The sequence below is a fragment of the Aureimonas pseudogalii genome (genome assembly GCF_014196835.1).
Classification (GTDB): domain Bacteria; phylum Pseudomonadota; class Alphaproteobacteria; order Rhizobiales; family Rhizobiaceae; genus Aureimonas; species Aureimonas pseudogalii.
The window spans coordinates 1-54658 of the sequence record NZ_JACIEK010000019.1; the positions used below are offsets into that span (position 1 = coordinate 1).

Consider the following 54658-nt stretch of genomic DNA (forward strand, 5'->3'; position numbering starts at 1 on the left):
CGACATTCGGCGCTAACCTTCATCAGCCCGCTTCAGTTCGAGAGACAAGCCGCGTAATATCGAAACCGCTCTCCACTTTCCCGGGGTAAGTCCACGTCGACTTCATCGATGCCTACAACTTCGCTCGCCGGCTCAAGACGCTGAAGGGCCTCACCCCGTACGAGTTCATATGCAAAAAGTGGACATCAGAACCGGAAAGATTCAAGCTCGATCCAATCCATCAAATGCCGGGACTGAACACCTAGGCTACGGCTCAGAATGGGATTTCGTCGTCCATGTCGCTCGACGGACGTCCGCCGCCCGATCCGCCGTTCCCACCGCCGCCGCCGTAACCGCCCCGCGAACCGCCACCGCCACCAGCGCGTCCGCCGCCACCGCCGCCGCGATCGAAGCCACCGCCGCCGCCGCCACCACCCTCATAAGACCCGCCGCCGCCCTCGCCGCCTCGGCCGCCGAGCATCTGCAACTCGCCCCGGAAGCGCTGGAGCACGACCTCCGTCGCGTATTTCTTCTGACCGGACTGGTCGTCCCATGAGCGCGTCTGCAGCTGGCCCTCGATATAGACCGTCGAGCCCTTCTTCAGGTACTGCTCAGCGACCTTCACAAGGTTCTCGTTGAAGATGACGACGTTGTGCCACTCGGTCTTCTCCTTGCGCTCGCCGGACGCCTTGTCCCGCCAGCTCTCGGAGGTCGCGATGCGCAGGTTGACGACGGCATCGCCGGAGTTGAGGCGGCGGATCTCCGGGTCGGCACCGAGATTGCCGACGAGGATCACCTTGTTCACGCTGCCAGCCATGGTCGTCTCCTTGCGTATCTCTCGTTGGCGCGAACCCTATGCGCCGATCAGCGTCGCGAAAAGCGGCAACGCGCGGGTTTCCCCAAGTGATGCGGAACCGATTGCCTGCCGCCATCGATCGGCGATATAGAACAAAGGCGGAACGACGTCGAGTCGCTTGCGATGCGGTCGGACGCTCCTTTGATTATTGCGTTCATCTCCCGATATGGAGACGAACGATCAGACAGAGCCGGCGGCACCATGAAGAACGTGATTTCCATCCGCGGCGCGCGCGAGCACAACCTCAAGAACGTCGATCTCGACTTGCCGCGGGACAAGCTGATCGTGATGACCGGCCTGTCCGGCTCCGGCAAATCGTCGCTGGCCTTCGACACGATCTACGCCGAAGGCCAGCGACGCTACGTCGAAAGCCTTTCGGCCTACGCGCGCCAGTTCCTGGAGATGATGCAGAAGCCGGACGTCGACCAGATCGACGGTCTGTCTCCGGCGATCTCGATCGAGCAGAAGACGACCTCGAAGAACCCGCGCTCGACGGTGGGCACGGTCACCGAGATCTACGACTATCTCCGTCTTCTCTTCGCGCGCGTCGGCGTACCCTATTCGCCCGCCACCGGTCTTCCGATCGAGAGCCAGACCGTCTCGCAGATGGTCGACCGCGTTCTGGCGCTGGAGGAAGGAACCCGTCTCTACCTGCTTGCCCCGATGATCCGCGGGCGCAAGGGCGAGTACCGCAAGGAACTGGCCGAGCTTCAGAAAAAAGGCTTCCAGCGCGTTCGCATCGACGGCACGTTCCACGACATCGCGGACGCGCCGGCGCTCGACAAGAAGTTCAAGCACGACATCGACGTGGTGGTGGACCGCATCGTGGTGCGCGGCGACATGAAGGCGCGGCTCGCCGACTCTTTGGAGACGGCGCTTGGCCTCGCGGACGGTCTCGCCGTCGCAGAATATGCCGATGGCGTGGACGAGAACGGCAAGCCGAAACAGCTCATCTTCTCCGAGAAGTTTGCCTGCCCCGTCTCCGGCTTCACGATCCCCGAGATCGAGCCGCGTCTTTTCTCCTTCAACAACCCATTCGGCGCCTGCCCCCGTTGCGACGGGCTCGGCGCGCAGCAGCAGATCGATCCCAAGCTCATCGTGCCCGACGAGACGCGCACGCTGAAAGGCGGTGCGATTGCGCCCTGGGCGAAGTCGACCTCGCCCTATTACGGGCAGACGCTGGATGCACTCGGCCGCAAATACGGCTTCAAACAGACGGACCGCTGGTCGGTGCTTTCGGACGCCGCGAAGGACGCGATCCTCAACGGCACCGGCAAGACCGCCATCGAGTTCAAGTACAATGATGGCCTGCGGTCGTACTCGACCACGAAGACCTTCGAGGGCATCGTTCCCAATCTCGATCGTCGCTGGAAGGAGACGGACTCGGCCTGGTCGCGCGAGGAGATCGAGCGCTACATGTCGGCGACGCCCTGCCCGGCCTGCGCCGGATATCGGCTGAAGCCGGAGGCACTGGCCGTGAAGATCGACGGCTGCCACATCGGACAGGTCACCGAACTCTCGATCCGCAACGCGCGCGACTGGTTCGAGGACCTGCCCGAGCGCCTGACGCAGAAGCAGAACGAGATCGCCGTCCGCATTCTCAAGGAGATCCGCGAGCGGTTGCGTTTCCTCAACGATGTCGGCCTCGAATACCTGACGCTGTCTCGCGCCTCCGGCACCCTGTCGGGCGGCGAGTCGCAGCGCATTCGTCTGGCGTCGCAGATCGGCTCCGGCCTCACCGGCGTGCTCTACGTTCTCGACGAGCCTTCGATCGGCCTGCATCAGCGCGACAACGAACGCCTGCTCGTGACGTTGAAACACCTGCGGGACATCGGCAACACGGTGATTGTGGTAGAGCACGACGAGGACGCGATCATGGCGGCCGACCATGTCGTTGACATCGGCCCGGCCGCCGGCGTCCATGGCGGCCAGGTGATCGCCTCCGGCACGCCGCAGGAAATCCTGGCGAACCCCGCTTCGCTGACCGGGCGCTACCTCTCCGGCGACCTCGGCGTGGCCCTGCCGGCCAAGCGCCGCAAGCCCGAGAAGGGCAAGGCGATCAAAGTCGTCGGCGCGCGCGGCAACAATTTGAAGAACGTCACGGCCGAAGTGCCGATGGGCATCTTCACCTGCGTCACCGGGGTGTCCGGCGGCGGCAAGTCGACCTTCCTCATCGAGACCCTGTTCAAAGCGGCATCCCGGCGCATTTCCGGCGCTCGCGAGCTGCCAGCCGACCATGACCGTGTGGAGGGGCTGGAACTGCTCGATAAGGTCATCGACATCGACCAGTCGCCGATCGGGCGAACGCCGCGTTCCAATCCTGCGACCTACACTGGCGCCTTCACGCCGATCCGCGACTGGTTCGCCGGCCTGCCGGAATCGAAGGCGCGCGGCTACCAGCCGGGGCGCTTCTCCTTCAACGTGAAGGGCGGACGCTGCGAAGCCTGCCAGGGCGACGGCGTCATCAAGATCGAGATGCACTTCCTGCCGGACGTCTACGTCACCTGCGACGTCTGCCACGGCAAGCGCTACAATCGCGAGACGCTCGAGGTCACCTTCAAGGAGAAGTCGATCGCCGACGTGCTCGACATGACCGTCGAGGAAGGCGTCGAGTTCTTTGCCGCGGTGCCGGCCGTGCGCGACAAGCTGGTGACGCTGAACGAGGTCGGGCTCGGCTACGTCAAGGTCGGGCAGCAGGCCAACACGCTGTCGGGAGGCGAGGCGCAGCGCGTCAAGCTCGCCAAGGAGCTTTCACGGCGCGCGACCGGCCGCACCCTCTACATTCTCGACGAGCCGACCACCGGCCTGCATTTCCACGACGTCGCCAAGCTTCTCGAGGTGCTGCACGAGCTGGTGGACCAGGGCAACACGGTGGTGGTGATCGAGCACAATCTCGAAGTCATCAAGACCGCCGACTGGGTGATCGACATCGGGCCGGAAGGTGGCGACGGTGGTGGCGAGATCGTGGCCGTCGGCACACCGGAGCAGGTCGCGAAGTCGGAGCGTTCGTGGACCGGGCGGTTCCTGAAGGATCTTCTGCAGCGGCGGCCGCAGCCCAAGGCGCAGGCCGCGGAATGACGTCACGCGGCACGATCCGAACCGGCATCGGCGGGTGGAACTACGACGACTGGCGCGGCAGCTTCTACCCCGACAAGCTGCCGAAGACCCGTGAGCTCGAATACGCGGCGTCGAAGCTCACCGCCATCGAGGTGAACGGCACCTTCTACCGCTCGCAGTCTCCTGCGACCTACGCCAAATGGGCGTCGGAGGTCCCGGACGGGTTCGTCTTCTCGCTCAAGGCACCGCGCTATTGCGTCAACCGCAAGGTGCTGGCCGAAGGTGCCGAGTCGATGGAGAAGTTCGCGCGTTCGGGCATCGTGGAACTCGGCGGCCATCTGGGGCCGGTCCTCTGGCAGCTGGCGGCGACGAAGCGGTTCGAGCCCGACGACTTCCGTTCGTTTCTTGCCCAGATGCCGAAAACCGTGGATGGCGTGGGGCTTCGACATGTCGTGGAGCTTAGACATGAAAGCTTCGCGACCCGCGAGGCGGTGGCGCTCTGCCGCGAGGCGGGCGTCTCCATCGTCTACGCTCATAGCGCCAACTATCCCGAGATGGCCGACGTCACCGCCGATTTTATCTATGCCCGCCTGCAAAGCGGCCATGCCGAGATCGAGACCGGCTACCCGCCGGAAGACCTCGACGAATGGGCAAGGCGAGCGGTCGAGTGGTCCGAGGGCCACTATCCGGACGATCTGCCCCGGATCGATCCGGATGCCGGTGTGGACGGGAAGGCGCGCGACGTCTTTGCGTTCTTCATCCGCGAGGGAAAGGTGCGGGCGCCACACGCGGCGATGGCCATGATGGAGCGGATCCGCCATCGGCTCGGCTAAGCAAACAGCTCCGCCAGCACCCGAGGGATGAGGCCGGGCAGATCCTCGGCGATGAGACCCGGCCCGAAATACTCGGCGGCGCGGCCATGGATCCACACGCCCGCGCAGGCGGCCTCGAAGGCGGGAACGCCTTGCGCCAGTTGCGCCGCCACGATGCCCGAGAGGACGTCTCCCGAACCCGCCGTCGCCAGCCACGGTGTTCCCACGGCGTTGATCGCCGCTCGCCCGTCCGGCGAGGCAATCACGGTGTCGGCTCCTTTCATCACCAAGACGGCGCCGCTGCGGACCGCCGCTCGCCGGGCACGCTCAAACTTGGGAAGATCGACGAGCGTCGCGAGATCCGGGAAAAGGCGTGCGAACTCGCCCTCGTGCGGCGTGAGCACAAGCTTCGGATCGCCGTCCGCTGGGTCGAGCTCGAACAGAAGGTTCGGTTTATCAGCGAAAGACGTGATGCCGTCGGCATCGAGCACGAGCCGGCGTCCCGCCCGCAGGATGAGGCTGACGAAGGAGCAAGCGCGCGGCCCGATCCCGAACCCCGGCCCGAGTACGAAAGCGTTGCGGCGCGAATCTTGGAGAAGCGCATCGACCTCGCCGTCGCCGCCGCAGCTCTTCAGCATCACGGCAGTGAGATGCGCAGCGTTCACGAGCACCGCGGAAGGGGGCGACGCGACCGTGACGAGCCCTGCCCCGGCTCGCAGCGCCGCAGTGGCCGACAGTCGGGCTGCGCCGGTCTGCGTCGCTCCGCCCGAGAAGACGGTGGCATGCCCTCGGTCGAACTTGTGGCCGCTCGATCCGGGGCGCGATAGCTGGCTCAGCCAAAGCGGCGGCTCGTTGGCGAAGAGCGACGGACGACCCGCCACCGCCTCGTCGAGTGCCGCGTCGGGCAGGCCGATCGACGCCACGTGAACCGTGCCGCAGAGGGCGCGTCCTGGCATCAGCAGGTGGCCGGGCTTGCGGCGCTCGAAGGTGATGCAGACATCGGCCTTCACCGCCACACCAAGGACCGCGCCGCTGTCGGCCGACACGCCGCTGGGAATGTCGATCGACAGAACCGGAACCCGTGAGTCGTTCAGACGGTTGACGGCGTCCGCGACCTCGCCATCGAGCGTCCGCGACAGGCCGGCTCCGAACAGGCCGTCGACCACGAAATCGTAAGGGGCGGGATCGAAGAAAGCGATCGGACGAGCCGCTGCGTCGGCCGCGACGGCATAGACCTCGGCGCTCCAGCCTCCTTCGATCAGATCTGCGGCCGCGACGCGGGCATCCGCGCCGTTGTTGCCGGGACCGGCGAGGACGGCGATCCGCTGCATCGGCGGGGCATGCTGCCGGACGGCAGCTGCGACCGCGCGTCCGGCGGCCGCCACGAGTTCTCCGAACGACCGACCGTCCCGAACGGCGGCGCGGTCGGCCACCGCCATCTCCTGCGAATCGAACAGGCGTAAATGCCGAGACGTCAGGCGTTCTCTGCTCATATTTCGATCAGTCCGCTGCGAGTTTGATCATGCAATGCCCGTCTTCGCGCCGGGACGGGATGGATTGCCTGTGGCAAAGTTCCCGTCGTTTCGATAGACACGAGCCAGAATGCATGTGGACCGCAACCTCGCCGGGAACAGGTCCGATGCGCAAGTCTGTCCGGCCCGATCGGCTGAGCCTGATACGGTGCGGGATGCCGGATCCGCAGGGATCGTCCGTGGGAGGCTGAAAGCGTTGAAGAAGGTCGAGGCAATCATCAAGCCGTTCAAGCTCGATGAGGTCAAGGAAGCCCTCCAGGACGTCGGGCTCCAGGGCATCACCGTCATCGAAGCGAAGGGCTTCGGGCGTCAGAAGGGCCATACGGAGCTCTATCGCGGCGCCGAATACGTCGTCGACTTCCTTCCCAAGGTGAAGATCGAGATCGTGCTGGCCGACGAGGCCGTGGCCGCCGCCGTGGAGGCGATCCGCAAGGCCGCCCAGACAGGCCGTATCGGCGACGGCAAGATCTTCGTGTCCAACATCGAGGAAGCCGTCCGCATCCGCACCGGCGAGGCCGGCGTCGACGCCATCTGAGCGTCGCGCGCTGCGTCTTCTCGTCCGCCAACCAGTCGTCCAATCAGGAAACACCCTCATGACTTCGGCCAACGACATTCTGAAGCAGATCAAGGACAACGACGTCAAATTCGTCGACCTGCGCTTCACCGACCCCAAGGGCAAGCTGCAGCACGTGACCATGGACATCACCATGGTGGACGAGGATCTGTTCTCCGAAGGCACGATGTTCGACGGCTCGTCGATCGGCGGCTGGAAGGCGATCAACGAGTCCGACATGATCCTCATGCCGGATCCCGAGACCGCGCATATGGACCCGTTCTTCGCGCAGTCGACGATGGTCATCATCTGCGACATTCTCGATCCCGTTTCGGGCGAGAGCTACAACCGCGACCCGCGCGGCACCGCCAAGAAGGCCGAAGCCTACCTCAACCAGTCCGGCATCGGCGACACCGCCTATTTCGGCCCCGAGGCCGAGTTCTTCATCTTCGACGACGTGCGCTACAAGGCCGACCCCTACAACACGGGCTTCAAGCTCGACTCGACCGAGTTGCCCTCGAACGACGACGCCGAGTACGAGACCGGCAATCTCGGCCATCGTCCGCGCGTGAAGGGCGGCTACTTCCCGGTGCCGCCGATCGACAGCTGCCAGGACATGCGCTCGGAAATGCTGACCGTGATGGCCGAAATGGGCGTCGCCGTCGAGAAGCACCACCACGAAGTGGCCGCCGCGCAGCATGAGCTCGGCGTCAAGTTCGACACGCTCGTGAAGAACGCCGACAACATGCAGATCTACAAGTATGTGACGCATCAGGTCGCCAACGCCTACGGCAAGACGGCGACCTTTATGCCGAAGCCGATCTTCGGCGACAACGGCTCGGGCATGCACGTCCACCAGTCGATCTGGAAGGGCGGCAAGCCGACCTTCGCAGGCAACGAGTATGCCGGTCTCTCCGAGAACGCGCTGTACTACATCGGCGGCATCATCAAGCACGCGAAGGCCCTGAACGCCTTCACCAACCCGTCGACGAACTCGTTCAAGCGTCTGGTTCCCGGCTATGAGGCGCCCGTGCTGCTCGCCTATTCGGCACGCAACCGCTCGGCCTCCTGCCGCATCCCGATCGGCCAGTCGCCGAAGGCCAAACGCATCGAGGTCCGCTTCCCCGACGCGATGGCGAACCCCTACCTCGCGTTTGCCGCCATGCTGATGGCCGGCCTCGACGGCATCAAGAACAAGATCCATCCGGGCTCCGCCATGGACAAGGATCTCTACGACCTGCCACCGGAAGAGCTGAAGCAGATCCCGACCGTCTGCCGGTCGCTGCGCGAGGCACTCGAGAGCCTCGATGCCGACCGCGAGTTCCTGAAGGCGGGTGGCGTCTTCGACGACGATCAGATCGACGCCTTCATCGAACTCAAGATGGTCGAGGTGCTGCGCTTCGAGATGACGCCGCATCCGGTCGAGTTCGATATGTACTACTCGGCTTGACCTGAGCCCCATACGAGCATCGAAGGGCCCCTCGCGGGCCCTTCTGTCTATGTGAAACCGTTCAGGAGCTGCGCCGCAGCCCGAAGACCGCTCGGTTTCGGCCGGCCATGGAAAGGGCTTCCCGCATGAGCATCGCCCTTCCGTGCCTGCAGGAGACCGTCAGCGAGATCACCGAAGAGCTCCGCGGCCGGACGGACAGGGGCGAGGTTGCGACCTACATTCCCGAACTCGCGCGGGTCGATTCCGCTTCGTTTGGCATCGCCGTGGTCGATGGCAGCGGTCAAGTCGCAGTGGGCGGCGACGCGGACGTCCCCTTCTCGATCCAGAGTATTTCCAAGGTCTTCACGCTGACGCTGGCGCTCGGTATGGCTGGTGATCGCCTCTGGCAGCGCGTCGGACGCGAGCCCTCCGGCAGTCGCTTCAACTCGATCATCCAGTTGGAAAACGAGCGCGGCATTCCGCGCAATCCCTTTATCAATGCCGGCGCCATCGCCGTCACCGATCTCATTCTCTCGGGACACCAGCCCCGCGAGGCGCTTGGCGAGATCCTACGTTTCATGCAGTTCCTCGCCGACGACCCGACGATCAAGATCGATGCGGCCGTGGCGGCGTCCGAGCTGCGGACCGGCCACCGCAACAGCGCCCTCGCCCATTACATGAAATCCTTCGGCGTACTCGACAACCCCGTCGATCATACGCTCGGCGTCTACTTCCACCACTGCGCCATCGCAATGTCATGCCGCCAGCTCGCGATGGCCAGCCGGTTTCTCGCCCATCTCGGACGCAATCCAGCGACGGGTTTCTCTGTGGTGCAGCCGGAGCGAGCCCGACGTATCAACGCCGTCATGCTCACCTGTGGCCACTACGACGGATCCGGCGATTTCGCCTATCGAGTCGGTCTCCCCGGCAAGAGCGGAGTGGGCGGCGGCATTCTTGCCATCGCACCAGGCAAGGCGTCGATCACCGTGTGGTCGCCTGGGCTCGACGAGTCCGGCAACTCGCGTCTGGGCCGCATCGCACTCGAAATGCTGGCGAAACGGCTTGACTTATCGATCTTCGGTGTCTGAAGGCCGACTTCGATCTCCGACGCCGATCAGGACTTTTTCGCAGTGTCCTCGTCGATCGCTGCCTGATGGTACCAGCTGTCGAAGGCCTCGCTGCAAACCTGCGTCGGAACGGGTGATCGCTCGATGGAGCGATCTCGGCCGGAAACCGACAGTTGCCGGTTGGGGAATGGAATGATCACCGCGCTTTGCGGATAAGCGTTCGTCAGCATGGGAGCGATCTTTCGAACTCATGAACCTCTATCGACCTCACATAAGATCGTGCCGCCAAAATACAGCTGGCGCCATCCTTATTTCGATGGTGCGGGGCACAACTTAACCATCCGCATCGCTCTTAGGGAAATAATTGGCGAAATTGCGTCAGTGTCGCTGCCCTATTTCCCGGATACTTGCTACATAACTATAGAAAATGCGTAGAAAGGATACGGTTGCTTCTAATGCCTAAAATATTGGCATAAACGCATATTTTTTGGGCACCTAGCGGGCGTGAGAGTGAGCAGAAGCGTTCTTCGCTGAACTTAGAAGGAACCTTCCGCCCTTGAGCATCAGGCGCTTCCCACCCTGCAGGCCCCGGTTGCTGCGTTCGGCCGCATTTGGCATGCGGAATGCATATCATCGCGTAGCTGACCTTGATCGGCCCGGTGCGTGCACCGGACGATCGACCACACTATCGGCTCGACAGAGGGTGACATATGACGAAGTTCAAACTCGAGTACATCTGGCTCGACGGCTACACGCCGGTTCCCAATCTCCGCGGCAAGACGCAGATCAAGGAATTCGCCGAGTTTCCGACGCTCGACCAGCTGCCGCTCTGGGGCTTCGACGGCAGTTCGACGATGCAGGCCGAAGGCCGCAGCTCCGACTGCGTGCTGAAGCCTGTCGCCCTCTATCCGGATCCCGTGCGCACCAACGGTGTGCTGGTAATGTGCGAAGTGATGATGCCAGACGGCGTGACGCCGCATGCCTCGAACAAGCGCGCCACGATCCTCGACGACGAAGGCGCCTGGTTCGGCTTCGAGCAGGAGTATTTCTTCTATAAGGATGGCCGTCCGCTCGGCTTCCCGGAGTCCGGCTATCCCGCGCCACAGGGCCCCTACTACACGGGCGTCGGCTATTCCAACGTCGGCGCCGTTGCGCGCGAGATCGTCGAGGAGCATCTCGACATCTGCCTTGCTGCCGGCATCAACCACGAGGGCATCAACGCCGAGGTGGCGAAGGGCCAGTGGGAGTTCCAGGTCTTCGGCAAGGGCTCGAAGCGGGCGGCCGACGAGGTCTGGATGGCGCGCTACCTGCTGCAGCGTCTGACCGAAAGCTACGGCATCGACATCGAATACCATTGCAAGCCGCTCGGCGACACCGACTGGAACGGCTCGGGCATGCACTGCAACTTCTCGACCGCCTACATGCGCGAGACCGGCGGCAAAGAGTATTTCGAGGCGCTGATGGCGGCGTTCGACAAGAACCTCGACGAGCACATCGCGGTCTACGGTCCCGACAATCATTTGCGCCTGACCGGCAAGCATGAGACCGCGCCCTGGAACAAGTTCAGCCATGGCGTGGCGGATCGAGGCGCGTCGATCCGCGTGCCGCACAGCTTCGTCGCCAACGGCTACCGCGGCTATCTGGAAGACCGCCGCCCGAACTCGCAGGGCGACCCCTACCAGATCGCCTCGCAGGTACTGAAGACCGTTTCGGAAGTTCCGACGGGTGCTCAGGCGGCAGTGTCTGCCGCAGCGTAAGCTCGCTCCGCTGGCGCAATTAACGTCAAATGCCTACGGGCTTCGGAGCAATCCGGAGCCCATTTCTATTGTGCAAGCACCCAGTCGAGAGTCTCGCGCCAGTCGATCATGCGGATCGGCGTGCCATGATTGCCGCCGTCGAATCCGACGAAGCGGATCGGGTAGCCCGGCCGCCGCACCCTCACCGCCTCGACGAAGCCTTCCTGCCGGACATAGTCATAAACCTTGTCGCGCGTGCCGTGCGCCACGAGGATCGGCAACATTCGCCCGCGTGGAACGGCGCGGTCGAGCCGCGAGACATCGCTGCTGCCACCGAGAACGATCAGCCCTTCCACGACGTCTGCGACCTTGGGGTCCGCCAGCGCCGTCCAGCATAGCTCGCCGCCCATCGACCCGCAGGCGAGGAGGACGGGCGCCCCCGCGTGTCGCGCCGCCAGCTCCTGGATGAGTGTTCCCGCACGTTGCGCGTCCTCGGCGCCGAGCGTTCCGCCGTCGAATGTCGCGTAGAGGCCCGCGTTGCGAGACGCGAGGTTCTTCAGGCGGTTGAAGTTGCCGCCGAACGTCCAGTCGTTCATGCCGAGACGGCGGTCGCCGTTTCGGCCGTGCACGAAGACGACGACGAAGCGCGGCGCAGAAATTTCTCCGACGCTCGTCCAACGGAGCGGTCCGGCCCGGGTCCCGAATACGTGTTCCTGAAGGGTGCGGTTGGGTTCCAGATCGACATACCGGCGCTGAACGCGGCGTTCGGGGATCTCGTCCCGTCGATCGATGTCCCGAGCTTCATCGTAGGGAACGTCGAGAAAGACCCCGGCTGCGCGGCTGGCGACCGGCTGGGGGTAGGCGAACAGATCGTCCTTAAAGGGCGCGAGCGGGGCAGCCGAGACCGACGACGTCCAAGCGAGGCCCAAGGCCAGAACCGACCGGGCCAGGATGCAGTTCACCAATTCCCGCATCGAATCCTCCCTTACTTCCCCTCGCCGTCCGGCAGGCGATGGCGACCGGAACCTCGCGACGTTGCGGACCTGCCGCAACTCGTCTCTAACCCGACAGGCCGACCTCACCAAGCCACGCTTTTCCGGTGAGAACGCTTGCAGAACATTTTTCGAGCGGATACCCGTTGGGTATGCAGAGATGTCGCCCTTCGAGCCCGTTTGGCGCAGGATTTCGCGTTCATGAGTGACGACCTTTTCAACGGCTCGGCGGCTCGTGCCCGACCGGCCGCCACCCGCAGCGCCCCTCGCGCGGCGCCATCGCCGGCGCGCGAGATCGCGCCCGCCGCCGACTACACGGCGGCCGACATCGAGGTGCTGGAGGGGCTGGAGCCGGTTCGTCGCCGGCCCGGCATGTATATCGGCGGCACCGACGAAAAGGCGCTGCACCATCTCTTCGCCGAGGTGATCGACAACTCGATGGATGAGGCGGTGGCCGGCCATGCCAGCGTCATCGAGGTCGCGCTCGAGACGGGCGGCTTCCTGTCGGTCTCCGACAACGGCCGCGGCATTCCCGTCGATCCGCATCCCAAATACCGCGACAAGTCCGCCCTCGAAGTCATCATGACGACGCTGCACGCCGGCGGGAAGTTCGATTCGAAGGTCTACGAGACCTCGGGCGGCCTGCATGGTGTCGGCGTCTCCGTCGTCAACGCGCTGTCGGACGAGTTGGAGGTCGAGGTCGCACGCAACCGCCGGCTCTATCGCCAGACCTACTCGCGCGGCGTCGCCACATCGACCCTCGTCGAAGTCGGCGACGTACAGAACCGGCGGGGCACGCGGGTCCGGTTCCGGCCGGATCCGAAGATCTTCGGCGCCGATGCCGCCTTCGAGCCGGCGCGGCTCTTCGCCATGGCGCGCTCCAAGGCCTATCTCTTCGGCGGCGTAGAGATCCGCTGGTCGTGCGATCCCTCGACGTTGAAGCCCGGCGACAAGACGCCGGCTCGGTCCAGCTTCCATTTTCCGGGCGGTCTGAAGGACTATCTCGCGGCCTCGCTCGGCGACGAACAGCGCGTGACGCAGCAGATCTTCTCCGGTCGAACCGAGAAGACGTCCGGCCATGGCGCCGTGGAATGGGCGGTGTGCTGGACCGGTGGGGATGGATCGGTCCGCTCCTACTGCAACACGATCCCGACGCCGGAGGGCGGCTCCCACGAAGCCGGACTGCGCGCCGTTCTACTGCGCGGGCTGAAGGCCTTCGCCGAGATCTCGGGCAACAAGAAGGCCGCGTCGATCACCGCTGAGGACGTGATGATCACGGCGTCGGCGATGCTGTCGGTCTTCATCCGCGAGCCCGAGTTCGTCGGCCAGACGAAGGATCGGCTGGCCACCGCCGAGGCGCAACGGATCGTCGAGACGTCCCTACGCGACTCCTTCGACATCTGGCTTGCGTCGTCGCCGCAGGATGCCGCGCGGTTGATCGAATGGGTGGTGGACCGGGCGGACGAACGGCTCCGCCGGCGCCAGGAAAAGGACGTCGGTCGCAAGACCGCGACGCGCAAGCTGCGCCTACCCGGCAAGCTCGCGGACTGTTCGCAGACCGGGGCCGCTGGCGCCGAACTCTTCATCGTCGAAGGAGATTCGGCCGGCGGATCGGCCAAGCAGGCGCGCGACCGCGCCCGTCAGGCGATCCTGCCGTTGCGCGGCAAGATCCTGAACGTCGCCTCGGCCGGTCGCGAGAAGCTGGGGGCGAACCAGCAGCTCTCCGACCTGATCCAGGCGCTCGGCTGCGGCACGCGCGCGAAGTATCGCGAGACGGACCTTCGGTACGAGCGCGTCATCGTGATGACCGACGCCGACGTGGACGGCGCGCACATCGCCTCGCTGCTCATCACCTTCTTCTTCCAGGAAATGCCCGAACTGGTGCGCGGCGGACATCTGTTCCTCGCCGTGCCTCCGCTCTACAAACTGTCGCAGGGCGGCAAGACGATCTACGCCCGAGACGACCGCGACCGGGAGCGCATCGTTGCCCGCGACTTCAAGGGCAAGGGAAAGGTCGAGGTCAGCCGCTTCAAGGGATTGGGCGAGATGCTGCCCTCGCAGCTGAAGGAAACGACCATGGATCCGCGCAAACGCACACTGTTGCGCGTCGCGATGGACGAATCGCCCGAAGCAGGAACGGCCGGAGCCGTGGACGCACTGATGGGAAACAAGCCCGACGCCCGATTCCGTTTCATCCAGGAGCGCGCCGCCTTCGCCGAGGATCTCGACGTTTGAGCACGCTCCCGCCATCACCAGCACAAGGCTCTCGCATGCGGACCACCGCTTTCGTTCTTTCGCTCGCCCTCGGCCTTCCCGTCGCGGCGCCGGCCTTCGCGCAGGAGGCCGCACCGCCGGCCACGACCCTACCCGCACTGGCATCGCCCGAAGCGCCAACCGGGGCTGCACCGTCAGCCACGCCCACGGGGAAGCAGACGGCGCCAGCTACACCGTCAGCTGACACGGCCGAGCGCAATGCCGAGGTGCTGTCGGCGATCGCCAACCTTGCGCCGATGATCGGCGACGTGCAGATCGTCGGCCCCTGGACAGATACAGACCGTCACGGCGTCTGGCGTACGATCATGACGCAGACGACCGGCGAGGCTACTGGCAGCCGGTTCTTCGTCCAGCAACTCGAGGAAAAGGACGGTCGCGCCTCCGTCGCGTCGAGCACCGAAGTCACGGAGATCGCCGCCATCGACGGAGCGATCGTCGGCTATCGCGCCGATCCCCCGGCCGAGGGTCAGGAAAGCAGCCTGACCCTCTTCTTCGACGTGGTCCCGTCCGATGGAGAAGTCGCGCAGACCTACGAGTTGTTCGTCTCGCCGAACGAGCCCTACCGGTTCGGTCCCGCGACGAATTAGTGGGCGCAGGGATGCCGTCGAGCTGTTGGTCGGATCAGGTTTTGGAGAACAAAACTTCGCCGTGCTGGCGGACAGCGTCTTTCATTGAGGACAGCCGTTCCCATATCTTGACGATCGGTTGACATTCTGAATAGCGCGGCCTATCGCCGACTTGCGTGCGTATGGGCTGTTTCCGGCTTCAACCGATCCCCTTCATCGAGAGATCTCGCGTTTTCATGCATTTTTCCGAACTCGGCCTCAGTGCCAAGGTTCTCGCCGCTGTAGAAGCTGCCGGATACACCGAGCCCACGCCGATTCAGGCGCAGGCCATTCCGCATGCGCTCCAGCGCAAGGACGTGCTCGGAATCGCACAGACCGGCACCGGCAAGACGGCGTCGTTCGTGCTACCGATGCTGACGATGCTGGAAACGGGCCGCGCCCGCGCTCGCATGCCCCGCACGCTTATCATCGAGCCGACGCGCGAGCTTGCCGCGCAGGTCGAAGAGTCGTTCGTCAAGTACGGCACGAACCAACGGCTGAACGTGGCTCTGCTCATCGGCGGGGTTTCGTTCGAGGAGCAGAACCGCAAGCTGGAGCGGGGCGTGGATGTTCTCATCGCCACGCCCGGCCGGCTGCTCGACCATTTCGAGCGGGGTCGACTACTGATGACGGGCGTCGAAATCCTCGTCATCGACGAAGCCGACCGAATGCTCGACATGGGGTTCATCCCCGACATTGAGCGGATCTGCAAGATGATCCCGTTCACGCGTCAGACCTTGTTCTTCTCGGCCACCATGCCACCGGAAATCACACGGCTGGCCGATCAGTTCCTGCAGAACCCGGTCCGCGTCGAGGTCGCCAAGGCTTCTTCGACGGCGCTGACGGTGGAACAGAGGCTCGTCGCCACCCGCAAGGAAGACTACGAGAAGCGCGAAACGCTGCGCCGCGTCATCCGAGACCAAGGCGACGAGCTGACGAACTCCATCATCTTCTGCAACAGGAAGCGCGACGTGTCGCTGCTGTTCCGCTCGTTGGAGAAACACGGCTTCTCGGTGGGCGCACTACACGGCGACATGGATCAGCGGGCCCGGACGATGACGCTGCAGGCGTTTCGCGACAACAAGCTGACGCTGCTGGTTGCCTCGGACGTGGCCGCGCGAGGTCTTGACATTCCGATGGTCAGCCACGTCTTCAATTTTGACGTGCCGATCCATGCCGAAGACTACGTTCATCGTATTGGCCGTACCGGTCGCGCTGGGCGATCGGGCAAGTCCTTCACGCTCGTGACGAAGTCCGAGAAGAAATATCTCGACGCGATTGAGTCCTTGATCGGCAAGTCGATCGACTGGCTCGACGGTGACGTTGCGTCGCTTCCTGCGGGAGAAGATCGTCCCGAGGAGGGCGGCGAGCGCCGAGAACCGTCGCGTCGCTCGCCTTCGGCTCGGCGCGGCACGTCGGAACGTGCTCCCTCCGAGCGGCGCTCACGTCGTCGCTCGAGCCAAGCTGTTGAGGATGCGGTCGCCGCGGAAGCGACTGTCGAGCCGGTGGCGATCGAGACTGCGGCTGACGAAACGGTCGAGACTCCGGTCATGGTGCCGGTTGTGGCTGAGCGCCCGCGACGCAGCGAAGCACAGCGGCCGTCGGAGCGTACGCCGCCGCCGATCGTCCGATCCCGCTCGGCGAACGAGCGACGCGGCGGGGGACGTGACGACGCCAGCCCGGTCGGGTTCGGCGATGACGTGCCCGCATTCATGTTGATCAGCACGTCTGCCTGACGTCCTCAGGTCTGAGCAAGGCGATGCGGATTGCCTTACCGGCAGGATAGGTTGCCTAAGACGCGGTTTGAGCGGGCATAGATTTCAGTCGACTGTCTAGCCTCCGCAGAGACTGCGGCAGGCTCGCTCATGCGAACTCACCCGGCGGGACAGTCAGAGTACCATAAGCAGTTGGCATAATCGTTGACGGGGTGTGCCTGCCGCTTCGTTGAAGTAAGCTTTGTCTCGCAACGTCCGGTCAGGACTATCTTGACACATAGGCGTGTGAACCAGCCCCTTCCCCAAATGCCCTTTGCGAAAGAAAGTCGACGGATCGGAATGGGGTCGATGACAGCGAAGAGATCAGATGTGATCTCCTCGTCCATCCGAAATTTCAAGCTATCTGGGAAGCGTAGTTCGAAGCGTCTGCGGGTCGCAGTTCGACCGACTCGCCGCAGCCACAGGCTGACGTCTGGTTCGGGTTGTTGAAGACGAAACCCGAACGTAGTGTGGTCTGCTCGTAATCCATGCGCGTGCCCAGGAGAAAGAGAACGGCTTCCGGCGCGACGAAGACCCGAGCTCCATCCTGCTCGACGACGTCCTCGCCGGGCTTGGCACCGTCAGAGAGACCGATCGTGTACTCCATGCCCGCGCAGCCGCCCTTCTTGACGCCGACACGGATCCCCGTCGAACCATCGCCTTTCGACGCCACAATCTCGCGCACACGGTCTGCCGCGGCTTCGGTGATGGTCATGATCGCAAAACGGCTCATGGTCTCTTTCCTCATCGAGAGGTTCGATCTGTGTTCGACATGGTGACGTTCGGCCAGCCGCGCAAGCGAACCCTCAGCCAGCGACGTTCGGTCAGTACCAGCCGACGGCGACCTGAGCCTCTTCACTCATACGCTCGGGCGTCCAGGGCGGCGTGAAGACCAGTTCGACTTTCACGACCTGAATCCCCTCAACGCTCGCTACCGCGTTCTCGACCCAGCCAGGCATCTCGCCGGCCACCGGGCATCCAGGTGCCGTCAACGTCATCTCGATATCGACGTTCCGGTCGTCATCGATGTCGATCTTATAGATCAGGCCGAGTTCGTAGATGTCGGCAGGAATTTCGGGATCGTAGACCGTCTTCAGCGCCGCGACGATGTCGTCGGTCATCCGACCCAACTCATCGGCCGGAATGGCGGACGCAGCCGCCACGCCGCCTGCCATCGCAACATTGGCCGCGGAAACGCTCGACGCGTCGCTTACGGTGCTGGTGGTCTTCGCATCGGTTTCATCGTGCATGTCGATCATCCTCACGCGAAGAATCGCCTGGCCTTTTCGAGCGCCTCGGCCAGGCTATCGATTTCGGCCATGGTGTTGTACATACCAAAAGAGGCGCGGCATGTGGAGGTCGCGCCAAAGCGCTTGAGAAGCGGCTGCGCGCAATGCGTTCCCGCCCGGACCGCAATCCCCTCGCGATCGATCACCATCGATACGTCGTGCGAATGGATGCCTTCGAGATCGAACGACACGATGGCCCCCTTGCCCGGCGCCTCGCCATAAATCCGCAGGGAGTTCACGGCCCGGAGGCGCTGGTGGGCATAGTCGCGAAGCGCCTCTTCGTGAGCGGCGATCCGGTCCCGGCCGATGCGCTGCATGTAGTCGAGGGAAGCACCCAGTCCGATCGCCTGCACGATCGGCGGCGTACCTGCCTCGAAACGATGGGGAGGCGCGTTGTAGGTGACGTGATCCTCGGTCACCTCCACGATCATCTCGCCGCCACCGTTGAAGGGCTGCATCCGCCCCAGCATCTCACGCTTGCCGTAGAGAACGCCGATTCCGGTCGGCCCGTACATCTTATGACCCGTGAAGACATAGAAGTCACAGTCGAGGTCCCGCACGTCGACAGGCAGGTGAACCGCCCCCTGACTGCCGTCGACGAGCACCGGGATGCCGTGGGCGTGGGCGAGAGCCGCCACCTGCTTCACGGGCACGACCGTTCCGAGAACGTTCGACATATGCGTGACAGCGACGAGCTTGGTGCGGGGAGTGATCGCTCGCTCAAAGTCCTCGATCGAGATCGAACCATCGTCCGCGACCGGCACGAAGACCAGCTTCGCGCCGCGCCGCTCGCGCAGGAAATGCCATGGCACGATGTTGGAATGGTGCTCCATGATCGTGAGGACGATCTCGTCGCCCTCCCCGATTTCCTGCAGGCCGTAGCCATAGGAGACGAGGTTGATCGACTCGGTCGCCGAGCGGGTGAAAACGATCTCTTCGACGCTCTCGGCATTCAGAAAGCCGCGCACGATCTCGCGCGCGGCCTCGAACTCTTCCGTCGCCTTGTTGGAAAGAAAGTGCAGGCCGCGATGAACGTTGGCGTAGTCTTCGGAATAGGCCTTCCGCACGGCTTCGAGCATCGCCAGAGGCTTCTGGGCGGAGGCGCCGTTGTCGAGATAGACCAGCGGCTTGCCGTAGACTTCCTTGGACAGGATGGGGAAATCCCGCCGGATCGCATCGACGTCGTAGATAGTCGACGGCACCATCGCCAGGTTCGCTACAGTCATCACCTGTGTCCTCAATGGTTCGGCTCGGCAGCCGAGGGATCTCGCCGGCTGCCGCATCGGCGGCTGGCCGGGAGAACGCTAGTGGGCCGAAGCCAGCCAAGCGTCGATGCGTGCTTCCAGCGCCTCGATCGCGGGCTCGTATTCCAACTCTTCCACGACTTCGCCGACGAACGCCTTGACGAGCAGCGAACGCGCAAGAGGCTCCGGAATGCCGCGGCTCATCAGATAGAACAGGTGGTCGGCGTTGATCTCGCCAGCCGTCGCGCCGTGTCCGCACTGCACGTCGTCTGCAAAGATCTCGAGCTCCGGCTTCGCCGAGAAATCACCGTCGTCCGAGAGGAGAAGCGTGTTGCAAGCCAGACGTGCATCCGTCTTCTGCGCACCCTTGGCGACCCGGATCATCCCCTGGAAGACTCCGCTGCCCCCGAGAACGACGTTGCGGAAGATCTCGGTCGAGGTCGTGTGTGCGACGTTGTGGTTCAGCGTCGTGGTCACGTCGACATGCTGGCCCGCCTGCAGGAGGTTGACGCCCCGGATCTGGATGTCGGCGCCTTCCCCGACGGTCTGCGCGTGGACCTCCTGGCGGATGATCGCGCCGCCGGCGTTGAGCACGAACAGGCGGAACTTCGCGTCGTCGCGTAGCGTGACGTTGAGCTGTCCCAGATGCGTCTCATCGACGCCCTTCTCCTGAACCACGATCCACAGAACGTCCGATCCCGAACCGAGATCGAGCATGTGGATGGCGGACGACAGGGCACCGGCGGATGCAGGGGGTTGCCGCTCTACGATGACAGCGCGCGAGCGAGCACCAAGCGTCACCGACGAAAAGCTCTGACCACCCGCGCCATCCGGCTGCGCGCGCAACTCGATGGGTTGCTCGACGGAAGCCCCGTCGGCGATCGAGATCGCGGACCCCTTGGCACCGAGCGCGGCGTTGACGACCCGCAGCGTGTCGAACGGGCGATCGAGATGGTTCACCCTTTCGCGCCAATCGAGCGTGTCCTCGACCGTCGCCACGTTCACGCCCGAAGCCACATCGTTGCCGGCGGGTGCCGCCCCGAGATCGACGATCACACTATTCGGCAGGAACGGGGTGAGGTAGCTCGTCGGCGAAGCGTTCTCGCTACCGACCTCGGGGCGACGTCCGAGAAGCGCCCGCAGATCGGTGTAGTGCCAGGCTTCGACACGGCGGCTAGGGAGACCCTCGGCGCGCAGAACAGCGATCGCAGCGTGCTGGCGATCGCCACCGGTAAACATCGCCTCCGCCCGCGCGATCAACCCAGTTTCAGCAGCCGTCCGGGGGGCGATTGTCGCAACCGACATCAGGCCGCCTCGCCGATGATCTGAGCGTATCCCTCGTTCTCGAGCTGTAGCGCGAGATCCTTGGTGCCGGTGCGGATGATGCGGCCTTTGTAAAGAACATGGACCGTATCGGGCACGATGTAGTCGAGAAGGCGCTGGTAGTGAGTGATGACGAGGAACGAGCGCTCCGACGAGCGAAGCGCGTTGACGCCATCGGCGACGATCTTCAGAGCGTCGATATCGAGACCGGAATCAGTCTCGTCGAGCACACAGAGCTTCGGCTCCAGCAGCGCCATCTGCAGGATCTCGGCCCGCTTCTTCTCGCCGCCGGAAAAGCCGACGTTCAGCGGACGCTTGAGCATCGCCATGTCGATCTTCAGATCGGCCGCAGACGCTTTCACACGGCGCAGGAAATCCGGCGTCGTCAGTTCGCCCTCGCCGCGTGCCTTGCGCTGCGAGTTAAGGGCCGTCTTGAGGAAGGTCATCGTCGCGACGCCCGGGATTTCCAGCGGATACTGGAAGGCAAGGAAGACACCGGAGGCCGCCCGCTCGGCGGCGTCCATCTCGAGGATCGACTCGCCGTTATAGAGAATGTCGCCGGCGGTGACCTCGTAGTCCTCGCGGCCCGCGATGACGTAGGAGAGCGTCGACTTGCCGGACCCGTTCGGGCCCATGATCGCTGCGATCTCGCCGTCCTGAACGGTCAGGTCGAGCCCGCGCAGGATCTCGGTCTCGGTGTCGGCAACGCGCGCATGGAGGTTCTTGATTTCAAGCATCTTTGTTCTTCTAACGGTTCGGAGGGCGGTGGCGGGAGCGCTCCCACCCTCCGCGATCAAATGTCGGGAGGCGTCTCGGTTAGCCGACGCTGCCTTCGAGGGAGATGCCGATCAGCTTCTGTGCCTCGACGGCGAACTCCATCGGCAGTTGCTGGATGACGTCCTTGACGAAGCCGTTGACGATCAAAGCCACCGCCTCTTCCTCGGGGATGCCGCGCTGCATGCAGTAGAACAGCTGATCCTCGGAGATCTTCGACGTCGTCGCCTCGTGCTCAAACTGGGCTGTCGCGTTCTTCGCCTCGATGTAAGGCACGGTGTGCGCGCCGCAGTCTTCACCGATCAGAAGCGAGTCGCACTGCGTGAAGTTGCGGGCGTTGGCGGCCTTGCGCATCGCGCTGACCTGGCCGCGATAGGTGTTGTTGGAATGGCCGGCCGAAATACCCTTCGAAATGATGCGGCTCGACGTGTTCTTGCCGATGTGAATCATCTTCGTGCCGCTGTCGATCTGCTGACGGCCGTTCGACACGGCGATCGAATAGAACTCGCCGCGCGAGTTGTCGCCGCGCAGAATGCAGGACGGATACTTCCAAGTGATGGCTGAACCGGTCTCGACCTGAGTCCACGAAATACGCGAGTTGGCGCCGCGACAGTCGCCACGCTTCGTCACGAAGTTGTAGATGCCGCCCTTGCCATCCTTGTCGCCGGGATACCAGTTCTGCACCGTCGAATACTTGATCTCGGCATCGTCGAGCGCCACGAGTTCGACCACCGCTGCATGCAGCTGATTCTCATCGCGCTGAGGCGCCGTGCATCCTTCTAGATACGAGACGTACGATCCCGCGTCGGCAATGATGAGCGTGCGCTCGAACTGGCCGGTGTTGCGCTCGTTGATACGGAAATAAGTCGATAGCTCCATCGGGCAGCGAACGCCCGGCGGCACGTAGACGAACGATCCATCGGTGAAGACGGCCGAATTCATTGTCGCGAAGAAGTTGTCGGAAACCGGCACCACCGATCCCAGGTACTTCTTCACGAGGTCCGGATGCTCCCGGATCGCCTCGGATATCGGCATGAAGATCACGCCGGCCGCCTGCAGTTCCTTCTTGAAGGTCGTCGCGACCGAGACCGAATCAAACACGGCGTCAACGGCCACGCGCCGTTCCGTCACCTCGATGACGTTGCCGTCGTCGTCATGCTGCGGCGCTGCTACAGGCTTCACGACGCCCGCAAGGATCTCCTGCTCCCGCAACGGGATGCCGAGCTTCTCGTAGGTACGCAGGATTTCGGGATCGACTTCGGCCAGCGACGCCGGGCCCGACATCGACTTCGGCGCCGCGTAATAGTGAATGTCCTGAAAGTCGATCTCGGGATAGTCGAGACGGGCCCAAGAAGGGCTCTCCATGGTCTTCCAGCGCTCGAACGCCTTCAGGCGCCAGTCGAGCATCCATTCCGGCTCGTCCTTCTTGGCCGAGATCAAGCGGATCGTGTCTTCGCTCAGACCCTTCGGCGCGACATCCATCTCGATGAGCGTCTCGAAGCCGTATTTGTACTGATCGACGTCGATACGGCGGACCTGATCGATGGTCTCCTGGACTGCGGGCATTTTCTCTCTCCATACTCGCCGGAGTCAAGGTCCGGTGGTCGGGGTCACGAGCAGCCTATAGCGGCAGTTCGTAATCGTTCAAATGGGGGGCACGGCGGAAAAGTTGAAGCCGCCGTGCCAGTTTTCCTCAGGGCCGCGCGATCATGCCGCGTGGGTCGCTTCGGTTTGTCCGGTCATCCGCGCCAATTGCCGGCAGAGGACGTCGGAAAACCGCTGCAACATCTCGTCCGTCGTCGCCGCGCCGAAGCTGACGCGTAGTGAGCCGAGTTCCGGGCGAAGAGGCGCACCGGCCTTCGCCATCGCTTCGAGGACATGGCTGGATCCGACTTTCCCCGAAGAGCAGGCGGAGCCGGCCGACACCGCGAAGCCTTCGAGATCGAGAGCGATCTGCAGAGTTTCGGCGCGCATCTCGGAATGCTGGAACGCGATCGTCTGCGGCAGACGTGGTGCGCCACCGCCGATCAGGATCATCCCCGGCGCTGCCGCGCAAACCGCGGCTTCAAGGCGAAGCCTGCAGGCTTCAAGACGTGGAGCATCGTTGAAACCTTCTCCCGCTGCCGCTGCCGCCGCGCCGAAGGCAGCGATCGACGCCACCGCTTCGGTTCCGGCGCGCTGGCGCGTTTCCTGTGCACCGCCGGTCAACAGGGGAAAAGGACGTCGCTCCGGCGAAGCGAGGACAAATGCGCCGGTGCCGGTCGGTCCGCCGATCTTGTGGGCCGACAGGATCAACGCGTCGGCCGCGAGGTCGCGCGCGGACACAGGAATGCGGCCGACGGCCTGGACGGCATCGACGACGACCAGTGTCTCGGCTTCTCTGGCCGCCGCGATCATCTCCAACGCTGGCTGGATCACCCCGGTTTCGCTGTTGGCAAGTGAAAAGGCCAGAAGCCCGGGCGGCCCTGCCGCAAGCCATGTGCGCAAGGCTTGGAGAACCACCACGCCATGACTGTCGACGGGAAGCCGGGTCACCGAGTTCGGATCGAAGCGACCGCCTTCCCGCAGGCAGGGATGGTCGGTGTCCAGAACGGCCAAGCGCGCGACCGGAATGATGTCGTCGCCACGCTGCCAGTGCGGTGTGAGACAGGTGACGGCGGCCTCGGTGGCGCCACTCGTGAAGACGACGCCTTCCGCCACAGCGTCTACCAAGGTTGCGACGTTCGCACGCGCTCGCTCGAGGAGATGACGTACCGCGCGCCCTTCGCCATGAACCGAAGATGGGTTTCCCGGTCGCTCCAGCGCTGCGACCAGCGCCTCACGGGCCGCAGGCAGAAGCGGCGCCGAGGCGTTGTAGTCGAGATATGTCCTGGCACGCAAAACCGTCATCCCGGAGCTTCGTGGACCCGTCGCCGAAGTCGGCCGATGCGAAAAACGTTGTATTCGGGCAGCCTGACCGACTACATAGCGCACTTGAGGGAAACGCGTAGTTTTGAATCGTTCTAAATCGGAACCTAAGAGGCTGCCTATCCTCCGTCAAGGCGCTGGGCCGGTCTCGGCGCCCTTCCCCCGAGGTTTCAGAAATGCCCGAAGTGATCTTCAACGGCCCGGCCGGACGCCTGGAGGGCCGTTATCAGGCCGCCAAGGAAAAGAACGCGCCGATCGCCATCGTCCTGCATCCGCACCCGCGCTTCGGCGGGACGATGAACAATCAGATCGTCTATCGCCTCTTCTACATGTTCGTGGAGCGTGGCTTCACGACCCTGCGCTTCAACTTCCGCGGCATCGGCCGCAGCCAGGGCGAGTTCGACCACGGATCGGGCGAACTGTCCGACGCCGCGGCGGCGCTCGACTGGATCCAGACGCTGCATCCCGACTCCAAGCACTGCTGGGTCGCGGGCTATTCGTTCGGCTCGTGGATCGGCATGCAGCTTCTGATGCGGCGTCCCGAGATCGAAGGCTTCATGTCGATCGCGCCGCAGCCCAATTCCTACGATTTCTCGTTCCTGGCGCCCTGCCCGTCCTCAGGCCTCATCATCCACGGCGACAAGGACCGCGTGGCGCCGCCGAAGGACGTTCAGGGCCTTGTCGAGAAGCTGAAGCTGCAGAAGGGTATCCTCATCACGCAGCGCACGCTCGCCGGTGCCAATCACTTCTTTACCGAACATTCCGACGAACTGCTGGCGGAATGCTCCGACTATCTCGACCGGCGCCTTGCGGGCGAGCTCTCCGACGTCCGGCCCAAGCGCCTGAAGTAGTTTCCAGCGGGGGCCGCACGAGAGGCGGCTCCCACGCCGCCTCTCCGACCGGACCGATTGCACGATGAGCCGTTTCAAATCCGATTTCCTGCGCGTTCTCGACGAGCGGGGCTTCATCCATCAGGTCTCGGACCCCGAGGGTCTGGACGCTCTCGCCGCGAAGCAGAAAATCACCGGCTACGTCGGGTACGACGCGACCGCGACGTCGATCCATATCGGCAACCTGATTTCCGTCACCATGCTCTACTGGCTGCAGGAGACGGGCCATCAGGCGATCAGCCTGATGGGCGGCGGCACCTCGATGGTCGGCGACCCCTCCTTTCGCGACGATCAGCGGCGGCTGCTGACCACTGAGCAGATCAACGCCAACATCGAAGGCATTCAGCGCGTCTTCGGCAACGTCTTGCGTTACGACGGGCCGAACCCCGCGATCATGGTCAACAATGCCGACTGGTTGCTGAAGCTTAACTACGTCGAGTTTCTGCGCGACGTCGGGCGGCATTTCTCGGTTAACCGCATGCTGACCTTCGATTCGGTGAAGCTGCGCCTCGACCGCGAGCAGTCGCTGTCCTTTCTCGAATTCAACTACATGATCATGCAGGGCTACGACTTCACCGAGCTCAACCGGCGCTACGGCACCGTGTTGCAGATGGGCGGCTCCGACCAGTGGGGCAACATCATCAACGGCGTCGATCTCTCGCACCGCATGGGCGGTCCGCAACTCTATGCGCTCACGACGCCGCTGCTGACGAAATCGAGCGGCGAGAAGATGGGCAAGTCGGCGTCAGGCGCGGTCTGGCTGAACAGCGATCTCTTCAGCCCCTACGATTTCTGGCAATACTGGCGAAACACCGAGGATGCCGACGTCGGCCGCTTCCTCAAGATCTTCACGCGGCTGCCGCTGGACGAGATCGCGCGGCTCGCCGCTCTCTCGGGCTCCGAGATCAACGAAGCGAAGAAGATCCTCGCCACCGAGACGACGGCAATCGTCCATGGCCGGGCCGCCGCGACTCAGGCCGAAGAGACGGCGCGCACCACCTTCGAGGACGGTGCGCTCGCGGAGAACCTGCCGACCCTCGTCCTGTCCGAAGCCGACCTCGACGGCGGGATCGGCATTCTGTCGCTCGTGGTCCGGGCCGGTCTCGCCGCGTCCAACGGCGAGGCGCGCCGGCACGTGGCGGGCGGCGCGATCCGGCTGAACGACCGACCCGTGTCCGACGACCGGCTGACGGTCGACCGTTCGGTTCTCGGCGCCGACGTCGCCAAGCTGTCGCTCGGCAAAAAGCGCCACGTCCTCCTCAAGACAGGCGCCTGACGCGTCGTCGGCTGAAGCCATTCGCTTCGGCCTCAAAGGTTGCGGACGGCACGGGCGTGATGAAGGAGCGCATCGGCTAGCCAGAGCCGGTGAAACCGGCTTTGAATCGTCAGAAGCGATCCCAGTTCGGCGCGAAGGCCGGATCGACCAACCGCTTGCGCTGCGCCGACATGTCGGCGAGCACGCGGCGGTCTTCTTCCGTCAGCTCGAACGAGAAGATGTCGAGGTTTTCGGCGAGCCGATCAGGGTTGGACGTGCGCGGGATCGCCGCCACGCGCGGCTGCTCGATCTCCCACCGCAGCACGACCTGCGCCGGCGTGCGGCCATGGGCACGTGCGATGCCGGCGATGGCCGGATGCCCCATCAGTTCGCCTCCCTGGCCGAGCGGCGAATAGGCGACGAGCGCCATGTCGTTGCGCTCGCAGGCCGCGAGGATGACCTCCTGCGACAGCATCGGGTGATACTCGACCTGATTGCAGACGATCGGCGCGGCCGACATCGCGGCGGCGTCGTCGAGCATGGTGGAGGGAAAGTTGGCGACGCCGATATGGTGCGTCAGTCCCGCGTCCTTCGCCTCGTTCAAGGCGTCGATCGAATCCTCCAGCGGCACGTCGGCGTTCGGCCAGTGAATCAGCAGGAGATCGACCGGCCCGACGCCGAGCGCGTCGATCGCCTGGCGCGCGGACGGAACGAGCGTGTCGCGGCCGATGTCGTCGCGCCAGATCTTCGTGGTCACGAAGAGTTCGCCCCGCTCGATGCCGCTGGCTCGGATCCCTTCGCCCACCTCCCGCTCGTTGCCGTACATGCGGGCCGTGTCGATGTGCCGGTAGCCGACTTCGATCGCGGCGGCGACTATTCGGCTGCACGTGTCGCCGGTCAGCTTGTAGGTGCCCAGGCCGAGAGCCGGAATCCGCGCCCCCGACGCTTCGATCGTCTTCATCTCGCCACCCTTCGTCATCGTTCGCACAAGGCGCCGTACCGGTCGCCTTCACCAGCGGTTTCAGATAGGCGAGATGCCGGGGCGACCAGTGGAGAGTGCGATGCAAGCCGAGACGAGACCCGCAGCGACCCGGCGCATCGAACTGCTCGACATCCTGCGCGGCGTCGCGCTGCTAGCGATGGCAGTGTACCACTTCACATGGGATCTCGAGTTCTTCGGCTACGTCGCGCGCGGCCTGGCCGAACAGGGAGGCTGGCGCCTCTTCGCCCGCGCCATCGCGTCGAGCTTCCTGTTTCTCGTGGGAATCGGTCTGGTGCTCGCTCATGGCCGCGGCATTCGCTGGCGATCGTTCGTCCGGCGTCTGGCGCAGGTCGCGGCAGGCGCCGGAATCATCACGCTCGCCACTTACCTCGCGACGCCGCAGGGGTTCGTCTTCTTCGGCATCCTGCATCAGATCGCCATCGCAAGCGTGCTGGGCCTCGTTGCGCTGCGACTTCCCTTCATCGCGACGTTCGCTCTTGGCATCGCCGTCGTGATGCTGCCCCAACTCGTACAGACGGATCTGACGAACCCGATCTGGCTCGCCTGGATCGGGCTATCGGCGCAGGCGCCGATGTCCAACGATTTCGTTCCCGTTTTCCCGTGGACGGGCGCGGTGCTCGTTGGCATCGCCTTCTCGCAAGCGGCGAACCGGTTCGGTCTCTGGAGCCGGCTGGCGAGCTGGAACGAGCGGTTGTCGCGCCTGCAGCCGTTGGCTCGCCTTGGACGACATTCTCTGCTCTTCTACCTCGTTCACCAACCGCTGCTGTTCGGGCTGGTGTACCTCGCTTCGATGGTAGCCCCGCCGGATCAGACGGCCGCCTTCGCCGAAAGCTGCCGCGCCACCTGCACGGAGTCCCGCGATGCCTCCTATTGCGAACGCTATTGCGGCTGCGTTCAAGACGACCTGTCCGAGCGTGACCTGCTGACGAAGTATTTGACGAATCGACTCGATGAAGCGGGCCGCACGCAGATCGGCGAGTCCGTGACGATGTGCTCGTTCCGGTCCGAACCGTGAACCGCTTCAGCTCGTCGGCGAGATGCCCAGCTCGGCCATTCGAGTGAGACAGGCCTCCTCAGCCTGATCGAGCTCCGACAGCAGGTCGTCGATGTCGCGTCGCTTCTGCTCGAGCTCGGCACGCTTTTCGGCGACGCGACGGATGATGGCGCGAAGCTGCCCCGCCTCGCCCGGCGGCGTACGGTACATGCCCATGATCTCGCGAATTTCCGCGATCGAGAAGCCGAGGCGCTTGCCGCGCAGGATCATCTTCAGAAGCTGGCGATCCGACTGCCGAAACAGGCGCGTACGCCCACGACGAATCGGCGAGATCAGGCCTTCGTCCTCGTAGAATCGGATCGTGCGCGTCGAAATGTCGAACTCGCGGGTCAACTCGGTGATCGTGTAGTGATCGCGCATCCGCCGTCCCGTACTCGACTCGTCCAAATCCCCTCTGACATGACGTCGACAGGACGACATGTCGTACAGGATCAGTGGCTTGCCGCGAAAGCAAGCCCTCCGATCGGAGGATCCGGCATTACGATCTTATGAAAAGTTCTGTTCCCGATCGGACTGGTAAGTTCCGAACTGAGCAGATGGCTGGTGCGGTCGAGAAGACTCGAACTTCCACGGGTTGCCCCACAGCGACCTCAACGCTGCGCGTCTACCAATTCCGCCACGACCGCACGCCGTGTTCCGATCCGAAGATCGGCCGGTCTCTCTCGACCGGTAAAGGCGATCTAACAAACGCCCCGCACCGACACAAGCGATTTCACCAGCTCCCTCGCCGAATTCGCGCAAGCCGCTGTTTGCACTCGGCTTGCTCTTGGCCGCCGCTGTCATCTCGGCGTAAGAAACGCTCTATGGATCCGCTCATCGTCACCTCGCGTCTCGCCACGGACACCGACCGATTCTGGCCAGCCCCGGGATCACCACCCGTCGAGTGGCTGCTGGCGGGCGGGCTGGTGCCCTACCCCGACGCGTTGGCCTTCATGGAGCGTCGCGCCGGGCTGATCGCGGACGGGAAGGCCGCCGAGGCAGTGCTGCTGCTCGAGCACCCGCCGCTCTACACGGCGGGCACGAGCGCCCGTGCCGCCGATCTTCTCGATGCCACGCGATTTCCCGTCTTTGCGGCGGGCCGCGGCGGCGAATATACGTATCACGGTCCCGGGCAGCGGGTGGCCTACGTGATGCTGGATCTCAAACGCCGGCGTCAGGACATCCGCGCCTTCGTCTCGGCCTTGGAACACTGGATCATCGCCGTGCTCGGCGACCATCAGGTGCGCGGCGAGCGCCGGGAGGACCGGGTCGGCGTCTGGGTGCGCAGGCCCGAACGCCCGCCGCTACCGGATGGCACGCCGGCGGAGGACAAGATCGCCGCGATCGGCATTCGTGTCCGGCGTTGGGTCAGCTTCCACGGGATCAGCCTGAACGTCGATCCCGACCTCGATCATTTCGGCGGGATCGTACCCTGTGGCGTGCAGGACCACGGCGTCACCAGCCTAGTCGATCTCGGACTGCCCGTCGGGCTGGACGACGTCGATCTCGTCTTGCGCCGCCGCTTCGCGGAGGTCTTCGGGCCGGTCGGCGACGAGGTTCGAATCACGTTGGGATCGGAAGAGTCATGAACGAACCGACGACTCGAATTCTCGTCGATGCGGACGCGTGTCCCGTGAAGGACGAGGCCCTCGATCTCGCCGGTCGGTTCGCCGTCGAGATGGTGCTCGTGTCGAATGGCGGAATGCGGCCGTCACGTTACCCCGGCGCGCGCATCGTCGTGGTTTCGGCAGGCGCCGACGCCGCCGACGACTGGATCGCGGACGCCGCCGGCCCTGCCGACGTGGTCGTTACCGCCGACATACCGCTGGCCTCGCGCGCCCTGGAGAAAGGTGCCGCCGTGATCGGACCGGACGGGCGGCCGTTCACGCCCGAATCCATCGGCACGGCGCTGTCCATGCGCTCGTTCAATCAGCATCTGCGAGAGACCGGCGAGAGCAAGGGCTACAATCGCCCGTTCGCGCCGCAGGACCGCTCACGCTTTCGAAGCGAACTGGACAGGCTGCTGCGTCGGCTCACGTCCCGCTGAGCGACCGAATGCGCGCATGGGAGAGCGAACCCGTTCTGGCTCGGCATCCGAGCGGGCGAAAAGATCGTATGTGTTCGATGACCGCTCGCAAGCGGCCATGCTTCGAGTTCCACGACTGAAAGGACCGATCGCCATGCGATTGTCCGCGCCTCGCAACGGGCCGCTCATCTACCGCCAACCGCTCTCGACCCGCGTCACCCATTGGGCGTGGGCGGTCTGCCTGTTCTTCCTGCTTCTGTCGGGTCTGCAGATCTTCATGGCACGTCCCGACCTCTACATCGGGCGCCAATCCGGCTTCGAGTTCGACAACAGCTTCCTGTCGATCGGAGCGGCCTACGTCGACGGCAGCATGCGCGGCATCACCGATCTTTTCGGCTGGCGCTTCGACACCACGGGCTGGCTCGGCGCCATCTGGAGCGGCGACAACATCGAGGCCAAGACCTTTCCCGGCTGGATGACGATTCCCTCCTACCGCGATCTCGCGACCGGCCGGATCGTCCATTTCTTCTTCGCCTGGATCCTCGTCGCCACCCTCCTCGTCTGGTTCGGGGCGAGCCTTCTCAACCGACACATGACCCGCGATATCGTGCCGGGTGCAGCCGATCTCCGGGGTCTGGGCTCGGACCTTGCCGACCATGCTCGGCTGCGGCTCCATCACCGCCGCCGATACGGGCCGCTGCAGAAGCTTTCCTATTTCGGGGTTCTGTTCGTCGCGCTTCCCCTGATGATCGCCACGGGGCTGACCATGTCGCCCGGCTTCAACGCGTTCGCGCCCTGGACGCTCGATCTCTTCGGCGGTCGGCAGACGGCTCGCACCATCCACTTCCTTACGATGCTGGCGCTCGTGCTGTTCTTCGTCGTCCATATCGCGATGGTCGTGCTGGCCGGGCCGTTCAATGAGTTGCGTTCCATGATCAGCGGATGGATGCGGATCGAACCCGAGGAGACCGGCCTATGAGATTGCGAATCGATCGCCGGCGATTCCTGACAGGCGCCGCCGTCGCCTCCACCACGGCGCTCGGGGGGTGCTTCGACCCGCTGGTGGCCAACGGCTCGCAAGTTCGTGGTTTCCTCGAGAAAGCCAACGACCTGACCTACCGGGTGCAGCGCCTCATCTTGGGGGCCGACACGCTGGCGCCGGAGTTCGCGGCCAGCGAGATCCGCCAGCCCATGCGGCCGAACGGAACGACGGACCCGCAGGACGACGACTATCGCGCCCTGGTGACGGCCAACTTCGATACCTACCGCCTCACGATCGACGGCGCGGTGTCGAAACCGACGAGCGTCTCGCTTGCGGAATTGCGCAACATGCCGGCGCGAACGCAGATTACCCGGCACGACTGCGTGGAAGGCTGGAGCTGCATCGCCAAATGGACGGGCACGCCGCTCGGGCCCCTGCTCGACGCCGCCGGACCGTCGGCAAGCGCACGCTATGCCGTGTTCTCCTGCTTCGATACGCTGGAGAACGGCTTCACCGGACCGATCCGCTATTACGAGTCGATCGACCTTCATGACGCCCGCCATCCGCAGACGATCCTCGCCTATGGAATGAACGACCAGCCGCTGCCCGTCGCCAACGGCGCGCCGCTGCGCGTGCGAGTGGAGCGGCAGCTCGGCTACAAGATGGCGAAATACATCAGCCGGATCACGCTGGCTGAATCGCTCGATGGGTTCGGCGAAGGCGGCGGCGGCTATTGGGAAGATCGCGGCTACGAGTGGTTCGCCGGGATCTGACGTCGGCCGCAGATCAATCGGCGCCGACGAGAAGCAAGGCGGCCGCGCGCATGTCGGAGAAGCGATTCGTCCGGCGCGCTGCGGCGTCCACATCGTCGCCCCACAGTTCGATGTTCCAGTCCTCGTCGAGATGCGCGAGCGACCAAGCGTCCTCGTCCGTCAGCCGTCCGGCTGCGACCGCCAGCGCCAGGATGAGCGAGCCCGTCAGCGTGGTGATCTGATGGAGGGCGGCGAGACGGAACGCGTCGGTTTCACCGGCGATGTGCTCGCGAAGCGCCGCGACGAACTCGGGCGGTTGCGCGACATACATCACGCCTTCGCCGATGGCGAAACGGCTGCCGGTTTCCGACTCGACCCACGTCGCCAACGGATCCCAGCGCTCGCGCTGGCGTGCCACCAAGCGTTCGGGATCGGCCGCGCGATAGGCGAGGAGATCGGTCTCCGCATAGCGAACCAGATCGTCGCGAACGGGGGTGGGGTTCGGCTCGACGCCGTCGATCACCGTATTGGCGAGGCGCGTCGCCGGCATCGTCGCCGGGTCGATCTCGTCGACCTGCGCCGCCCACTCCTCTGCCAGTGCGGCCGCAAACTGTCGGCTGGGCACGCGCAAGATGGCTCTGGCCGGCGTGCGGACGGCGCGTCCATCGAGACGGATGGCATGAGCGCCCTCCTCCTCCACGACCGTGACCTCCTTGTAGAAGCGCTTCGGCAAGGCAGGACGCATCGGGAGGTTGGACATCGCAAAGGCTCACAACGCGACCGAAGACGAGATCACGTCGCCGGCCTTGGAAAGATCAGACAGATTGGGAAACGAGCGGCACCGCCTCTGGATCCCGCGCCATCCAGGCGTCGAGACGATCGGCGAGGTCACCCACGGTGGAGGCGACGGTGGTGGCTCCCGAGGCGAGGAGCGTCGCAGGATCCTGCGCGCCCCACGACACGCCGAGAGCGTCAGCGCCCGCGGCGCGCGCCATCTGCATGTCGAACACCGCGTCTCCCACAACAATGGTCGCGCTGGGATTGACGCCCATCTCTGCGCAGCATTCCAGCACCATGGCGGGATGTGGCTTGGAGGGGCAGTCGTCGGCGGTGCGAACCACCGGGAAGATGCCCTCCAGCCCATGCGCGTCCACGACGAGGCGTACGCCGCGCCGCGACTTACCGGTCACCATGCCGAGCAGCAAATCGTCCCGCAGCGCCAACCGTCGAAGCAGCGGCTCGATACCGGGAAACAGCCGCTCGGGAAACGTCCCCTCGGCGCGGATCTTGTGGAACTCCTGCCGGTAGAGTTCGACGAGCCCTGGCAGATCGGCCAGCGTCAGCGTCGGCGCGAGCTGATGAATGGCTCGGTCGAGCGAAAGCCCGATGATGCCTTGCGTGGCCGCGAGCTCGGGCTCCGGCAGCCCGGCGGAGACGAAGCAGCGGCGCATCGTCTCGCAGATCAGGCCGAAGCTGTCGGCCAGCGTGCCGTCGCAGTCGAAGAGAACGAGACGCATCGCTCAGTCGTTTTCCTGCGCCTCGTCGAACCCGAAGAGGTTCCACGTCTGCACCATGTGCGGGGGCAGCGGCGCGATCTGATCGATCAGCCGTCCGCCGCCGTTGGGATGCGGAATGATGATGCGGCGTGCGTGCAGATGCAGCTTATTCTGGACGCCGCCCGGAAAATCCCAGTTGGTGTCGTGCTCGAAATATTTGGGGTCGCCGAGAATGGGATGCCCGATATGCAGCGCATGGACGCGCAGCTGGTGCGTGCGCCCCGTGTGCGGCTGCATCTCGACCCACGCGAAGTTCTGGGCCACCTGATCGATCACCCGGTAGTATGACAGAGCGTGGTCGGCACCCTCGTCGCCATGCTTGGCCACCCGCACGCGATCCCCATCGGGCGTCGGTTCCTTGACGAGATAGGTTGAGATGCGCCCCTCGTGCGGCACCGGAACGCCTTTGAGCAGCGCCCAGTAGTGCTTCTGCGTGTCGCGCTCGCGGAACGCCTTGGTCAGCGACACCGCCGCGCCGCGCGTGCGCGCCACCACGAGGATGCCCGACGTGTCTCGATCGAGCCGATGGACGAGCCGCGGCTTCTCGCCCTTCTTGCTCCGCCACGCCTCGAGCATCTTGTCGACGTGCCGCGAAACGCCGGAGCCCCCCTGCACGGCCAGCCCGGCCGGCTTGTTGAAGACGAACACTTTCTCGTCCTCGTAGATCAGCATCTGCGAGAGCACGTCGCCGTCGTGTCGATCGCGAATGGTGTTCGCCGTGAGCGGCGCAACCCGTAGCCGAGCCGAGTCCGCGCCCATCGGCGGGATGCGGATCATCTGCCCCGGCTCAACGCGCGAATCGCTCTTGGCACGTCCGCCGTCGATACGAACCTGGCCCGAGCGCAGCAGCTTCTGGAGGTGCCCGAAACCGAGGCCCGGATAGTGAAGCTTGAACCAGCGGTCCAGCCGCAACCCGGCCTCGTCCGGCTCAACCCTGATCTGTTCGACGGCCGACATGCCCGCTCCTTTTCATCTTCCGCCGGGGATAGCGCATCTAGGCCCTGACCGAAACGTTTTCAGGACGTTCGGTGGCACCTTGCGCGGTCAGCCGAAATGCCGAGCCGCCGCCAAACCGGCAAAAAGCGCGATCATGCCGAGCATCACGCTGGACAGGAGATAAGCCATCGCCGCCAGCGATGCCCCTCGCTCCCAGAGCAGGCTGGTGTCGAGCGTGAAGGACGAGAAGGTCGTGTAGCCGCCGAGAAGGCCGGTCGCCACGAACAGGCGAAGCTCGTTCGACCCGCCGAAACGACGGGCGATCAGTTCGACCGCGACGCCCATGGCGAAGGATCCGGTGACGTTGACGAAGAACGTACCGTACGGCCAGTTCGCGCTAAAGAAGCGTGTTCCCGCGAGAGTTACTCCATAGCGAAGGATGGAGCCGAGCGCGCCACCGAACGCGACGAGCAGGACGTTCAGCATGGGGCTCGCTCTCGCATGGGTTCTACCGGATCAGTCGTGGTCGCGACGGGAACGTCGCGACCGTAGGAGCTCCCACTCCGCCAGCCGCTTTCCGATCGACGCCTCGGCGCCGCGCTCGGTCGGCACGTAGAATCGCTGGCGATCCAACCCTTCGGGAAAATAGTCCTGACCGGAAAAGGCGCCGGGCGCGTCGTGGTCGTAGGCGTACCCGTCGCCGTAGCCCTCTTCCTTCATGAGCTTCGTGGGCGCGTTGAGAATATGCCGGGGCGGCAGCAAGGACCCGTTCTCCTTCGCGGCGCGCATCGCCGCCTTGTAGGCCACGTAGACCGAGTTCGATTTAGGAGCGCTGGCGAGGTAGACGGTGGCTTCCGCAAGCGCCAACTCGCCTTCGGGCGATCCCAGATAGTCGTAGGCGTCCTTTGCGGCGCTCGCGATGACGAGGGCCTGCGGGTCGGCCAAGCCGATGTCTTCCGACGCCATCCGCACCAGCCGACGCCCGAGATAGAGCGGATCCTCACCGGCATCGAGCATACGGCAGAGGTAGTAGAGTGCAGCGTCGGGGTCCGATCCGCGCACCGATTTGTGCAGGGCCGAAATGAGGTTGTAGTGGCCGTCCTGGCCCTTGTCGTAGACCGGCGCACGGCGCTGGACGATCGACTGCAGGGTCGCGGCATCCAGCATTTCGCCGGGCTTGGCGGCCCGCCAGATCTCCTCGGCCAACGTCAGGATGGCGCGTCCGTCGCCGTCCGCCATGCGCAGGAGAACGGCGCGTGCCTCCTCGTCCAAGGGCAAGGCGCGTCCTTCGGCAGCCTCCGCGCGCGCGACGAGAAGCGCGAGGCTCTGGGCGTCGTGGGCCTTGAATGTCAGCACGCGGGCGCGCGACAGCAGGGCCGCGTTCAGTTCGAAGGAAGGGTTCTCCGTCGTCGCACCGACGAGAACGACGGTGCCGTCTTCCAGCACAGGCAGGAAGGAATCCTGCTGGGCCCGGTTGAAGCGATGGATCTCGTCGACGAAGAGCAGCGTCTGCCGCCCGTTCGAGCGGCGAAGGCGCGCCGACTCGAACACCTTCTTTAGGTCCGCGACGCCGGAGAAGATCGCAGAGATCTGCTCGAAGGCGAAATCGACCTCGTTGGCCATCAGACGCGCCACGGTCGTCTTGCCGGTGCCGGGCGGACCCCAGAAGATGGTCGAGCCGAGACTGCCGCCGCTCAACATCCGCGTCAGCACCCCGTCCGGCCCGGTGAGGTGCTCCTGCCCGACCACCTCGGTGAGCGTCTGCGGCCGCAGACGATCGGCCAAGGGGCGCCGATGCCCCACGTCGGTCTCTGGCCGTATCTTCCGCTCCGGTGCCGCGGGGAGCGATCCGAACAGGTCGGCCATGCCGGATCTCCCCGTCAGCGGATCGTCTGGACGAGACGCTGACCGTCCCGATCGACTTCGACCTCCCAGCCCCGCCGACCATCGGAGGCCCGGCGCTCTAGATCGGCGCTCGAGGTAACCTCGCGATCATTAAGCGCCACGATGACATCCTTCGGCCGAAGCCCGAGCCGCATCGCAGGCGATCCCGGCTCGACCGAGGCGATGGCGACGCCGGTCTTCGACTGCGGCATCTCGAGTTCGTCGGCCATGCGCGGCGACAGATTGACGATCGTCGCTCCTGTGAACGGCGTGCTGCCACCGAGTTGACGCTGGTCGCGCGGCGGGTCCTCGGGTGCAGGCATCAGCGGTAGCGTTAGCTCCTCTTCCTGGCCGTCGAGCGCACGAACCTTAAGCACCGCAGGCTTTCCGAACCCTGCGGTAGCCAGACGATAGCCGAGCGAATCGGGGTTCTCCACGGCAAAGCCATTGATCGAGAGCACCACGTCGCCTTCCCGCAAGCCCGCCTCGTCGGCGGGCGCGCCCGAGACGACCGCCTGCACAAGCGCACCTGTCGGCCGATCCAGACCCATGGCGTTCGCGATGTCGGACGTCAGGGGCAGGAAGGTCGCGCCGATGAAGGGGCGTTCGAACGGATGGCCCGCCCGAGAGGCGTCGATGAACGCGCGCACGAGATTGGAGGGAATGGCGAACCCGATGCCGTTGGACCCGCCCGAGCGTGAGAAGATGGCCGTGTTGACGCCGACGAGCTGACCGCGCATGTCGATCAGCGCGCCGCCGGAATTGCCCGGATTGATCGCCGCATCCGTCTGGATGAAGTAGCCGACGTCATTCGATCCGATATGCGTGCGCGCTAGAGCCGAAACGATGCCGTTGGTCACCGTCTGGCCGATGCCGAACGGGTTGCCGATCGCCAATACGAGGTCGCCGATTTCGGTCCGGTCCGAATCGGCAAGTGCGACGCTGTCGAACGGCTCGTCAGCCTCCACTTTCAGGACCGCGAGATCGACCCGAGCATCCCGCTGCAGCACCTTCGCGTCGAACTCGCGTCCGTCAGCGAGGGCCACGCGAATCTCTTCGGCATTCTCGATCACGTGGTTGTTCGTGACGATCAGCCCAGCGGGATCGACGACTACGCCGGACCCGAGCGACGATTCCATCCGCGGTCGCCGGGCGCCGCCCCCGAAGAACTGCTCGAAGAACGGATCGCCCGCGAAGGGACTGCGCCGCTCCACGCGGCGAGCCGCGTAGACGTTGACCACCGACGAGGCCGTCGCCTTCACGAGGGGCGCGAAGGACAGCTTGATCTCCGCCACAGAACCCGGAACGGAGCGTCCCGGTTCGATCGGGAGCGGAACCGGAGCACTTTGCGCATGGGCAACGCCGAAGGCCGCGCTCCATGCCACGCATGCACTCAACGTCATCGCCATCAGCTTGCTCAACGCCGTCTCCATCTTCGATGCATCGCATCGCCAAATCGGGCTCTGGTCAGCGACCGGCAAGTCTTGCGACCTATCTGAAACGAAAAAAGGGCCGTAAGGCCCTTTTCCCTGTCGTCCCCCGTCGCCGATGGATCAGCGCGTCAGAGTAGCCGTTTCCGCTGCCATCGCCGTGGCTTCGGGCAGTTCGGCCGTCGCATAGCTGGCCGTCAGGATTCCGAACGCGAACACCGCGCCCAGGAGAGTCAGCACAGTACGGCGCATCGAGAACTCGCTCGTTGTTGGGAAAGAGCCTCTATTTTCCATAGTATTCGTTTAATCCGTGTAAACTCGCCGCAACGCTGATCGGCGAAAGCCCCCATTCGCCAAGAAAATGCGACAGACAGCTAAAGGTTGCTGCCGCATCGCTGTATTTGGGGTGTTCTCGCCAGTCATCCGATATGACACGTCGCTTTGCCGAAGCGCTATCGCAGATGAGCAACATCTCGCATCATACAGAGATGCCACACGGTCTTCGTTTCGGCAGAAGCGACCCGCTGTAAGCTCGGTGGGCTTCGCAGGTGGGCATAGCTGCAACTCAAGGTGTCACCAGCCCTTCCGCCAGAAGGCTGGACGCCGCAGCATCGATCGCCTCGTCGCCGCTGCGGAAGGCGAGTCCAAGGATTTCTCGCGCCGGCGCCGTCTCCAGACGCTTGGTCCGACCAAGCTCTGCGGCCAACATCCGCGCCGGCGGCGAAACGACCGCGGCCGCTTTCACGGCCCAGGTCGGCAATCGACGACGCGGGACACGACCGGCGAAGGCGGGGTGACCTTCCGCGACCTGACGAGCGATATCGAGAAGTGAACGCTCTTCCGCCGATACGACCAAGCGCCGCCCTGCCGCCTTCGATGCCGTCAACGCCGCGACATGAGCCGCCGCGACGTCGCGCACATCGACGATGCCGAACGTGACGTCCGGCAGGACCGGCAACCGACCGGACATCATCATCGCGATCAGCTGAACCGACGTCCCCATCGTGCGATCGAGCAACGGGCCGAAGACGAGGGATGGGTTGATCGTCGTCAGTTCAGTCCGCGTTCCATCAACCGCCTCCCAAGCGGCGCGCTCGGCGAGGGTCTTCGAAACGGCGTAAGGCGAGATGTCCGAGCTTTCGACGTTCGAGACGTCCGCCTCGCCGAACCAGCGCTCTCCGCGACCAGGGTGACCATAGACGATCGACGCGATCGACGACGTCAACACGACGCGCGAAACGCCCGCGCGAACGGCGGCACCGACCACGCGAACCGTTCCCCCTCGCGCGACGTCGACGAGGCCGAACTTCTCGCGTGGCTGAGACCGCGGAAACGGCGATGCGGTGTGGACGAGCAGATCGCATCCGATCATCGCTTCGTCCCATCCCGCGTCGCTCGTTAGATCCGCGAGGTGGGGCTCGAACAGCGCGGCATCGCCGCCGTGCCGACGCAGCATGCCGCTGACCTCCTCGGCCTTCGCGTCCCTTCGCACCGTCCCACGAACTCGGTAACCCGCCTCGACGAGTTGCAGGACGATGTGTTTCGCGATGAAGCCGGACGCTCCCGTTACCAGTACGCGTGTCGCGTCCAAAGCCGACTCCCCGCCTGTTTCGTTTCACCAATCCATGAACGAAAAAGGGCTCCCGAAGGAGCCCTTTCCGATGCAAGCTGACGGCCAGGGCCGATCAGCCCTCGTCGTTCGTCTCGGCAGCCAGACGCGCACGATCGATCGAACCGCGGGCCTCGACGTCGCGATCGACGAACTCGATCACGGCCATCGGCGCGTTGTCGCCGCGACGGAAACCTGCCTTCAGAACGCGGCAGTAGCCACCCTGGCGCTCCGCATAGCGCGGGCCGAGGGTGTCGAACAGCTTGCGGATAACGGTCTCGTCGCGGACCTGGCTGATCGCCTGACGACGAGCATGAAGATCGCCGCGCTTGCCGAGCGTGATCATCTTTTCCATGATCGGGCGAAGATCCTTCGCCTTCGGCAGGGTCGTCACGATCTGCTCGTGCTCGATCAGCGAAGCAACCATATTGGCGAACATCGCCTTGCGATGCTCATGGGTGCGATTGAGTTTACGTCCGCGGCTACCGTGGCGCATGGGGTGTCTCCTCGTAAAGGTCCGGCGTTTCGCTCGGGGTCGGCATCCTCGCAACCCAGCCACGAAGGCCGGTGCATGTGCCTTTGAATCTTCTTGGTTTTGCGACGACCCGCCACGCGGCGGCGAGCCTTCCTGTCGTCCTCAGTCGAAGGCTGGAAGCCTCAATACTGATCCTCGTAGCGCTTGGCCAGATCGTCGATGTTCTCCGGCGGCCAGGCGTTGACCTCCATGCCGAGGTGGAGACCCATCGAGGCCAGCACTTCCTTGATCTCGTTCAACGACTTGCGTCCGAAGTTCGGGGTGCGAAGCATCTCCGCCTCGGTCTTCTGGATGAGATCGCCGATGTAGACGATGTTGTCGTTCTTCAGGCAGTTCGCCGAACGCACCGACAACTCCAGTTCGTCCACCTTCTTGAGAAGGGCGGGGTTGAAGGCGAGCTCCGCGATATGCTCTTCGGCGCCGCGCACTTCGCGCTGCGGCTCCTCGAAGTTGACGAAGACCGAAAGCTGATCCTGCAGGATGCGCGCAGCGTAGGCCACCGCGTCCTCGCCGCTGATGGACCCATCGGTGACGATGTCCATCGTCAGCTTGTCCTTGTTCAGGTCCTGCCCCTCGCGGGTGTTCTCGACCTTATAGGACACCTTCTTTACCGGCGAGAACAGCGAATCAACCGGGATCAGTCCGATCGGCGCGTCTTCTGCACGGTTCTGGTCGGCAGGCACGTAGCCCTTGCCCGTGTTGACCGTGAACTCCATCCGGATCTCGGCACCCTCGTCGAGCGTGCAGATCTCATGCTCGGGATTCAGGATCTCGATGTCTCCAACGGTCTGGATGTCACCTGCCAGCACGACGCCCGGTCCGGACTTGCGCAAGACCATCCGCTTCGGGCCCTCGCCCTGCATGCCGATCGCGATTTCCTTGATGTTGAGGACGATGTCCGTCACATCCTCGCGCACGCCTGCAATCGAAGAGAACTCATGCAGCACGCCGTCGATCTGGACGGCCGTCACGGCCGCACCCTGAAGCGATGAGAGAAGCACGCGACGCAGCGCATTGCCGAGCGTCAGGCCGAAGCCGCGCTCGAGCGGCTCAGCGATCAGCGACGCCTTCGTCCGGCTGCCGCCATTCTTGAAGACGACCTGGTTGGGCTTGGTGAGGTCTTGCCAGTTGCTAGCGATCATGACGCTTGCCTTTCAGTTACCTCGCCACCATCCAATCGTGGCGATAGGTCTGAGGGAAGGATCGGCTTCCCGAATACGTCGAAAGCCGCGCGACCCGGAGGCTGCGCGGCGCTTTCCAAAAGCGGACGACGTTAAACGCGGCGCTTCTTGCGCGGGCGAACGCCGTTGTGCGGGATCGGCGTCACGTCGCGGATCGACGTGATGGTGAACCCGGCAGCCTGTAGCGCGCGCAGGGCCGATTCGCGACCGGAACCGGGACCGCAGACCTCGACTTCCAGGGTCCGCATGCCATGCTCCTGCGCCTTCTTGGCGGCGTCCTCGGCAGCGATCTGCGCCGCGAATGGGGTCGACTTGCGCGATCCCTTGAAGCCCTGTGCACCGGCGGACGACCAGGCGATCGTGTTGCCCTGCGCGTCGGTGATGGTGATGAGCGTGTTGTTGAAGGACGAATTCACATGGGCAACGCCCGAAATGATGTTCTTCCGCTCGCGACGACGAACGCGTTGCGCTTCCTTGGCCATGTCTCGAATTTCCTTGGATCTCGACACCGCCGTAATTCCGGCGGCTCCACCTGTTCACGCGCGACAGCACGGAACTGGACATTGACTGATACGGTGCAGCGCCGGGCTGCGCCGCCTTACTTCTTCTTGCCGGCGATCGCCTTCGCCGGACCCTTGCGGGTGCGGGCATTTGTATGCGTGCGCTGACCGCGAACCGGCAGACCACGACGATGGCGCAGGCCACGATAGCAGCCAAGATCCATCAAACGCTTAATGTTCATAGACGTCTCGCGGCGAAGGTCGCCCTCGACGCGGTAGTCGCGGTCAATCATCTCGCGGATCTGCAGGACTTCGGCATCCGACAGATCGTTGACGCGGCGATCGGCCGCCAGATTGACCTTCTCCATGATCTCCTGCGCGAAGCGCGGGCCGATCCCGTGGATGTACTGCAGCGCGACGACGACGCGCTTGTTGGTGGGAATGTTGACGCCAGCGATACGGGCCAAGTTCAGTCTCCTTCTGTCGTGGATCCGCCACGACTGAGTTCCATCGAGCGAGCCCATCGCGGGCCTGCTCTCTTCAAACGCCAAGCGGTCGAAGGTCAGCCGGAAAGACCGACGCCTCGACCGCTCGATACTGCGCGAATTGGACCGGTCCTTATAAGATTCCCGGTCGATCTGTCAACCCTCGTCGGATCGAGCGTCAGACGCTCACCTTCTCCCGAAGGATCGCGTCGATCTCGCCGGTCACGGTGTCGATCGGGGCCATGCCGTCGATCGGGCGGGCGATCCCCTTCTTTCGATAGAAAGGCCCAACCGCCGCCGTCAGCTGTCGAAACTCGTCGAGCCGCCGACGGAACACGTCGGGCGTATCGTCCTTGCGAACCGGGAGTCCGGCCTCTTCCGTTTCCCGTGCCCGCTTCTCGATTCGCGAGACGAGCTTCTCCTCGTCGACCTGAAACTCGATCACGGCGTCGAGCGACAGGTCGCGTTCTGCCAGCATACGATCGAGCGCTTCGGCCTGCGCCAACGTCCGAGGAAAGCCATCCAACACGAACCCGCGACGCGCGTCCGCCTGCTCGATCCGTTCGGCGACGATGCCGATCACGATCTCGTCGGACACGAGTTGCCCCGCATCCATAACCTGCTGTGCACGCTTCCCGATTTCCGTCTGGTTGGCCACCGCCTCCCGCAGCATATCGCCGGTGGAAAGCTGCGGAACCCCGTACTTCTGGATGAGACGCTGGGCTTGTGTTCCCTTTCCCGCTCCCGGCGGGCCAAGCAAAATCAATCTCATCGGACTCCTCGTTTTCCTCCGCGCAGCTTCGCCTTCTTGACGAGGCCCTCATACTGATGCGCCAGCAGATGTCCCTGAATCTGCGCAACCGTATCCATCGTGACCGAAACCACGATCAGAAGCGAGGTGCCCCCGAGGTAAAACGGGATGCCGGCAGCTGAAATCAAAATTTCCGGCAGCAGGCAGATCACCACAAGATAGAGAGCACCGACCACCGTGATACGCGTCAATACGTAATCGATGTAATCGGCCGTCCGCTCGCCCGGCCGGATGCCGGGGATGAAGCCGCCATGCTTCTTCAGATTGTCGGCCGTATCCTTTGGATTGAAGACGATGGCCGTGTAGAAGAACGCGAAGAAGCCGATCATCGCGGCATAGAGGATCATGTAGAGCGGCTGGCCGTGACCGAGCGAGGCAATGACGGCGGACGCCCATCCGGGGAGCCGGCTCGTGTCCGAGAAGTTCGCGATCGTCACCGGCAGCAGCAGCAGCGACGAGGCGAAGATGGGCGGGATGACGCCCGCCGTGTTCAGCTTCAACGGAAGGTGCGATGTGTCGCCCTGGAACATGCGGTTGCCGACCTGGCGCTTCGGATACTGGATCAGCAACTTGCGCTGAGCCCGCTCGAAGAAGACGACGCCCGCGATGCAGGCGACCACGACGACGATGACGAGCAGGATGATCGCCGTGGACAGCGCGCCGGTGCGCCCGAGCTCGAGAAGCTGCGCCAGAGCTGACGGCAGATTGGCGGCGATGCCCGCGAAGATGATCAGCGAAATGCCGTTGCCAATGCCGCGCGAGGTGATCTGTTCCCCCAGCCACATCAGGAACATCGTCCCGCCCACCAGCGTGATCACCGTCGAGACGATGAAGAAGGTGCCGGGATTGGTGACAATGTTGCTCGACGACTGCAGCCCTGCCGCAATGCCGTAGGCCTGGACCGTCGCCAGGAGAACCGTGCCGTAGCGCGTGTACTGGTTGATGACCTTACGCCCCTGCTCGCCCTCTTTCTTGAGAGTCTCGAGCGAAGGGATGACGGAGGTCATCAGCTGAATGATGATCGACGCAGAAATGTACGGCATAATGCCGAGCGCGAAGATCGCCATGCGACCGACGGCGCCACCGGCGAACATGTTGAACAGGCCGAGGATACCCGTCGACTGCTGCCGGAACGCCTGCGCCAGCGCTTCCGGGTCGATGCCGGGCATCGGCACGTAGGTGCCGAGCCGATACACGAGAAGCGCACCGAGCGTGAACCAGATGCGTTTCTTCAGATCGGTGGCCTTCGAAAAGGCCGAAAAGTTGAGATTTGCGGCGAGTTGTTCCGCAGCCGATGCCATGTGTGAGATCTCTCCGGGTTGCCCCAGAGCGCGACTCACGGATGGCGTCATGCCACGCCCACGATTCCGCCGCGCTCGTTTCGATTATGTAGAACGATCTCCCGGGGCGAAACACAAGCAAATTCGCCGCCATCCGTCCGCCCATATGAAAACGGCCGCCCCATGAGGCGGCCGTTGGATCATGCGACAATGAGGCGAAGCCTCAGGCTTCCGCGGAAACCGAAGTCGACAGGGTGATCGTGCCACCTGCCTTCTCGATCTTCTCGACGGCGGACTTTGACGCGCCGTCGACGGAGATCGTCAGCCTGCGCGACACCTCGCCGTCGCCGAGCACCCGGACGCCGATCTTCGAGCGACGAACGATGCCGGCGGCCTTCAAAGCCACAGAATCGATCGTGGACGCCGCATCCAGCTTGCCGTCTTCAATGGCCTTCTCGATGCGAGCGAGCGAGACGACGTTGTACTTCTTCGCGAAGATGTTCACGAAGCCACGCTTCGGGAGACGGCGATAGAGCGGCATCTGACCGCCCTCGAAGCCGTTGATCGCGACGCCCGAACGAGCCTTCTGGCCCTTCACGCCGCGTCCGCCCGTCTTGCCCGAACCGGAACCGATACCTCGGCCAAGGCGCTTGCGATAATGCGTGGCGCCGTCCTTGTCGGAAATCTCGTTGAGTTTCATGTCAGCTTCTCCCGGCTCACTGGCCGTCCACGACGCGGACGAGATGGCTGACCTTGGCGATCATGCCACGAACCGAAGGGGTATCCTCCAGCGTCCGCAAGCGGTGCATCTTATTGAGACCGAGGCCGACCAGCGTCTGGCGCTGATCGTTCGGACGGCGGGACGGGCTGCCGATCTGCTCGACGGTGACGGTGCTGCCCGTGGGTGTCTTCTCAGCCATGTCTAGGCTCCTTCGTTCCTACGACCCGATGGATGCAGGGCAGCGTCCGGGACGCGCCCCGCGACGCCATCAGTCTTCCGCGCCGACCAGGTCGCGACGGCGAGCCTGAAGAGTGGAGTACTTCAGACCGCGGCGAGCGGCGACGTCCTTCGGGTGCATCTGCCCCTTGAGAGCGTCGAACGTGGCGCGAATCATATTGTAGGGGTTCGAGGAGCCCAGCGACTTGGCGACGACGTCGTGCATGCCCACCGCCTCGAAGACGGCGCGCATCGGGCCACCTGCGATGATGCCCGTACCAGCCTCTGCCGTGCGCAGGATCACCTTGCCGGCGCCGTGGCGGCCATGCACGTCGTGATGCAGCGTACGACCGTCGCGCAGCGGCACGAAGATGAGATCGCGCTTGGCGGCTTCCGTCGCCTTGCGGATCGCTTCCGGCACTTCGCGCGCCTTGCCGTGACCGAAGCCGACGCGACCCTTGAGGTCGCCGACGACGACGAGTGCGGCGAAGCCGAAGCGACGTCCGCCCTTCACCACCTTGGCGACGCGGTTGATGTGAACGAGTTTGTCGACGAAACCGTCATCACGATCTTCGCGATCGTTTCTTTCGTTGCGAGGCGCCATATCCTATCCTTGTTTTTTTCCGGAGGCGTCTTGGGGATCGATGCCGACGATGCGGCAGCGGGCTTAAAGCACGATACGGCCAGCGGGAAAACCCGCTGCGCCGCATTTCGTGCCTGCAGAAATCGAACGCCGCGCGAAGCGGCGTTGTCATCTCAGAAGTTCAGGCCGCCCTCACGAGCGGAATCGGCCAGGGCCTTGATACGGCCGTGGTAAATGAAAGCACCCCGATCGAACACAACGTCGGTCACGCCGGCGAGCTTCGCGCGCTCGGCTACCAGCTTACCCACCGCGGCAGCAGCGGCCGTATCGGCGCCCGTCTTCAGATCCGTGCGAAGAGACGCATCAAGCGAAGACGCCGCGGCGAGGGTACGCCCTTCGGCATCGTCGATGATCTGCGCATAGATGTTCTTCGACGAGCGGTGGATCGATAGGCGAGGACGACCGTTGGCGACCGCCTTCAGCGAACGGCGGACGCGCGAAGCGCGGCGCCGCAACAATTCCTTCTGGGTAGCCATCTTACTTCTTCTTGCCTTCCTTACGGACGATCTTCTCGCCGGCGTATTTCACGCCCTTGCCCTTGTAAGGCTCGGGGCCGCGATACTCGCGAATCTCCGCCGCCACTTGGCCGACCTGTTGCTTGTCGATGCCGGAAATTACGATTTCAGTGGGCTTGGGCACCACAATCGAGATCCCGTCCGGGATGGGGTAAAGCACGTCGTGGCTGAAACCGAGCGCGAGCTGCAGGTTTTTACCCTGCATCGATGCACGATAACCAACGCCGTTGATCTCGAGACGCTTCTCGAAACCTTTCGTCACGCCGTCGAGAATGTTGACGATCATCGTGCGGGACATGCCCCACTTCGACCGCGCGACCTTCGACTCGTCGCGCGGATCAACCTTGATCGCGCCGTCTTCCATCTTCACGAGGACTTCCTCGTTGACGACGAACGACAACTCGCCCTTCGGACCCTTCGCGTTGACCGTCTGACCGTCAACTGAAGCGGTCACGCCGCTCGGTACGGAGACCGGCTTCTTACCAATACGAGACATCGTAATACCTGTCCGTTAGTCGTGGGACGAACCTCAATGCCACGTCAGAAGACGCGGCAGAGGATCTCGCCACCGACATTCTGTTCACGGGCGGCGTGGTCGGCCATCACACCCTTGGGCGTGGAGAGGACCGAAATGCCGAGGCCGTTGGCGACGTGCGGGATCGTCTTCGCGGAGACGTAGACGCGGCGACCGGGCTTCGAGACGCGGGCGATCTCCTTGATAACGGGAGCGCCCTCGTAGTACTTGAGCTCAATGCTGAACTCGGCCGTACCGTTCTCGAACTTCGTCTCGGTGTAGCCGCGGATGTAGCCTTCGTCCTTGAGGACGTCGAGCACGCGAGCGCGCAGCTTCGAAGCCGGCGTCGCCACCGAGGTCTTGCTCCGCATCGTCGCGTTGCGGATGCGCGTCAGCATATCGCCGAGGGGATCGGAAAGAGCCATCTCGTTATCTCCTTACCAGCTCGACTTGACGATGCCGGGAATCTGACCCGAATTGCCGAGTTCGCGAAGCGCGATACGGCTCATCTTCAGCTTGCGGTAATAAGCCCGCGGACGACCCGTCACCTCGCAACGGTTGCGGATACGGACCTTCGCCGAATTGCGCGGCAGCTCTGCCAGTTGGAGCTGCGCACGGAAGCGCTCCTCCATGCTCGCCGCCTGATCCGTGGTGACCGCCTTCAGCGCAGCACGCTTGGCCGAGAACTTCTCGACCATCTTCGCGCGGCGCTTGTTCTTCTCGATGGCGCTTTTCTTAGCCATGTTCTTTCCTTTTCGCCTGCCGTTACTGGCGGAACGGGAAGTTGAGCGCCTTCAGAAGGGCTCGCGCTTCGTCGTCCGTCTGCGCCGTCGTACACACGATGATGTCCATGCCCCACATCTGATCGACCTTGTCGTAGTTGATCTCGGGGAAGACGATGTGCTCCTTGATGCCCATGGCGAAATTGCCACGACCATCGAAGCTCTTCGGGTTCAGTCCGCGGAAGTCGCGAACGCGCGGGAGCGCGATCTGGACCAGGCGATCGATGAACTCGTACATGCGATCCTTGCGAAGGGTCACCTTCGCACCGATCGGCATGTTCTCACGCACCTTGAAGCCCGCGATCGAATTGCGAGCCTTGGTGATCACCGGCTTCTGGCCGGCGATGAGGGCGAGATCCTCGGCCGCGATCGAGGGCTTCTTCGAGTCGCCGGTGGCCTCGCCGACGCCCATGTTGATCACGACCTTGTCGAGCCGCGGCACCTGCATCTCGTTGGAGTAGTTGAACTCCTCGAGAAGCTGCTTGCGGATCTCGTTGGCGTAGACCGCCTTCAGGCGCGGCGTGTAGTTGGTGCTGGCGTCAGCCATCGATCTGTTCTCCCGAACGCTTGGCGAACCGCACCTTCTTGGCGTTCTCACCCTCACCGACGACCTTGAAACCGACGCGGGTCGGCTTGCCATCCTTCGGGTCGGCGACCGAAAGGTTGGAGAGATGGATCGGGGCCTCCTTGGAGATGATCCCGGCTTCCTGGCTCGCGGACTGGCGCTGGTGACGCTTCACCATATTGACGCCCTGCACCACGGCCCGGTCTTCCTTCGGCATGACCTGGACGACCTTGCCGGTCTGACCCTTGTCCTTGCCTGCGAGCACGACGACGTTGTCGCCCTTCTTGATCTTTTGCATGGGTCCGGTTCCTTACAGCACTTCCGGCGCCAGCGAAATGATCTTCATGTGGTTCCGACCGCGCAGCTCGCGCGGCACGGGACCGAAGATACGGGTGCCGACCGGCTCTTTCTTGTTGTCGATGAGAACGGCGGCGTTACGGTCGAACCGGATCACCGAACCATCGGCGCGACGGATGTCCTTGGCGGTGCGAACCACCACGGCCTTCATCACATCACCCTTCTTCACGCGGCCCCGCGGAATCGCTTCCTTGATCGAGACGACGATGATGTCGCCGACCGAAGCATATTTGCGCTTGGAGCCGCCCAGCACCTTGATGCACATGACACGACGGGCGCCGGAATTGTCCGCCACATCGAGGTTTGTTTGCATCTGAATCATGTCAGGCCGCCTTCACATAACGAGCATCCGGGGAGCGCAGGATCGATGCGCTGCACCCGGAAGATGAGTTCACTGAGCCGCTGCTTGGCTCGCAACGACGATCCAGGTCTTGTCCTTCGAGATCGGCCGCGTCTCCTCGATGGAGACGATGTCGCCGACCTTGTACTGGTTGGATTCGTCGTGCGCCTTGTACTTCTTGGACCGACGGACGGTCTTCTTGAAGAGCGGATGCGTGAAGCGACGCTCCACGAGCACGACGACCGTCTTGTCATTCTTGTCGGAGACCACGGTCCCCTGCAAAACGCGTTTCGGCATATTGTCTACCTTCAGGCCTTGGCCGTGGCCGCCTTCTGGCGGGCGATGGTCTTGATCCGCGCGATGTCGCGACGGATTTCCTTGACACGGGACGTGTTCTCAAGCTGGCCCGTAGCACGTTGGAAGCGCAGATTAAACTGCTCTTTCTTCAATGCACCGAGTTCAGTGGTCAGCTCGTCCTGCGTCTTGGTCGTAAGATCGGAGGCTTTCATGATCCCTCTTCCTTATTCGGCAATGCGCTGGATGAAGCGGGTCCGGATCGGAAGCTTCGCCGCACCGAGGCGAAGAGCCTCGCGCGCAACATCTTCGGCCACGCCGTCGATCTCGAACATGATGCGACCGGGAGCAACGCGAGCCGCCCAATATTCAATCGCGCCCTTGCCCTTACCCATGCGGACTTCGGTCGGCTTCGCGGTGACCGGCAGGTCCGGATAGATCCGGATCCACACGCGCCCCTGGCGCTTCATCTGACGCGTGATCGCGCGGCGGGCCGCCTCGATCTGACGGGCGGTCACCCGCTCCGGCTCCAGGGCCTTCAGGCCGAAGGTGCCGTAGCTGAGGATCGCGCCGGCCTTGGAAGCCCCATGGATGCGTCCCTTGAACGCCTTCCGGAACTTCGTGCGCTTTGGCTGCAACATCGTATTCTACTCCGAAACCTGAGTGTCAGGCGTGCTCACGCTCGCGCTCGCGACGACGATTGTTGCCGCCACCGGAGGCATCGCCCTCGATCGCGCGGCGTTCCGACGCCATGGGATCGTGCTCGAGGATCTCGCCCTTGAAGACCCAGACCTTGACGCCGCACACGCCGTAGGCGGTATGGGCCTCGGCCGTTCCGTAGTCGACATCGGCACGCAGCGTGTGCAACGGCACGCGACCTTCGCGGTACCATTCCATACGCGCGATTTCCGCGCCGCCGAGACGACCGCCGCAATTGATGCGGATGCCTTCCGCGCCAAGGCGCATGGCGGACTGAACGGCGCGCTTCATGGCACGACGGAAGGCGATGCGGCGCTCGAGCTGCTGCGCGATCGACTGCGCGACGAGCGTCGCGTCGGTCTCGGGCTTCCGCACCTCGACGATGTTGATGTGCGTCTCGGCATTCGTCATCGACGCGAGCTTCTTGCGAAGCTTCTCGATGTCGGCACCCTTCTTGCCGATCACGATGCCCGGACGCGCCGAGTGGATCGTGATGCGGCACTTCTTGTGCGGGCGCTCGATGACGACCTTCGAGACGGCAGCCTGCTTCAGCTCGTTGAGGAGATACTTGCGGATCGCAAGATCCTCGTGGAGCAGCTTGCCGTACTCACCGGTGTTGGCGAACCAACGGGAATCCCAGGTGCGGTTGATGCCGAGGCGAAAACCGATCGGATTGATTTTCTGACCCATCAGGCGGCCTCCTCTTCGGCGATTTCGCGCACCACAATCGTCAGATGCGAGAACGGCTTCTCGACGCGGCTGGCGCGACCGCGACCCCGCGCATGGAAGCGCTTCATCGTGATCGACTTGCCGACGTAGGCCTCGACGACGACCAGCGTGTCGACGTCGAGATCGTGATTGTTCTCGGCGTTGGCGATGGCGCTCTCAAGCGTCTTCTTGACGGTCTCGGCGATCCGCTTGCGCGAGAAGGTGAGCTCCGCGAGCGCGCGGTCCACCTTCTTGCCGCGGATCATCTGCGCCACGAGGTTCAGTTTCTGCGGGCTGACGCGGATCGTACGGGCGACTGCTTTCGCCTCGTTGTCCTTCAGCACGCGCTCGGCCTTGGCCTTGCCCATGATTACTTCCTCTTCGCCTTCTTGTCGGCGCCGTGGCCGTAATACGTACGGGTCGGAGAAAACTCGCCGAACTTGTGGCCGACCATGTCCTCGTTGACATTGACCGGGATGTGCTTGTTGCCGTTGTAGACGCCGAACGTAAGCCCGACGAACTGCGGCAGGATCGTGGAACGACGGCTCCAGATCTTGATGACTTCATTGCGTCCGCCAGAGCGGACCTTCTCTGCCTTCTTCAGCAGGTAGCCATCAACGAACGGACCTTTCCAGACTGAACGTGTCATGGAGTGTTTCCCTTACTTCTTGCGCTGATGGCGCGAGCGCATGATGAACTTATCGGTCGACTTGTTCTGGCGAGTCCGCTTGCCCTTCGTCGGCTTGCCCCAAGGCGAGACAGGATGACGACCACCGGACGTACGGCCTTCACCACCACCATGCGGGTGATCGACCGGGTTCATCGCGACACCGCGAACATGCGGGCGCCGACCGAGCCAGACCGAACGACCAGCCTTGCCCAGATTGATGTTGCCGTGATCCGGGTTGGACACGGCGCCGACCGTCGCCAGGCACGCACCCGGCACGAGACGCTGCTCACCCGAGTTCAGGCGCAGGATCGCCATCCCCTGATCGCGACCGACGAGCTGGGCGTAGGCGCCAGCCGACCGGGCGATCTGGCCACCCTTCTCCGGCTTCATCTCCACATTGTGAATGATGGTGCCGACCGGCATCGCCGACAGCGGCATCGCATTGCCCGGCTTCACGTCGATGCCGGTGAGGCCCGACACGACCTTGTCGCCGGCAGCCAGGCGCTGCGGCGCAAGAATGTAGGCGAGTTCGCCGTCCTCGTACTTGACAAGTGCGATGAACGCGGTGCGGTTCGGATCGTACTCGAGGCGCTCGATCGTACCGACCATGTCGAACTTGCGACGCTTGAAGTCGATCGTGCGATATGTGCGCTTGTGACCGCCGCCCTGGTAGCGCGCGGTGATGCGGCCAGTGTTGTTACGGCCGCCCTTCTGAGTCAGGCCTTCGGTCAACTGCTTGACCGGCTTGCCCTTCCAGAGACCGGACCGATCCACGAGAACCAGCTGGCGCTGGCTCGGGGTCACCGGGTTGTAATTCTTCAGTGCCATGATCTTCTATCCTCGCGGCCAGCCGTCAGAGACCGGTGGAGACGTCGATGGACTGGCCCTCGGCCAGCGTCACGATCGCCTTCTTCTGGTCGCTCTGGCGCCCAAGGCGCCCCTTGAACCGGCGAGACTTGCCCTTCCGGTTCAGCGTGTTGACGGCGGTGACCTTGACCCCGAACAACGCCTCGACCGCAGCCTTGATCTGCGGCTTCGTCGCCGTGTCCGGCACGTTGAAGATCACCTGATTGAACTCGGAGACCATCGTCGACTTTTCAGTGACGACCGGGCTCGTGATAACGTCGTAGTGGCGAAGATCGGTCACTTGAAGCGCTCCTCGAGGGCCTCGACCGCCGCCTTCGACAGGACGAGCGTCTGACGGCGCAGGATGTCGTAGACGTTGATGCCCTGGATCGGCAGGACGTCGATGTTCGGGATGTTGCGAGCCGAACGCGAGAAGTTCGCGTCGAGCTGCGCGCCGCCGATGATCAGCGCGTTCGTCAGGCCGAGGTTAACGAACTGCGAGAGCGTCGCCTTCGTCTTTCCGTCCTGCGACACGAGATCGTCGATCACGATGATGCCGCCCGACTTCGCCTTCGACGAGAGCGCGTGCTTCAGCGCGAGAGCGCGGATCTTCTTCGGCAGGTCATGCGCGTGGGACCGCGAGACCGGACCATGGGCCTTGCCGCCGCCGCGGAACTGCGGGGCGCGGGCCGAGCCGTGACGTGCACGACCGGTGCCCTTCTGCTTGTAGAGCTTGGCGCCCGTACGAGCGATCTCGGCGCGGCCGAGCGACTGGTGCGTGCCCTGCTGGCGCTTGGCGAGCTGGTAGCGGACCATGCGCTGGAGGATGTCGGCGCGGGGTTCGAGACCGAAGATCTCGTCCGCCAGCGTCACCGACCCGGCATCGCCACCGGCGAGGGTTGTGATCTTGATGTCCATTATTCCGTTCCCTCGGAAGCGACTTCGGCCTGCGAGCCCGTGTTGGCAGCCTGACGCAGCCCGGCCGGCTTCGGCGCGTTCGCCGGAAGGTCGGACTTCACGGCGTCGCGGATGAGGATCCAGCCACCCTTCGAACCCGGGACGGCACCGCGGATGAGGATGAGGCCCTTGTCGGCGTCCGTGCGGACGACCTCGAGGTTCTGGGTCGTCACGCGGGTCTGGCCCATGTGGCCGGCCATCTTCTTGTTCTTGAAAACCTTGCCGGGATCCTGGCGCTGACCCGTCGAACCGTGCGAGCGGTGCGACACGGACACGCCGTGGGTGGCGCGCAGTCCGCCGAAATTGTGGCGCTTGATGGCGCCGGCGAAGCCCTTGCCGATCGAGGTGCCGGTCACGTCCACCAGCTGACCCGCGACGAAGTGGTCGGCCGTGATCTCGGCGCCGACGTCGACGAGGTTGTCGTCGGAGACGCGAAACTCCGCCATCTTCTTCTTCGGCTCGACCGAAGCCTGGGCGAACACGCCACGCATCGGCTTCGACGTATTCTTCACCTTCGCGACACCGACGCCGAGCTGAAGAGCGGTATATCCGTTCTTCTCCTCGGTGCGATGACCGACAACCTGGAGGTTCTCGACCTTCAAAACCGTGACCGGAACATGTTCGCCCGCATCATTGTAGATGCGGGTCATGCCGACCTTCTGTGCAATCACACCTGAACGCATTCTTCGTTCTTTCTTCAGAGGAACCTTGGGAGTTCTGGCCCCGCCGGTTCTTGTCTGCTCCTTAGAGCTTGATCTCGACGTCGACGCCTGCGGCGAGGTCGAGCTTCATGAGAGCGTCGACCGTCTGCGGCGTCGGATCGACGATGTCGAGCAGACGCTTGTGCGTCCGCATTTCGAACTGTTCGCGCGACTTCTTATCGACGTGCGGCGAGCGGTTCACGGTAAACTTCTCGATGCGCGTCGGCAGCGGGATGGGCCCGCGCACGTTCGCGCCAGTGCGCTTTGCCGTCGAAACGATCTCGCGAGTGGAAGCGTCGAGGACCCGGTGGTCGAACGCCTTCAGGCGGATGCGGATATTCTGGCCGTTCATGGGATTCGTCCTCTCGTCGGAGACATGCCGGAGAGCCGGCGCTTTCCGAACGCTAAACAGTCTTCAGCCAATTCAAACGGACCGCCGTCCCGGCGATCCAACCGCCCCTCTCGGGGCTGCGGGACACGGCGACCAATCCTTGGCCGCCGTGCCGCCGGCTTATTACTCGACGATCGAGCTGACGATGCCGGCGCCGACGGTGCGCCCGCCCTCGCGGATGGCGAAGCGCAGCTTCTCTTCCATCGCGATCGGAACGATCAGCTTGACGTCCATCGTCACGTTGTCGCCCGGCATCACCATCTCGGTGCCCTCGGGAAGCGTCACCACGCCCGTCACGTCCGTCGTGCGGAAATAGAACTGCGGACGGTAGTTCGTGAAGAACGGCGTGTGGCGACCGCCCTCCTCCTTCGTCAGGATGTAGGCCTCGGCCATGAAGCGCGTGTGCGG

65 protein-coding genes, 1 tRNA gene and 1 pseudogene are annotated in these 54658 nt (G+C 63.9%); 17 read left to right on the forward strand and 50 right to left on the reverse strand.

The window, feature by feature from the left end:
* Window positions 1-98: 98 nt before the first annotated feature.
* Window positions 99-245, forward strand: a pseudogene (locus GGR04_RS20835) (IS481 family transposase); the annotation flags it as partial.
* A gap of 8 nt (window positions 246-253) precedes the next feature.
* Here GGR04_RS20835 and ssb read toward each other — a convergent pair.
* A complete protein-coding gene (gene ssb / locus GGR04_RS20840) occupies window positions 254-796 on the reverse strand; it encodes a single-stranded DNA-binding protein (RefSeq protein WP_183202131.1) in 543 nt (180 codons plus the stop codon).
* Between the two features lie 240 nt (window positions 797-1036).
* Between ssb and uvrA the strand changes: the two genes are divergently transcribed.
* Entirely contained in the window at window positions 1037-3913 is a 2877-nt protein-coding gene (uvrA, locus tag GGR04_RS20845; protein ID WP_183202133.1) for an excinuclease ABC subunit UvrA, read from the forward strand.
* A complete protein-coding gene (locus tag GGR04_RS20850; RefSeq protein ID WP_183202135.1) occupies window positions 3910-4725 on the forward strand; it encodes a DUF72 domain-containing protein in 816 nt (271 codons plus the stop codon). Before uvrA ends, GGR04_RS20850 begins: the two co-directional genes overlap by 4 nt.
* Here GGR04_RS20850 and GGR04_RS20855 read toward each other — a convergent pair.
* Window positions 4722-6197 carry an NAD(P)H-hydrate dehydratase gene (locus GGR04_RS20855; protein ID WP_183202137.1) on the reverse strand — a complete coding sequence of 492 codons (1476 nt, stop codon included), beginning with the start codon at window positions 6195-6197 and terminating at the stop codon, window positions 4722-4724. The two genes, GGR04_RS20850 and GGR04_RS20855, sit on opposite strands and share 4 nt — an antisense overlap.
* A 235-nt stretch (window positions 6198-6432) precedes the next feature.
* Here GGR04_RS20855 and GGR04_RS20860 point away from each other — a divergent pair, with 235 nt between their 5' ends.
* The 3 genes from GGR04_RS20860 (at window position 6433) to GGR04_RS20870 (ending at window position 9306) form a co-directional block, all read left to right on the forward strand.
* Window positions 6433-6771 carry a P-II family nitrogen regulator gene (locus GGR04_RS20860; RefSeq protein ID WP_183202231.1) on the forward strand — a complete coding sequence of 113 codons (339 nt, stop codon included), beginning with the start codon at window positions 6433-6435 and terminating at the stop codon, window positions 6769-6771.
* Window positions 6772-6829: 58 nt separating this feature from the next.
* Window positions 6830-8239 (forward strand): type I glutamate--ammonia ligase, encoded by a 1410-nt coding sequence (gene glnA, locus GGR04_RS20865; protein WP_183202139.1) that lies wholly within the window; start codon window positions 6830-6832, stop codon window positions 8237-8239.
* 125 nt (window positions 8240-8364) lie between these two features.
* The gene (locus GGR04_RS20870) at window positions 8365-9306 is read left to right on the forward strand and encodes a glutaminase (RefSeq protein WP_183202141.1); all 942 of its coding nucleotides are present in this window, start codon (window positions 8365-8367) and stop codon (window positions 9304-9306) included.
* A gap of 26 nt (window positions 9307-9332) precedes the next feature.
* On the opposite strand, the gene GGR04_RS20875 is transcribed toward GGR04_RS20870, so the two are convergent.
* Window positions 9333-9515, reverse strand: coding sequence for a DUF2735 domain-containing protein (locus GGR04_RS20875; RefSeq protein ID WP_183202143.1), 183 nt, complete (start codon window positions 9513-9515; stop codon window positions 9333-9335).
* Window positions 9516-9995: 480 nt separating this feature from the next.
* Here GGR04_RS20875 and GGR04_RS20880 point away from each other — a divergent pair, with 480 nt between their 5' ends.
* Window positions 9996-11042 (forward strand): glutamine synthetase beta-grasp domain-containing protein, encoded by a 1047-nt coding sequence (locus GGR04_RS20880; RefSeq protein ID WP_183202144.1) that lies wholly within the window; start codon window positions 9996-9998, stop codon window positions 11040-11042.
* Window positions 11043-11107: 65 nt separating this feature from the next.
* Here GGR04_RS20880 and GGR04_RS20885 read toward each other — a convergent pair whose 3' ends face one another.
* The gene (locus GGR04_RS20885) at window positions 11108-12073 is read right to left on the reverse strand and encodes an alpha/beta hydrolase (protein WP_183202145.1); all 966 of its coding nucleotides are present in this window, start codon (window positions 12071-12073) and stop codon (window positions 11108-11110) included.
* Window positions 12074-12214: 141 nt separating this feature from the next.
* On the opposite strand from GGR04_RS20885, the gene parE reads away from it, so the two are divergent.
* From parE to GGR04_RS20900, 3 genes are all read left to right on the forward strand, one after another.
* On the forward strand, window positions 12215-14248 hold the full coding sequence (parE, locus tag GGR04_RS20890) for a DNA topoisomerase IV subunit B (protein WP_183202146.1): 2034 nt from the start codon (window positions 12215-12217) through the stop codon (window positions 14246-14248).
* 35 nt (window positions 14249-14283) lie between these two features.
* Entirely contained in the window at window positions 14284-14874 is a 591-nt protein-coding gene (locus tag GGR04_RS20895; protein ID WP_183202147.1) for a hypothetical protein, read from the forward strand.
* A gap of 215 nt (window positions 14875-15089) precedes the next feature.
* On the forward strand, window positions 15090-16628 hold the full coding sequence (locus GGR04_RS20900; protein WP_183202148.1) for a DEAD/DEAH box helicase: 1539 nt from the start codon (window positions 15090-15092) through the stop codon (window positions 16626-16628).
* Between the two features lie 373 nt (window positions 16629-17001).
* On the opposite strand, the gene sufA is transcribed toward GGR04_RS20900, so the two are convergent.
* From sufA to GGR04_RS20935, 7 genes are all read right to left on the reverse strand, one after another.
* Entirely contained in the window at window positions 17002-17379 is a 378-nt protein-coding gene (sufA, locus tag GGR04_RS20905; protein WP_183202149.1) for a Fe-S cluster assembly scaffold SufA, read from the reverse strand.
* A gap of 91 nt (window positions 17380-17470) precedes the next feature.
* Window positions 17471-17821 carry an SUF system Fe-S cluster assembly protein gene (locus GGR04_RS20910; protein WP_183202233.1) on the reverse strand — a complete coding sequence of 117 codons (351 nt, stop codon included), beginning with the start codon at window positions 17819-17821 and terminating at the stop codon, window positions 17471-17473.
* An 86-nt stretch (window positions 17822-17907) separates the two neighbouring features.
* Entirely contained in the window at window positions 17908-19140 is a 1233-nt protein-coding gene (locus tag GGR04_RS20915) for a cysteine desulfurase (RefSeq protein WP_183202235.1), read from the reverse strand.
* Between the two features lie 99 nt (window positions 19141-19239).
* On the reverse strand, window positions 19240-20484 hold the full coding sequence (gene sufD, locus GGR04_RS20920) for a Fe-S cluster assembly protein SufD (RefSeq protein ID WP_183202150.1): 1245 nt from the start codon (window positions 20482-20484) through the stop codon (window positions 19240-19242).
* Window positions 20484-21239, reverse strand: coding sequence for a Fe-S cluster assembly ATPase SufC (sufC, locus tag GGR04_RS20925; protein ID WP_183202152.1), 756 nt, complete (start codon window positions 21237-21239; stop codon window positions 20484-20486). The genes sufD and sufC overlap by 1 nt, the downstream gene beginning before the upstream one ends.
* 79 nt (window positions 21240-21318) lie before the next feature.
* The gene (gene sufB / locus GGR04_RS20930) at window positions 21319-22842 is read right to left on the reverse strand and encodes a Fe-S cluster assembly protein SufB (RefSeq protein ID WP_183202154.1); all 1524 of its coding nucleotides are present in this window, start codon (window positions 22840-22842) and stop codon (window positions 21319-21321) included.
* A 141-nt stretch (window positions 22843-22983) separates the two neighbouring features.
* Window positions 22984-24165 carry a cysteine desulfurase family protein gene (locus GGR04_RS20935; RefSeq protein ID WP_183202156.1) on the reverse strand — a complete coding sequence of 394 codons (1182 nt, stop codon included), beginning with the start codon at window positions 24163-24165 and terminating at the stop codon, window positions 22984-22986.
* Between the two features lie 194 nt (window positions 24166-24359).
* Here GGR04_RS20935 and GGR04_RS20940 point away from each other — a divergent pair, with 194 nt between their 5' ends.
* Both GGR04_RS20940 and tyrS read left to right on the forward strand, forming a co-directional pair.
* On the forward strand, window positions 24360-25034 hold the full coding sequence (locus tag GGR04_RS20940) for an alpha/beta hydrolase (RefSeq protein WP_183202158.1): 675 nt from the start codon (window positions 24360-24362) through the stop codon (window positions 25032-25034).
* A 64-nt stretch (window positions 25035-25098) separates the two neighbouring features.
* Window positions 25099-26349 (forward strand): tyrosine--tRNA ligase, encoded by a 1251-nt coding sequence (tyrS, locus tag GGR04_RS20945; RefSeq protein ID WP_183202159.1) that lies wholly within the window; start codon window positions 25099-25101, stop codon window positions 26347-26349.
* Window positions 26350-26458: 109 nt separating this feature from the next.
* Here tyrS and GGR04_RS20950 read toward each other — a convergent pair whose 3' ends face one another.
* On the reverse strand, window positions 26459-27289 hold the full coding sequence (locus GGR04_RS20950; protein WP_183202161.1) for an aldo/keto reductase: 831 nt from the start codon (window positions 27287-27289) through the stop codon (window positions 26459-26461).
* A gap of 100 nt (window positions 27290-27389) precedes the next feature.
* Between GGR04_RS20950 and GGR04_RS20955 the strand changes: the two genes are divergently transcribed.
* Entirely contained in the window at window positions 27390-28346 is a 957-nt protein-coding gene (locus GGR04_RS20955; RefSeq protein WP_183202163.1) for a heparan-alpha-glucosaminide N-acetyltransferase, read from the forward strand.
* 6 nt (window positions 28347-28352) lie between these two features.
* Here GGR04_RS20955 and GGR04_RS20960 read toward each other — a convergent pair whose 3' ends face one another.
* Both GGR04_RS20960 and GGR04_RS20965 read right to left on the reverse strand, forming a co-directional pair.
* Window positions 28353-28745, reverse strand: coding sequence for a MerR family transcriptional regulator (locus tag GGR04_RS20960; RefSeq protein WP_183202165.1), 393 nt, complete (start codon window positions 28743-28745; stop codon window positions 28353-28355).
* 181 nt (window positions 28746-28926) lie between these two features.
* Window positions 28927-29011: transfer RNA gene (locus GGR04_RS20965), tRNA-Leu, on the reverse strand.
* A gap of 177 nt (window positions 29012-29188) precedes the next feature.
* Between GGR04_RS20965 and lipB the strand changes: the two genes are divergently transcribed.
* The 4 genes from lipB (at window position 29189) to GGR04_RS20985 (ending at window position 32145) form a co-directional block, all read left to right on the forward strand.
* Window positions 29189-29953 (forward strand): lipoyl(octanoyl) transferase LipB, encoded by a 765-nt coding sequence (lipB, locus tag GGR04_RS20970; protein ID WP_183202167.1) that lies wholly within the window; start codon window positions 29189-29191, stop codon window positions 29951-29953.
* Window positions 29950-30411 carry a YaiI/YqxD family protein gene (locus GGR04_RS20975; protein WP_183202169.1) on the forward strand — a complete coding sequence of 154 codons (462 nt, stop codon included), beginning with the start codon at window positions 29950-29952 and terminating at the stop codon, window positions 30409-30411. The genes lipB and GGR04_RS20975 overlap by 4 nt, the downstream gene beginning before the upstream one ends.
* Window positions 30412-30544: 133 nt before the next feature.
* Window positions 30545-31369 carry a cytochrome b/b6 domain-containing protein gene (locus tag GGR04_RS20980; RefSeq protein WP_183202171.1) on the forward strand — a complete coding sequence of 275 codons (825 nt, stop codon included), beginning with the start codon at window positions 30545-30547 and terminating at the stop codon, window positions 31367-31369.
* Window positions 31366-32145, forward strand: a complete 780-nt coding sequence (locus tag GGR04_RS20985; protein ID WP_183202173.1) for a molybdopterin-dependent oxidoreductase — start codon at window positions 31366-31368, stop codon at window positions 32143-32145. Before GGR04_RS20980 ends, GGR04_RS20985 begins: the two co-directional genes overlap by 4 nt.
* A 13-nt stretch (window positions 32146-32158) precedes the next feature.
* Here the strand turns inward: GGR04_RS20985 and GGR04_RS20990 are convergent, their stop codons facing one another.
* The 36 genes from GGR04_RS20990 to GGR04_RS21160 all read right to left on the reverse strand — a co-directional run.
* Complete coding sequence (locus GGR04_RS20990) at window positions 32159-32884, reverse strand: ATP12 family chaperone protein (RefSeq protein ID WP_183202175.1); 726 nt, start codon at window positions 32882-32884, stop codon at window positions 32159-32161.
* A 55-nt stretch (window positions 32885-32939) separates the two neighbouring features.
* Window positions 32940-33641, reverse strand: coding sequence for an HAD-IA family hydrolase (locus tag GGR04_RS20995; protein ID WP_183202177.1), 702 nt, complete (start codon window positions 33639-33641; stop codon window positions 32940-32942).
* A gap of 3 nt (window positions 33642-33644) precedes the next feature.
* Window positions 33645-34637 carry an RluA family pseudouridine synthase gene (locus GGR04_RS21000; RefSeq protein ID WP_183202179.1) on the reverse strand — a complete coding sequence of 331 codons (993 nt, stop codon included), beginning with the start codon at window positions 34635-34637 and terminating at the stop codon, window positions 33645-33647.
* 87 nt (window positions 34638-34724) lie between these two features.
* Window positions 34725-35102: a fluoride efflux transporter CrcB gene (gene crcB, locus GGR04_RS21005; RefSeq protein ID WP_183202181.1), complete on the reverse strand. Its 378-nt coding sequence runs from the start codon at window positions 35100-35102 to the stop codon at window positions 34725-34727.
* Between the two features lie 30 nt (window positions 35103-35132).
* Window positions 35133-36482 (reverse strand): replication-associated recombination protein A, encoded by a 1350-nt coding sequence (locus GGR04_RS21010; RefSeq protein WP_183202183.1) that lies wholly within the window; start codon window positions 36480-36482, stop codon window positions 35133-35135.
* A 14-nt stretch (window positions 36483-36496) separates the two neighbouring features.
* Window positions 36497-37909, reverse strand: a complete 1413-nt coding sequence (locus tag GGR04_RS21015; RefSeq protein WP_376769883.1) for a DegQ family serine endoprotease — start codon at window positions 37907-37909, stop codon at window positions 36497-36499.
* Between the two features lie 144 nt (window positions 37910-38053).
* The gene (locus GGR04_RS24335; protein ID WP_281383144.1) at window positions 38054-38182 is read right to left on the reverse strand and encodes a hypothetical protein; all 129 of its coding nucleotides are present in this window, start codon (window positions 38180-38182) and stop codon (window positions 38054-38056) included.
* Window positions 38183-38495: 313 nt separating this feature from the next.
* Entirely contained in the window at window positions 38496-39521 is a 1026-nt protein-coding gene (locus GGR04_RS21020) for an NAD-dependent epimerase/dehydratase family protein (RefSeq protein WP_183202185.1), read from the reverse strand.
* A 94-nt stretch (window positions 39522-39615) separates the two neighbouring features.
* A complete protein-coding gene (rplQ, locus tag GGR04_RS21025; RefSeq protein WP_183202238.1) occupies window positions 39616-40035 on the reverse strand; it encodes a 50S ribosomal protein L17 in 420 nt (139 codons plus the stop codon).
* 161 nt (window positions 40036-40196) lie between these two features.
* Complete coding sequence (locus GGR04_RS21030) at window positions 40197-41216, reverse strand: DNA-directed RNA polymerase subunit alpha (RefSeq protein ID WP_183202187.1); 1020 nt, start codon at window positions 41214-41216, stop codon at window positions 40197-40199.
* 131 nt (window positions 41217-41347) lie between these two features.
* A complete protein-coding gene (gene rpsK / locus GGR04_RS21035; RefSeq protein ID WP_183202190.1) occupies window positions 41348-41737 on the reverse strand; it encodes a 30S ribosomal protein S11 in 390 nt (129 codons plus the stop codon).
* 116 nt (window positions 41738-41853) lie between these two features.
* Window positions 41854-42222, reverse strand: a complete 369-nt coding sequence (gene rpsM / locus GGR04_RS21040; RefSeq protein ID WP_183202239.1) for a 30S ribosomal protein S13 — start codon at window positions 42220-42222, stop codon at window positions 41854-41856.
* Window positions 42223-42418: 196 nt separating this feature from the next.
* Entirely contained in the window at window positions 42419-43012 is a 594-nt protein-coding gene (locus GGR04_RS21045) for an adenylate kinase (protein ID WP_183202192.1), read from the reverse strand.
* On the reverse strand, window positions 43009-44352 hold the full coding sequence (secY, locus tag GGR04_RS21050) for a preprotein translocase subunit SecY (protein ID WP_183202194.1): 1344 nt from the start codon (window positions 44350-44352) through the stop codon (window positions 43009-43011). Before secY ends, GGR04_RS21045 begins: the two co-directional genes overlap by 4 nt.
* Window positions 44353-44554: 202 nt before the next feature.
* Window positions 44555-45031: a 50S ribosomal protein L15 gene (gene rplO / locus GGR04_RS21055; RefSeq protein ID WP_183202196.1), complete on the reverse strand. Its 477-nt coding sequence runs from the start codon at window positions 45029-45031 to the stop codon at window positions 44555-44557.
* A gap of 16 nt (window positions 45032-45047) precedes the next feature.
* On the reverse strand, window positions 45048-45251 hold the full coding sequence (rpmD, locus tag GGR04_RS21060; RefSeq protein ID WP_183202198.1) for a 50S ribosomal protein L30: 204 nt from the start codon (window positions 45249-45251) through the stop codon (window positions 45048-45050).
* 69 nt (window positions 45252-45320) lie between these two features.
* The gene (gene rpsE, locus GGR04_RS21065) at window positions 45321-45872 is read right to left on the reverse strand and encodes a 30S ribosomal protein S5 (RefSeq protein ID WP_183202200.1); all 552 of its coding nucleotides are present in this window, start codon (window positions 45870-45872) and stop codon (window positions 45321-45323) included.
* A 152-nt stretch (window positions 45873-46024) separates the two neighbouring features.
* Window positions 46025-46387: a 50S ribosomal protein L18 gene (rplR, locus tag GGR04_RS21070; RefSeq protein WP_183202202.1), complete on the reverse strand. Its 363-nt coding sequence runs from the start codon at window positions 46385-46387 to the stop codon at window positions 46025-46027.
* A gap of 1 nt (window position 46388) precedes the next feature.
* The gene (rplF, locus tag GGR04_RS21075; RefSeq protein WP_183202204.1) at window positions 46389-46922 is read right to left on the reverse strand and encodes a 50S ribosomal protein L6; all 534 of its coding nucleotides are present in this window, start codon (window positions 46920-46922) and stop codon (window positions 46389-46391) included.
* A gap of 44 nt (window positions 46923-46966) precedes the next feature.
* Window positions 46967-47365: a 30S ribosomal protein S8 gene (gene rpsH / locus GGR04_RS21080; protein WP_183202206.1), complete on the reverse strand. Its 399-nt coding sequence runs from the start codon at window positions 47363-47365 to the stop codon at window positions 46967-46969.
* Between the two features lie 12 nt (window positions 47366-47377).
* On the reverse strand, window positions 47378-47683 hold the full coding sequence (gene rpsN / locus GGR04_RS21085) for a 30S ribosomal protein S14 (RefSeq protein ID WP_183202208.1): 306 nt from the start codon (window positions 47681-47683) through the stop codon (window positions 47378-47380).
* A 22-nt stretch (window positions 47684-47705) separates the two neighbouring features.
* Window positions 47706-48269: a 50S ribosomal protein L5 gene (rplE, locus tag GGR04_RS21090; RefSeq protein WP_183202211.1), complete on the reverse strand. Its 564-nt coding sequence runs from the start codon at window positions 48267-48269 to the stop codon at window positions 47706-47708.
* A complete protein-coding gene (gene rplX, locus GGR04_RS21095; RefSeq protein ID WP_183202213.1) occupies window positions 48262-48585 on the reverse strand; it encodes a 50S ribosomal protein L24 in 324 nt (107 codons plus the stop codon). The genes rplE and rplX overlap by 8 nt, the downstream gene beginning before the upstream one ends.
* Before the next feature lie 12 nt (window positions 48586-48597).
* Window positions 48598-48966, reverse strand: a complete 369-nt coding sequence (gene rplN / locus GGR04_RS21100) for a 50S ribosomal protein L14 (RefSeq protein WP_056504767.1) — start codon at window positions 48964-48966, stop codon at window positions 48598-48600.
* Between the two features lie 69 nt (window positions 48967-49035).
* Window positions 49036-49281 carry a 30S ribosomal protein S17 gene (gene rpsQ, locus GGR04_RS21105; RefSeq protein ID WP_183202215.1) on the reverse strand — a complete coding sequence of 82 codons (246 nt, stop codon included), beginning with the start codon at window positions 49279-49281 and terminating at the stop codon, window positions 49036-49038.
* Window positions 49282-49292: 11 nt separating this feature from the next.
* On the reverse strand, window positions 49293-49493 hold the full coding sequence (rpmC, locus tag GGR04_RS21110; RefSeq protein ID WP_062202393.1) for a 50S ribosomal protein L29: 201 nt from the start codon (window positions 49491-49493) through the stop codon (window positions 49293-49295).
* A gap of 12 nt (window positions 49494-49505) precedes the next feature.
* Complete coding sequence (rplP, locus tag GGR04_RS21115; RefSeq protein WP_183202217.1) at window positions 49506-49919, reverse strand: 50S ribosomal protein L16; 414 nt, start codon at window positions 49917-49919, stop codon at window positions 49506-49508.
* Window positions 49920-49944: 25 nt separating this feature from the next.
* Window positions 49945-50667 (reverse strand): 30S ribosomal protein S3, encoded by a 723-nt coding sequence (rpsC, locus tag GGR04_RS21120; protein ID WP_183202219.1) that lies wholly within the window; start codon window positions 50665-50667, stop codon window positions 49945-49947.
* On the reverse strand, window positions 50667-51053 hold the full coding sequence (gene rplV / locus GGR04_RS21125) for a 50S ribosomal protein L22 (RefSeq protein ID WP_183202221.1): 387 nt from the start codon (window positions 51051-51053) through the stop codon (window positions 50667-50669). Before rplV ends, rpsC begins: the two co-directional genes overlap by 1 nt.
* A gap of 2 nt (window positions 51054-51055) precedes the next feature.
* Window positions 51056-51334 carry a 30S ribosomal protein S19 gene (gene rpsS / locus GGR04_RS21130; protein WP_062202385.1) on the reverse strand — a complete coding sequence of 93 codons (279 nt, stop codon included), beginning with the start codon at window positions 51332-51334 and terminating at the stop codon, window positions 51056-51058.
* 12 nt (window positions 51335-51346) lie between these two features.
* On the reverse strand, window positions 51347-52183 hold the full coding sequence (rplB, locus tag GGR04_RS21135) for a 50S ribosomal protein L2 (protein ID WP_183202223.1): 837 nt from the start codon (window positions 52181-52183) through the stop codon (window positions 51347-51349).
* Window positions 52184-52208: 25 nt separating this feature from the next.
* Window positions 52209-52502 carry a 50S ribosomal protein L23 gene (locus GGR04_RS21140; RefSeq protein ID WP_183202225.1) on the reverse strand — a complete coding sequence of 98 codons (294 nt, stop codon included), beginning with the start codon at window positions 52500-52502 and terminating at the stop codon, window positions 52209-52211.
* Entirely contained in the window at window positions 52499-53119 is a 621-nt protein-coding gene (rplD, locus tag GGR04_RS21145) for a 50S ribosomal protein L4 (protein ID WP_183202227.1), read from the reverse strand. The genes GGR04_RS21140 and rplD overlap by 4 nt, the downstream gene beginning before the upstream one ends.
* On the reverse strand, window positions 53119-53841 hold the full coding sequence (gene rplC / locus GGR04_RS21150; protein ID WP_183202229.1) for a 50S ribosomal protein L3: 723 nt from the start codon (window positions 53839-53841) through the stop codon (window positions 53119-53121). The genes rplD and rplC overlap by 1 nt, the downstream gene beginning before the upstream one ends.
* A gap of 61 nt (window positions 53842-53902) precedes the next feature.
* A complete protein-coding gene (gene rpsJ, locus GGR04_RS21155) occupies window positions 53903-54211 on the reverse strand; it encodes a 30S ribosomal protein S10 (RefSeq protein WP_006205468.1) in 309 nt (102 codons plus the stop codon).
* A gap of 162 nt (window positions 54212-54373) precedes the next feature.
* Window positions 54374-54658: EF-Tu C-terminal domain-related protein (locus tag GGR04_RS21160; protein ID WP_446680288.1), on the reverse strand; the 285-nt coding region annotated here is incomplete at its 5' end.

Coding starts and splice junctions, on each gene's coding strand:
- ssb (WP_183202131.1), bottom strand. CDS start 796: ATGGCTGGCAGCGTGAACAAGGTGATCCTCGTCGGCAATCTCGGTGCC.
- uvrA (WP_183202133.1), top strand. CDS start 1,037: ATGAAGAACGTGATTTCCATCCGCGGCGCGCGCGAGCACAACCTCAAG.
- GGR04_RS20850 (WP_183202135.1), top strand. CDS start 3,910: ATGACGTCACGCGGCACGATCCGAACCGGCATCGGCGGGTGGAACTAC.
- GGR04_RS20855 (WP_183202137.1), bottom strand. CDS start 6,197: ATGAGCAGAGAACGCCTGACGTCTCGGCATTTACGCCTGTTCGATTCG.
- glnA (WP_183202139.1), top strand. CDS start 6,830: ATGACTTCGGCCAACGACATTCTGAAGCAGATCAAGGACAACGACGTC.
- GGR04_RS20870 (WP_183202141.1), top strand. CDS start 8,365: ATGAGCATCGCCCTTCCGTGCCTGCAGGAGACCGTCAGCGAGATCACC.
- GGR04_RS20875 (WP_183202143.1), bottom strand. CDS start 9,515: ATGCTGACGAACGCTTATCCGCAAAGCGCGGTGATCATTCCATTCCCC.
- GGR04_RS20880 (WP_183202144.1), top strand. CDS start 9,996: ATGACGAAGTTCAAACTCGAGTACATCTGGCTCGACGGCTACACGCCG.
- parE (WP_183202146.1), top strand. CDS start 12,215: ATGAGTGACGACCTTTTCAACGGCTCGGCGGCTCGTGCCCGACCGGCC.
- GGR04_RS20895 (WP_183202147.1), top strand. CDS start 14,284: ATGCGGACCACCGCTTTCGTTCTTTCGCTCGCCCTCGGCCTTCCCGTC.
- GGR04_RS20900 (WP_183202148.1), top strand. CDS start 15,090: ATGCATTTTTCCGAACTCGGCCTCAGTGCCAAGGTTCTCGCCGCTGTA.
- sufA (WP_183202149.1), bottom strand. CDS start 17,379: ATGAGCCGTTTTGCGATCATGACCATCACCGAAGCCGCGGCAGACCGT.
- GGR04_RS20910 (WP_183202233.1), bottom strand. CDS start 17,821: ATGGCAGGCGGCGTGGCGGCTGCGTCCGCCATTCCGGCCGATGAGTTG.
- GGR04_RS20915 (WP_183202235.1), bottom strand. CDS start 19,140: ATGGTGCCGTCGACTATCTACGACGTCGATGCGATCCGGCGGGATTTC.
- sufD (WP_183202150.1), bottom strand. CDS start 20,484: ATGTCGGTTGCGACAATCGCCCCCCGGACGGCTGCTGAAACTGGGTTG.
- sufC (WP_183202152.1), bottom strand. CDS start 21,239: ATGCTTGAAATCAAGAACCTCCATGCGCGCGTTGCCGACACCGAGACC.
- sufB (WP_183202154.1), bottom strand. CDS start 22,842: ATGCCCGCAGTCCAGGAGACCATCGATCAGGTCCGCCGTATCGACGTC.
- GGR04_RS20935 (WP_183202156.1), bottom strand. CDS start 24,165: ATGACGGTTTTGCGTGCCAGGACATATCTCGACTACAACGCCTCGGCG.
- GGR04_RS20940 (WP_183202158.1), top strand. CDS start 24,360: ATGCCCGAAGTGATCTTCAACGGCCCGGCCGGACGCCTGGAGGGCCGT.
- tyrS (WP_183202159.1), top strand. CDS start 25,099: ATGAGCCGTTTCAAATCCGATTTCCTGCGCGTTCTCGACGAGCGGGGC.
- GGR04_RS20950 (WP_183202161.1), bottom strand. CDS start 27,289: ATGAAGACGATCGAAGCGTCGGGGGCGCGGATTCCGGCTCTCGGCCTG.
- GGR04_RS20955 (WP_183202163.1), top strand. CDS start 27,390: ATGCAAGCCGAGACGAGACCCGCAGCGACCCGGCGCATCGAACTGCTC.
- GGR04_RS20960 (WP_183202165.1), bottom strand. CDS start 28,745: ATGCGCGATCACTACACGATCACCGAGTTGACCCGCGAGTTCGACATT.
- lipB (WP_183202167.1), top strand. CDS start 29,189: ATGGATCCGCTCATCGTCACCTCGCGTCTCGCCACGGACACCGACCGA.
- GGR04_RS20975 (WP_183202169.1), top strand. CDS start 29,950: ATGAACGAACCGACGACTCGAATTCTCGTCGATGCGGACGCGTGTCCC.
- GGR04_RS20980 (WP_183202171.1), top strand. CDS start 30,545: ATGCGATTGTCCGCGCCTCGCAACGGGCCGCTCATCTACCGCCAACCG.
- GGR04_RS20985 (WP_183202173.1), top strand. CDS start 31,366: ATGAGATTGCGAATCGATCGCCGGCGATTCCTGACAGGCGCCGCCGTC.
- GGR04_RS20990 (WP_183202175.1), bottom strand. CDS start 32,884: ATGTCCAACCTCCCGATGCGTCCTGCCTTGCCGAAGCGCTTCTACAAG.
- GGR04_RS20995 (WP_183202177.1), bottom strand. CDS start 33,641: ATGCGTCTCGTTCTCTTCGACTGCGACGGCACGCTGGCCGACAGCTTC.
- GGR04_RS21000 (WP_183202179.1), bottom strand. CDS start 34,637: ATGTCGGCCGTCGAACAGATCAGGGTTGAGCCGGACGAGGCCGGGTTG.
- crcB (WP_183202181.1), bottom strand. CDS start 35,102: ATGCTGAACGTCCTGCTCGTCGCGTTCGGTGGCGCGCTCGGCTCCATC.
- GGR04_RS21010 (WP_183202183.1), bottom strand. CDS start 36,482: ATGGCCGACCTGTTCGGATCGCTCCCCGCGGCACCGGAGCGGAAGATA.
- GGR04_RS21015 (WP_376769883.1), bottom strand. CDS start 37,909: ATGGCGATGACGTTGAGTGCATGCGTGGCATGGAGCGCGGCCTTCGGC.
- GGR04_RS24335 (WP_281383144.1), bottom strand. CDS start 38,182: ATGCGCCGTACTGTGCTGACTCTCCTGGGCGCGGTGTTCGCGTTCGGA.
- rplQ (WP_183202238.1), bottom strand. CDS start 40,035: ATGCGCCACGGTAGCCGCGGACGTAAACTCAATCGCACCCATGAGCAT.
- GGR04_RS21030 (WP_183202187.1), bottom strand. CDS start 41,216: ATGATCGCTAGCAACTGGCAAGACCTCACCAAGCCCAACCAGGTCGTC.
- rpsK (WP_183202190.1), bottom strand. CDS start 41,737: ATGGCCAAGGAAGCGCAACGCGTTCGTCGTCGCGAGCGGAAGAACATC.
- GGR04_RS21045 (WP_183202192.1), bottom strand. CDS start 43,012: ATGAGATTGATTTTGCTTGGCCCGCCGGGAGCGGGAAAGGGAACACAA.
- secY (WP_183202194.1), bottom strand. CDS start 44,352: ATGGCATCGGCTGCGGAACAACTCGCCGCAAATCTCAACTTTTCGGCC.
- rplO (WP_183202196.1), bottom strand. CDS start 45,031: ATGAAACTCAACGAGATTTCCGACAAGGACGGCGCCACGCATTATCGC.
- rpmD (WP_183202198.1), bottom strand. CDS start 45,251: ATGGCTGAGAAGACACCCACGGGCAGCACCGTCACCGTCGAGCAGATC.
- rpsE (WP_183202200.1), bottom strand. CDS start 45,872: ATGGCGCCTCGCAACGAAAGAAACGATCGCGAAGATCGTGATGACGGT.
- rplR (WP_183202202.1), bottom strand. CDS start 46,387: ATGGCTACCCAGAAGGAATTGTTGCGGCGCCGCGCTTCGCGCGTCCGC.
- rplF (WP_183202204.1), bottom strand. CDS start 46,922: ATGTCTCGTATTGGTAAGAAGCCGGTCTCCGTACCGAGCGGCGTGACC.
- rpsH (WP_183202206.1), bottom strand. CDS start 47,365: ATGGCTCTTTCCGATCCCCTCGGCGATATGCTGACGCGCATCCGCAAC.
- rpsN (WP_183202208.1), bottom strand. CDS start 47,683: ATGGCTAAGAAAAGCGCCATCGAGAAGAACAAGCGCCGCGCGAAGATG.
- rplE (WP_183202211.1), bottom strand. CDS start 48,269: ATGGCTGACGCCAGCACCAACTACACGCCGCGCCTGAAGGCGGTCTAC.
- rplX (WP_183202213.1), bottom strand. CDS start 48,585: ATGCAAAAGATCAAGAAGGGCGACAACGTCGTCGTGCTCGCAGGCAAG.
- rplN (WP_056504767.1), bottom strand. CDS start 48,966: ATGATTCAGATGCAAACAAACCTCGATGTGGCGGACAATTCCGGCGCC.
- rpsQ (WP_183202215.1), bottom strand. CDS start 49,281: ATGCCGAAACGCGTTTTGCAGGGGACCGTGGTCTCCGACAAGAATGAC.
- rpmC (WP_062202393.1), bottom strand. CDS start 49,493: ATGAAAGCCTCCGATCTTACGACCAAGACGCAGGACGAGCTGACCACT.
- rplP (WP_183202217.1), bottom strand. CDS start 49,919: ATGTTGCAGCCAAAGCGCACGAAGTTCCGGAAGGCGTTCAAGGGACGC.
- rpsC (WP_183202219.1), bottom strand. CDS start 50,667: ATGGGTCAGAAAATCAATCCGATCGGTTTTCGCCTCGGCATCAACCGC.
- rplV (WP_183202221.1), bottom strand. CDS start 51,053: ATGGGCAAGGCCAAGGCCGAGCGCGTGCTGAAGGACAACGAGGCGAAA.
- rpsS (WP_062202385.1), bottom strand. CDS start 51,334: ATGACACGTTCAGTCTGGAAAGGTCCGTTCGTTGATGGCTACCTGCTG.
- rplB (WP_183202223.1), bottom strand. CDS start 52,183: ATGGCACTGAAGAATTACAACCCGGTGACCCCGAGCCAGCGCCAGCTG.
- rplD (WP_183202227.1), bottom strand. CDS start 53,119: ATGGACATCAAGATCACAACCCTCGCCGGTGGCGATGCCGGGTCGGTG.
- rplC (WP_183202229.1), bottom strand. CDS start 53,841: ATGCGTTCAGGTGTGATTGCACAGAAGGTCGGCATGACCCGCATCTAC.
- rpsJ (WP_006205468.1), bottom strand. CDS start 54,211: ATGAACGGCCAGAATATCCGCATCCGCCTGAAGGCGTTCGACCACCGG.